The sequence below is a fragment of the Phaeobacter gallaeciensis DSM 26640 genome, assembly GCF_000511385.1.
GTDB lineage: Bacteria > Pseudomonadota > Alphaproteobacteria > Rhodobacterales > Rhodobacteraceae > Phaeobacter > Phaeobacter gallaeciensis.
Genome location: NC_023137.1, coordinates 130,019 through 187,277 on the forward strand (window position 1 = coordinate 130,019; position 57,259 = coordinate 187,277).

Consider the following 57,259-nt stretch of genomic DNA (forward strand, 5'->3'; position numbering starts at 1 on the left):
TCCGCAACATTCTCTGGATTGGTCACAGCGATTGCACGATCCGGAGTTGGCAGCATCTCTATCGCCTGACGCATCATGGGAACGGCGGCTTTCCCAAGGGCGACAAGGATCAGGCGTCCACCGGGTAGCGGCAGAGATGGGGGGTGTTCTTTTAGGCTTTCGGCCAGTGCCGTGGCAGGATTGGCACGGGCAACAGCCGCCGCAAAGAGGGCGCGGGCAGTCCTGCGCAGATCAGTCATCTTGGCGGCCTGAAACGAACGTCGGCCTATGGCGCAGCTGCCTACGCGGCCCCTGTGGGGTGATGGTGTCCAGCGACAGGGTATGATCCATGTTACGCATGCGGTGGCGCAACATCTGTCGCGTCAACCGGGCCAAATCGCGTTGATAATCGGGGTGCTCAGCCACATTGACGGCCTCACCCAAGTTGTCGTGATCAAACAGCAGTGGCGGCAGGTCGGCTGCAAACTCGACCAGTGTGAAACGCGCATCGCGCAGGATCGCAAGGCAGGAACAGCTCGCGTCCGTGCCCAGGTGTTGCTGCCAGATGCTAGGGCGCTCAGGCTCGGCGAAATCCAACTCCGAATAGCTGTAGCTGCGCCAGTTGTCTGGAGTGTCTCCGGCAAGCAGCGGTAGCAGAGAGCGCCCGTCCATCGCGTTCGGAATAGGCTGACCGACCCAATCCAGAATGGTCGGTGCGAGGTCGATGGATTCGGTGATATCATGCACCACAGCGCCGGCGCGCGCTGCGTTGCCCGGTTGGCGGATGATCAGAGGCGTGTGATAGGCCGCCTCATAGACCGAGAATTTCCCCCAGCTGTGCCGGTCGCCCAGCATTTCTCCATGATCTGCACTGAGCACCACAAGCGTGTCCTCCAGCTGGCCGCTGTCGCGCAGGTATTCCATAACCCGACCGATATGGGCGTCGACCTCGCTGGCAAGACCCAGATAGATTGAGCGAAGCGTCTGGATTACCTCGTCGCTGGGCTCCAGATCCGGGAACCCCTCCACAAAGGACGCTGGGGAGGCGGCACGGGTGGCTGGATCAAAAAACGGGTGGACCGCGCGTTCGTCCTCAACAGTGGCAAGACGGTGCGGCAGGGGCAGGGACGCAGGATTATACATCCGGTTGTAGGGGGCAGGCGCAACAAGCGGTGGATGTGGGCGTATATAGGTCAGATGCGCGAACCAATTCTGGTCGCGGTAGCCGGGCAGGGTTGCCAGAAATCGGTCGGTCAGGAATGCGGTGTCACTGTCCTCAGCCTGATACGGGGCCGGATCGTTAAGACGCGGGGCATCCCCGGTTGGGGAAACCGGTTTGTAGATGTCCCAGTAGCGGTCGAATGCGTAACCTTTGTTCAGAAGATGCGCGCGCCAAGGATGCGACATTTCCATCCGCATCTCCAACATCTCATGAAACCCGCTCATCGGGTATTCGTATGTTTGCATCGCCGGGTCGCTTGGATGGTGAACGCGAGGGTCGTGCGAGGTGTCGGTATACCCAAACAGCATCGGCAGATAACCTGCCTTGCGCATCTCCGAGGCGAGGTTCGGTGTGTCATGTCGCAAGGGGGTGCCATTGCGGACAGAGCGGTGATTCATCGCATACTGGCCGGTCAGGATGGAGGCGCGCGACGGGCCGCAGGGGTTCACTACTGTGTAGTTCTTCCGAAAGGTGACGGCATCGGCCATCAGTGCGCGAAGATTGGGCAGCGCCACATGCTCTGCTAAGGCGCCAAACAAGCAGTCGGCCCGCAACTGATCGATCAGAATGAACAGGACATTCCTGCGCTGGTCTGAACATTGGCTCATAGAGATTTTCCTCGCGGCAATTGACGCCAGATAAGCCCGAAAGTGTCTTCATGGCAAAGGGTTTTCGGGCTCAATACGGCCGGAACTGACCGCTAATGTGGGCTTTTGTGTTTTCCTGTTTGATTTTTGTGATTGAGCTGTGGTTCACTGCCCGGCAGATTCATCAGTCCTGTACAAAGGTTTCCGGGTGCCAGCAGACCAGAAAATGTCCCATCGCGAGCTTGAACTGCTAGAGGCTTTGCGGCGTCTGGGCGGTTCGGCGCGTAGTGGCGAACTGGCCAAGGTGCTGGGTGTTTCGGAAGAAACCGTGCGACGCACGATCAAGGCATTGGCCAAGCAGGGATTGGTACAACGGGTCCATGGTGGCGCCTATCTGAGTGGGCCGGATACGGCGGATAGCTTTTATCGGCGGATCTCCAAATATACCGAAGAAAAGCAGAGCATCGCCGCTGGAGTTCTGCCGCAGATCACAGACGGGATGGCGATCTTTCTCGATGTGGGATCAACCACAGCGTTTGTCGCAAAGGGACTGCGTCGCCGCGCCAATCTGACAGTGGTGACCAATTCTATTGGTGTCGCGCAGACGCTGGCCAATCACAACGGCAACAGGGTGCATTTCCTTGGCGGGGAAATCCAAAGCAATGAACGTGGCACGTTTGGTCATGTTGCCGAACAGCAGGTACGTGCATTTGCATTGGACCTAGCTGTGTTGTCGGCTGATGCGTTTTCTGCCAAACACGGCGCCCTCTACCACAGTGCGACAGAGGCCCAGCTTGCGGCGGTGGTTGCGCAGGCCGCCGAACGGACGTTGTTGTTATTGGCCCATCCGAAATTCGATGACATGGCGCCGCACCGGGGGCCGCAACCGGAGATGCTGGACCTGCTGATGACTGATGCCTTACCGGGCCGAAAGTATCGCCGTGCGTTGGAGACCTGGGGAATTGGCCTTGAACTGGCGCCGACGCAGGATGCTGACGCGGCGAGTGATGTGAAGGCAAAGAAACGGGCCCCCTCGCTGGAGTGAGCCGCGCGAACAGTTGCGCAGACGGAGTTCCGTTGGGCGCCAAGATAAAGATCGGCAGCCGTTAGAGACTGCCCGACAGAAGGAAAAGACACGAGCCTATGGCCATATTGAGCTTTCTTACCAGCCTCGCCGGTGCTGTCATGCTGCTGCTTTTTGCGGTGCGTATGGTGCGCACGGGTATCGAACGCAGCTATGGCGCCACGTTTCAGCGTCTCCTGACCGAACAGCGCAGCCTCGTGCAGGCCAGCTTCGTCGGTGTTGGCATGGCCATCGTGTTGCAAAGTTCGGCTGCGGTTGCCTTGTTGACGTCCGGGTTCGCGGCTGGAGGGATGCTGTCCTTTGCCTCCGGGCTGGCAATTGTGCTGGGTGGGGATCTGGGCTCCGCGTTGATCATTCAGCTTTTGTCGTTCCGTCTGGACTGGTTGGTGCCGGTGCTGCTGGCGGTTGGTGGCTATCTGTTCGTCAAGGTTGAAGCCAAGAAAGCCCGTCAGATGGGGCGCATCCTGATGGGGATTGCGTTCATTTTGATTTCCTTGCGGTTCCTGCGTGAGGCCATGGACCCGATCCGGGAAAGCGCGTTTCTGCCCGCGATCGCCGAGTACTTGGCGCGCGACTACATTACCGCGTTCCTTGTCGGGGCTGCACTCGCCTTTGTTATGCACTCCTCGGTGGCGGCTATTTTGATGTGTGTCACTTTGGTGCAGATTGATGCGATCCCTTTTGCGGCTGGCCTGTCTTTGGTGCTGGGTGCGAATTTCGGCTCTGCGTTTATTCCGGTCTGGCTGAGCCGCGGGATGCCAGCGTCCGGGCGGCGGATACCTCTGGCCAATCTGGGGCTGCGCGGGACCTGGGCCGTGTTGTGTTTGTTTGGTGTCAATGTGGCGTTGCGAGCCGGTGTTCTGGGCGCGCCTGAGGGCGGTCAGACGCTGGTCTATGCGCATTTGCTGTTCAACACATCGCTGCTGATTTTGGCGCTGCCGTTTTGCGGCATGTTGCACGGTGTGCTGACAGGTCTGGTGCCGGACCCGGCGACGCCGCAGGATACCGCGCATGGGATGCCTGTTAGTGTGCTGAATACGGATGATTACCGGCAGCCCAATCAGGCGATCAGCAGTCTCAAGCGGGAACTTTTGCGAATGTCGGATCTGGTCAGCGCCATGTTCCGACCTGTTCCAGACCTCTATCAGCATGGTGACCGCACTCAGATCAGGGCGGTGCAGGCGCTGGACCGGGAGGTGAACAATTGCCTGTCAGGTATCCGAAGTTATGTGGCGGGCATGCCGAGTGAGGGGTTTGGCAAGGAAAACGCCAAAGTGGCCCGCGACTTGGTGGAATATGCCATTCGGCTCGAGACGGCCGGGGATGTGGTGGACGAACGTCTCGCCACCCTTGCCACGTCAATGCACAAGAAGGGCGTGCGGTTTTCGAAAGAAGGCTGGGCAGAGATCACCCGTATGCACGAGGTCATTGTCGCCAATATGCAATTGGCCTCCAACGTGCTGATCTCGGACGATCTGGAAAGCGCGCGTCTGCTGAGCCTTGAGAAGACCGAGGTGAAGCGCATGGAACGTGACAGCCGAAAGCGTCACTTGCGCAGATTACAGCGCGGGGCTGCGGAGAGTTTTGAAAGCTCTGATATCCATCTTGAGACATTGCGTGCCTTGCGAGAATTCAACAGCCATATTGCGGCCATCGCCTATCCGATCCTTTATCGCAACGGTCAACTACTGGAGACGCGGTTGATTCAGGATATGCCTGCGGAAGAAATGGACTGATGCCCCGTGCGACCCGTTGATCCTGAAAGCCTGACATGACGCCGTTTGTGATCGCCATCATTCTATCGGCTGCGATGCTGCATGCGATCTGGAATGCTATCGTTAAGACCGCAACAGATCGGACGACAACGCTGGGCCTGGTGGCGCTGGGCCATGTGCTCCCCGGTGCGGTCATGGTCGCGTGGTTGCCTTTGCCGGCGGTGTCGAGCCTGCCCTATATCGGTCTCTCGACTGTTGTGCATTTCGGATATTTTTACATGCTGGGGCGTGCCTATCAGCATGGCGATCTGAGCGTGGTTTATCCGATTGCGCGCGGAATTGTACCAGCTCTGGTTTCGCTCTGGGCTATGATTTTCGTCGGAGAAATACTGCCACTGCAGGCTTGGTTCGGGATTGTGCTTATTGCGGTGGGAATCCAGCTGAGCAGTTGGAAAGCACTGCGATCCGGTGTTGGGCGGGGCGCGCTATGGTATGCGCTGGGCACCGGCTTCTGCATTTCGGTGTATTCGTTGGTTGATGGTGTCGGTGTACGGCTGTCGGGGAATACCGTCAGCTATTGGGCTTGGGGTGCCTTTTTTCATATCTTTGTCGCGGTGTTTGTCATCCTGCGAAAGCGAGAGACCTTGCCGGGATTGCCGCTCAGAGTATGGGCGCTGGGAATCGCGGGCGGCCTTGTGTCGATGTGCGCCTATGGACTGGTGTTGTTTGCGAAAAACTTCGCGCCGCTTGGTGCGGTCTCTGCCCTGCGCGAAACATCGGTCATCTTCGCCGCGCTGATTGGCTTCCTGATCCTGAAAGAGGGCAATTGGAAGCGCCGCCTCGGGGCGGCTGTACTGATGGCGGCCGGGGTTGCGCTTATCGGAATGGCAGTTTGAGTGCCCCGGCGATTTTGTGAACGCTTCCACAGTGTTGCAGCGTTGACGTGAGGGGCCTTCGAGGCGCAGACTAATCCGCGTGAGACTATGTGAGAGTCAGCATCCTTGTCGAAAGGCGCATAAGTACTTTGTTCTGAACGTTGACGGTGGAGAGCTGAAACTGGCCCCATAAATGTACCTGCCCGACATTGTCTGGCCTTATCGAATTCTGAATCTGTCACTGTAGCAACAGGAGTGTGTTCCGCAGAGTTTCACCACCAAAAGCAAAAACAAAAGACCAACAGTTCCATAGGGAGAAAGACAAGATGACTGCAAAGTCCAAAGTAACCCGCCGCTCCATACTAAAGGGAGCAGGCGCGGCAGCGCTGGCAGCACCGCTCTACTCCAAGAGCGCTCTGGCCTCCTCTGGCGAGATCAACATTCTGATGTGGTCCGACTATCTGCCGCCCGAGTTCATCGCCGGGTTTGAGGGTAAGACCGGGATCAAGGTGAATTACACCGGGATCGGGTCGAACGAAGAAATCATCAACAAGATGAAGGCAACGAAGGGTCAGGGGTTCGATATCGTTTCACCCACCAACAACCGGTCGCTGCAGTGGGGGCCGCTGGAGCTGCTGAAGCCATTCGACCTCAATAAGGTCAATCTGGATGCGGTGAACCCGGCAATGGCCAAAATCGGTACGGATGCCTGGAACTTTGACGACAGCGGTGCACATTGGTTGCCGCATATCTGGGGCACCGAGGGCATCGCCTATCGCACAGACAAATGGCTGCCGTCCGGGGATGCACCGTCTTACGGCGATGTCTGGAGCGAAGAAAACGCAGGCAAAACCATGGGCCGTGCGCATTCGATGATGCTGGGCGCAGGTCTCTATATGGAGGCTTCCGGTGAAATGGAGCCGGGATCAATCTGGGCGGCCTATGACGACGAAGAGACTATGCGCAAGGTCTGGGGTCAGGTCACTGATTGGTGCGTGGAACGTAAAAACCGCATCAAGCTGATCTGGAATGACGCGGATTCGCAGAAGAATGGTCTGCTGAACGAAGGTGTCGTTGTTGGTCAGACTTGGGATGGTCCGCCGCTGGCGCTGAAATCCGCAGGTGAGCCGGTTCACTATCAGGCACCTGTTGAAGGGGCTATGGCCTGGGTCGATGGGATGTCGATGCCGGTTGGTGCCAAGAATGAAGAGCAGGTCTATGCGTTCATCGATTATGCCTACGAACAGGAACCTGCGGGCAAGGCCATCGACAGCCACGGCTACAATTCACCGGTGCTGAAGGCAGATGATTATTCCGGCGATATCTATAAGAAAAACTTCGCGGAGGCCTATCCGGGCAACAGCCTGGCCAATCTGAATCCCTGGCCTGCTGAAGCTCCCTGGTATGCAGATGTGCGTACCGAGTTCGTCAACAAGTTCAAAAGCGCCTGATTATTTGATCGCGCGATTCTATCTGGCTCCCGTTTTGTGCGGGGGCCAGCCACACGCCTGAGAGCGTTAATTCAACATATTATCAACCGGATGCTATCTGCATCGGCCGGGGGTTCGCCTCCGGACGGACGGTTGCACCGAGGGAGAGGCCACATGAGTGCTGGGGTAGGCGTAGATCTTGAGAATCTCTGGATCCGCTTTGGAGATTTCGTTGCGGTTCGCGACGCGAATGTCAAAATCAACGGAGGCGATTTCTTTTCGTTCCTGGGCCCGTCTGGCTGTGGCAAGACGACCATCTTGCGCGCGGTGTCCGGTTTTCTGGAGCCAAGCGAAGGGAATGTTCTGATCGGCGGCAACAATATGCGCGGGATTGGGCCGAACAAGCGACCAACGGCGCTGATTTTCCAGAATCTTGCATTGTTTCCACTGATGAAGGTCTGGGAGAATATTACGTTTTCGATGGAGATCAGGGGCGCTTCGGCCAAGGAACGTCGCAAGCGCGCGGATGAGCTGCTGGATATGATCGCGCTGCCGGGGCAGGGTGACAAACTGCCATCGGAACTGTCTGGTGGCCAGCGTCAGCGGGTCGCTATCGCGCGGGCGCTATGCGCCGAACCGGATGTTCTGTTGCTGGACGAACCGCTGTCAGCGCTGGATCTGAAACTGCGTCAGCACATGCGGACGGAGCTACGCGAGATTCAGCAGCGGGTGGGCATTACGTTCATTTACATCACCCACGACCAGGGCGAGGCGCTGACCATGTCAGACAATATCGCTGTGATGCGCGCTGGGGTGATCGACCAAATCGGCAATGGTAAGGCGGTTTACAACGACCCCGCAACGGCCTTTGCCGCGTCTTTTGTTGGCGAAAACAACGTATTTCGGGGGAAGGTCAAGCGGGTGATGGGGAATGAAGCACTCATCGCTACCAACCGGTCCGGTGATCTGGTTGCACGGATTTCCTCTGCCAATCAGGGCAAGATGAAAGAGGGGGATGACGCGATGATGTTCATTCGCCCGGAGGCTTTTGCCTTGGCCCCACAGGGTGCAACTGGCGACCATGTGGTCAGCGCTAAGGTCAACCATGAGGAATTTGAGGGCAATGCTTTCAATATCTTCATGGAGGGCGACGGTGGCAAAGAGTTGAAGGTTTCTATCCCCAACCTTGGCCAATCCTTTGAAGATCACACAGGCCAGACAATCACCCTGGAATACGAGACGCAGAACGCCGTCATCGTACCCGCGGGTGAACTGGCTGCAGAGTAAGGAGGCCCGGACCATGCCAAGATTCCTGAGGGAATTTTTCAATCGCAACGGCTATGGGCTGGGCTCTTTGATGTTGGGACTCGTCTTGTTCTGGACGATTGGTCTTATCATCCTGCCACAGCTGTCGATGCTCGACTTTTCATTCCGGCCAAACCTGCCGCCGCCAGAAATCGGCGGGCCGAAAGATGTCTATACGTTGGAGAATTACAAATACCTGATCTTCGGTCCCGAGGGCGGTGGTCAGGATTATAATGCGGTTGATCTGCGTGTGTTCTTCCGTACGCTGGTCGCGGCCGTCTGTGTGACACTGTTCAACCTGATCCTGTGCTATCCGATTGCCTATTATCTAGCCCAGACCAAGGGCAATCATATCCGCATCTTCGCGTTGATGCTGATCATTCCTTACTGGATCAACGAAATCCTGCGGGCCTTTGCACTGCGCATCATCTTCGGCGAAAGCGGGGTCCTGAACACCGCGCTGGTCGGGATGGGTGTGTTTGACACCCCGTTTGATTTCATCCGGAATGATATCGCGCTTTATGCAGGGCTTGGGTATGCCTACATCCTGCTGATGATTTTCCCGATCTACAATGTGATCGAAAGTCTTGACCGCAATCAGATTGAGGCGGCCCGTGACATGGGGGCCAGTTGGCCCAAGATCCATCAGCGCGTTGTGATCCCCTATGCCAAGCCTGGCATCAGCTCGGGTTGCACGATGGTCTTCATGTTGTCCGCGGGCGCGTTGGCCGCGCCGCAGATTCTTGGCGGGCCGTCATCCCTGTGGTTCACGCAGCTGATCTATCAGCAGTTCAATGACAACAGCGACTGGCCACAGGGTGCTGCCTATGCGGTTGTTCTTCTGGTGACCTGTATCCTGTTGGTTCTGGCCGTCATGCGCCTGTTCAAGGTGAACATGGGAGATATCGGCAAATGAAAAACCTCTCCTTTCTGCGCCTGAGCGTCTGGTTCTATCTGGCGATTTTCTTCGCTTATCTGCTGGGGCCGCTGGTGATCATGTCGGTCACGGCCTTCAACTCACCTGGGTTCCCGCAGGCGACGCCATGGGAATGCCTGACATTTGAGTGGTTTTCAGCGCTGTTTCAGGACGAACGTATTCTGAACGGGATCAAAAATTCGATCCTGGTCGGGGCGGGTACCGTCGTGTTGTCCGTTGCGATGGGCCTAGCAGGGGCGCTGATGCTGACCCAGATTTGGCCAAAGCTGCGGGCCACCTATTACACGGTGATCATCGCACCAATCCTGATACCCGGTGTGGTGATTGGTATCTCAACACTGGTGTTCTGGGATCGCATCAATCGCATGGTTGGGCTGGGGGCAGATAGTTTCCTGTCGAACGGTTTGTTCCTGACTATCATTGGTCAGTCCACCTTTATTGCCAGCTACTGCATGCTGGTGCTGGTGGCCCGTCTGCAGCGCTATGATATCGCGCTGACCGAGGCGGCGCTTGATTTGGGGGCAACCCATGCGCAGGCGTTCCGCAAGGTGCTGCTGCCGTTCATGAAACCTGCAATTGCATCGGCGGCAGTCCTGGCCTTTCTCGCCAGCTTTGAGAACTACAACACCACCACCTTCACCTTCGGAGAATATCCAACGCTCACCATCGAGCTGGCGCAGAAGGTGCGTTATGGCATTACGCCTGCAATCTCTGCTCTGGCGTTCATTATCGTTGTGTTGACGGTCTTTGCAGCGTTGTTCAATGAGGCGACGATCCGTCGGCGAGAACTTGTGGCGGCTGCGCGCAAGGATGCGACGGTAGAAGAGCTTGAGAGTGGGCGTCTGCGGCTTCCGGGGTTCCTGAGTTCCAACTGGGCGGCTCTCGGGTTGGTTGGGGTTGCCTGTTTCACCATCGTCATTGTTGGTACCGCGACCGTTTACAGCCCGGCCCAGTGCATTGCGGATGTCAAAGAGCAGAAGCGACTGGAAACGGAGTTGCGTATTCAGGAACTGCGCCAGCGCCGCGCCGATGAAGCTGCCCGCAGGGCTGCGGAAGAGGCCGAAAACGGTGCGTCTGATGCTGGTGGGGCAACAACATCTGAGCCCGCACCCAGCGGTGGGAACAACTCGGGCTTTGGCGGGGCCTTTGACCCTAACGCATTAGGGGGAGGTGATGCTTCAACAACCGAGGGCGAAGACGAAAGCAGCGTTCCTGCGCCCGCGACAGGTGGTAGCTCCGCCTTCGGAGGGGCCTTCGACCCGAACGCGCTCTCCGGTGGTAGCACGTCAGACGGCAACTGATACGCCGCCGATGCAAACAAAAAACCTGCCCGGGCGTTGTCCTTGGGCAGGTTTTTTATGTGCGATGTCTTGGCCGTTAGTGGTCAGTCATGCAGGTTTAGCACTGGCTAATTTTGCGGGGCGCGATCAATGCATCAGAGCTCAGCCAAGCCGGGCCCGTGCGGCAACTGTGGATCGAACAGGCGCCTGAACAGACCCAAATCGGCGCAGCTTGTGCCAACCTGTCAGCCGCCCGGTCAGGATACGCCACAGCGAACGGTAGACATTTATTATCAGAAGCTGGCGGTAGATGAGCCGGTTCAGCAGCAGCAGCAACACCATAGACCGCGGCATGGTCGGCTCTGAGCGCACGGCATAGTCGGCCATGATCATCTCCAGCAGCGGCAACGCCAGGAAGATAGAAAGCACGGCGTAATCGCGAACCGTGAAGGCATCAAAAGTGGTTCCATCAAAACTGGAGACAAACCGCACCAGCATGAGCACCAGCAGCAGGTCGATAATCGGGCCAAGCAGGGGCATGATCACCCCAAAGATAACCAGATCGGTGAGCCCGACTAACCCGACTGCGTGCCCTTTGCGGATGGTGCTGCGGTGTTTCCATGCGGATTGCAGAATACCGATGGACCAGCGCATCCGCTGCTTCATCAGGGTGCCAACAGAGGCTGGCGCTTCGGTGTAGGCATAGGCGCGCTCGGCCGCGCGGACCTCATAGCCCTGCTCCAGAAGCGATATCGTCAGATCGGTGTCCTCGGCCAAAGTCTGGCTGGAGTAATAGCCGCATTTGCGCACTGCCTCAGTCCGCCAGGCGCCAAAGGCGCCGGGGACCACCATGATAGCATTGATCGTCTCATAGGCGCGACGATCAATGTTCTGGGCAACGGTGTATTCCAGTTTTTCCAGCTTGGTCAGCAGGTTGTTCGAATTGCCCACCATGATCTTCCCGGCGACGGCGCCGACCTTGGGGTTACGCATGGGCTGCATCAGACGGCGGATCGCATCCGGTGCGACGATGGTATCGGCGTCGATCGCGACGACATAGTCAGTTGTCACATGCGAGAAGGCAAGATTGGCGGCCTTCCACTTGCCGCCATTGGGTTGGCGCAGGATCTGGACGTTAGGATTGTCTTTATAGGTCTTGGTCACCAGCCCATGCGTGTCGTCGGTTGATCCGTCGTCCACCACCAGCACCGAAAGATTTGGGTAGTCTGACTCAAGCACACTGTAGATTGTCTTCAGAATGCTCTTCTCTTCGTTGTAAGCGGGGATAACAACCGTGACCGGGGCGGAGAAATCACCTGTACGGTGGCGCAGGTCTGCACGGTCGGCCCGGCGGGAGCGGATCGCCATTACAAACAAAACAAGAGCGCGAAGGACACCAAGCAGCACCGCGAAGGGCACTAGGAATGCCACCCATGTTGCGCTATTTCCAAAGCCGGTGAAGGCAAGCGCCTCAAACGGTTCAAGACTGGCAGCCTGTCGGGTTTCATAGGGGCTACCGACCCCTGCCATGGCTTGTTTCAGTGTCAGAAACTGATAGCCGCGCGCCTTCAGTTCAGGGATCAGCAGGCGCAGTGCGCTGATCGTGTTGCTGCGGGCGCCACCGCCGTCATGTAGCAGCAGGACCTGGCCGCTGCCATCCAATGCGTCCAGCGTGTAGTCGACCAGTTGCTTGGGGCTGAGGCTGCGCCAATCGGGCGGCACGATATCGGCACCCAGAAGGTGGTAGCGTTGGTCAATGATGGTCTTAAGTCGGCGCGCCAGATCGCCCTCAAGCGGTCCGGGACCGCGCATGTAGGGCGCACGAAACACCACAGGTGTGCGACCTGTCAGCCAGGAGAAGATCCGTGACTGCAACGCCAGTTCCACCTGAACCCGCGCTGGGGACGATCGGTCAAGCCGAGGGTGAGAAAAGGTGTGGAGGCCAAAATCGAACTCGGAGCGTGCCAAGGCGTCAACGACGTTCTTTTGCTCGAACATCTGATTGCCCACCATGAAGAAGGTAGCGGGCACTTTGGCGTCGTTCAGGATATCGAGGATATCCTGCGTGTGATCCTGGGCGGGGCCATCATCGAACGTAAGAAGGATCGATTTGTCCGGAAGGGTCCCGTAGCGGTCAGCAATGACCGGAAGCGGCAGAGGATCAGTGACCGCATCGGTCACCATCAGGGTCTCGGCATCCCGTGTTATATGACGGTGGCCAAGCACCTCTTTTTGACTGAACCGCAGGAAGGGGCCAGTACCGCGATATGAGACAAAGCTGTTCAGATCAATGTCGCGTAGCGTGTCAAAGGCACTGTCTGACAGAATATCTTCTTTAGCGAGCAGCGGCCAGATGGAGGGGTCTTCCTGCCCCAAACCCCAGATGGCGACGCCGTCGATGCCGGCCTCCGCAATGCTCAGCAGCTGGCTATAATGGCTCACGGCATCCAGATACCAGATCATGTTCCGCTCGCCGCGGGTATCCATGTAGGAAATCAGCCCATGGCCTTTCTCGGGCGAATAGCCTGCAAAGGCCCCGTATTGATCCGCCTGAGACATCGCATCTGCGTAGCTGATGAACTCGGGTGCAGGTGCACCAGTCGTCCAATGCACGCCGCCGGCGGCCATGCCAATCACCAGTTTTTCCTTGGGAATAGTACTGCGCGCGCGTTCCAGAACGGTCTGGAACCAATCCAGGGGTGCTGGCGACTCTTCATATATTCCAAGTCGATAGCTGTTTTGTACCGCCGGTAGAATGACCCGATCAGGTAAGGCAACCCCGTAGGACAGGGTCTCGATCTGATCGGGGGCAATGACCGCACAGGACTCAAGACCCTTAGCCGCGAACTCATGTTGCACGCCATTCAGATGGGTCAGGGCCTTCTGCAGGTTCTGCACTTCCAATCGGCGCATATCAAAACACATGCCGGACCATCCGTGCCGTGTTGCTAGTTCCGCGGCCTTGGACCAGTGATGATTGCTGCCTTCCTCAAGCGCGGTGGCCTGAACATGCATCAAGGGTTGAATGAGATGATTGCCAAATGGATTGGTTCGCACAACGTAAGGGGTGCCAAAATCCTGATTGCCGGATTGCAGCCAGTCGATCCCCTTGTCACTGATGATCAACCACTCAGGAATAAACACGTTGATCGTGTCGCACGTCCGTTGAACGGAGTTAGAGACATCTTCCAGGTCAGCGGTGACAAAAGCATAGAGTGTTGAAGGATTATTGCTGGCGCTGCGGGCTGTGGATGATTGCGTCTGGCAAGCGTTTCTTGTTGCCGCTGCGACGCTTGGATCATCGCTGTCCAGCGTGTCATAGCCACCGTCCCCCTCAAGACTGTCGCTTTGCGGTAGAAACCGGCGCCAGTCCGAATTGACGGCATCTGTCGGGGCATTGTTCTGAAACAAAGGGCGGGCCAGTTTAAATTCGGTAATGACATTCTGCGTGACCGCGATGATCATGGCAGCAGCCAAGGCCAGTCCCAATACGAAAAACAAGGCGGCGATAAACGGGCGGGTTGCAGTCCCGGCCTTGAAAATTTGCCTCTGGGCGTCGGTCGAGGTGGTCATCTCCGCCGGCAAGATTTCGGTAGGAAATGTCTTGTGCACACGGGCCTCGGGCGCAGATGGTTTTGCTCTGCGCTTTCTCGCCTCTGGCGCCATCCGATTTTTGGTCGTCGTATGCATCACTTGCCAACCCGTTCAAATAACGTGTTACTTTTTCATTCACTCGTTTGGGGGGCAGGCGATTTTCGCCAGATTGACTTTCGCGCAAACCATTTTGATTCCGCGTCCGCTAATTAAGTTTTTAACAAAGTCCTAATGATAATTCAAGATGGGCATCGCGGATCGTTCAAGTTATGGTAAACACTGCCGGAACCAGAAAGTTGGACAACGTAATGTCGTGGAAACGCCGTGAGTTTCTGGGTTTGGCCTCAAGTGGCCTGCTAAGCACGACCTGGCCGGCCTTGGCGCAGACCCAGCGGGCCGAGGGGATCCGTGCGTTTTCCATATTACTGACCGGCGTACATCCATCGCTGCCGGAAAATGCGCTTGGTTCTCTGATTTTCGCGTTTCTGTCGCAGGGGGTGGCAGTCTCCGTCGAAGTCGCTTTCGAAGACTTCTCCAAACATACACCGGATAGGACCCATCCTCTTCTGGCGATGCTGAGTGACACCGCCTCCCAAAATCGGACATTTGTCGAGATCGTTCCTGCGTCGCGGAATCTGATGCGCAAGACGGGATATTTTAAGGCGCGGAGCCTTTGGGGGCTGCGCTCGCAAATCGACCAGTTGCTGCCCGGTGCCATGGCGGCTGCCGCTCAGCCAGCGCATTTTTCGACCGTATCGACCAATGAGCTTGAGCGCGAGTTGCGGCAGGACGGTTTGCGGACCGGGGGATGCACGACTGTGATCTATGATGCGGTTGAGGCGGCTGAACGCGAGGCGCTGCTTGGCCCTGCTGCCGTATTGATGCTGCCATTGAAGGCACGCCTGGACCTGAGGTCCGCGCAAGAGAGGATGACGTCAGGGCTGTTTTCCCAATTGGGGGATGGCACTGTTCTTGCGGTGGATGTTGCGGAATTGCCGATTGACCCTGCCCGCGCTTATGAGGTTGGTCAGCGCATTGCCGCAAGCGTTAACCGCGCGCGGCTCTCTGGGTATCTTCTGTCTGTTTTGCCGCGCGAAATCTACAAGCGGTGTTGTGGGTTCTTGCCGAACCACTCCAGGCACTATGTTGTTTTGCCGGAGTTTCCGGGCGATGCGGAGGGATACAACGGGTTGCTGGATCAGGCGCGGAGCCGGTTGGGTACCGACTGTGTGACCTTGGTGCGTGGCGGGGAGCGTCGGGCTGACGGCACATTGCTGGTCGAAACCCGCGATGGAGAGCAGCGCCGGCTTGGGGCGCCAGGGCTGGGACCTGATGGAGAGCCGATAGAAGGTCCGATTTTTCTTGCAGATGATGTCGCTCCACAACGTGGCGATGTGCGCCACCCGGATGCAGTTTTTGTTCATAAGGCGCAATCAGTCAGTCGGCTCTCTGCCAAAGTGCCGGCCGCAAACGGTATCTGCCTCAACTATCCTACAGGAATAGTTGATCCCGCTCATGAGCTTTTGCTTGAGGCACGAGACACGTTACGTGACAGGAACCTGTCGCCGGAGGCACCTGTTTTCGATGCCGCTATGATGGCTGATGCCGAGCTGGCCTATAGCTATCTTGAACAGGCGGAAATGAATGCCACCGGATTGGCCTTAACAGTTAGAAAACAGATCAACGGCAAGTCCTTCAACAACTCCGAAATCACGATGTGGGATGTCGGCAGCCTGATCCTTGGCTTGTTGGCAGCGGTTGAGTTGGAGCTGGCACCGGCTGATAGGATCTATCGCCGCATTAAAAAGATCATGGCATCGCTTCCGGTTATTCAGGATGGCGACGCAGCATATCCGCCGACGTTGATCAATGTCCGGGATGCCTCGATCGAAAGACGAGGGTTCGATGCCTGTGATTTCGCCCGGCTTACCAGCGCAGTGACACGGGCAGCGCAGCATACCGCCCTTGCGGATGCCTGTTCGCAGCTGATGAGCAAATGGCGGATTGCGGGTTTGATGCAGGGTGGTGTCCTTAACAATATCCTTAAGACACGTATCCAATCATCTTATCAGTCACATTGTGCGCACTATCAGACCCGGGTTTTGCCAGCTCTGGGCCAGTCGGAAACCCGCTCTCCCTACCGGGAGGCGTTTGTCGGTGAAACCGTTGCTGATAGAACGGTCAGCCTGCTCTATGCAGTCGACAAAATTGGCATCTTGCCAACTGAGCCGCTGTTGCTTGAATATGTGGAACTGGGGCCCTCTGCGGAATGCGCCGTGCTAACGGATGTCTTTCTGGGTGCGATTAAGCACCACTTTGACCAGACCGGGCAGCTGCTTGCGCCATCTGAGACGCCAATCGACACCTCACCCTGGTTTGTCTACCAAGGTTTCGATCTGGGCCACCAAACACGTTGGAACGTCAGCTACAGAAAAGGGCGCGAGGTGGTGTTTGAACCGGTTTCCAGCAGCCCGTATGGAATTTTCTCGACCAAGGCAGCTTATCTTTGGTATGCGGTCAGACCCTGTCGGCACACCCGTAAAATGCTGGATATGGTACAAGAGCACGCCCGGATTGATGGTTTTGGCATGAGCAGTGGATTGTTCCTTGATGGATATGCACAAATGAAAAACCATGCCGACCTCAACACGAATGGGATTGTCTTGCAGGCGCTGGCGCATCTGAAGCGCCGCACCCGCTAGACAAGTATCAGCTCACCGGGCCAAAAACCTGACATCCGCTGGCTGAAATCTCTCCGCGTGCTACCGGGTAACCACGTCGGGGGTTGAGGCGGATCGGCTGCATCCCGGTCAGCCGGTTCATGCATCTTTCTGTATCGCGAACGGAGTTTCGTTTGCCCCCGATATAAATATCAAGCCACGGGCGGCCATTCTTGCCGGTATGGCAGGGGCCATTTTGGGGCTGGTGGCCGTCACCGCAGACGTCTTCCACGATGGCATATTTGCGCAGACGCTCTATGTAGAAACGTGTGCCTGCAGGGAAATCCAGCGTCTGGCGCCCCCGTCGTATGGCATGACCCACAGCGATGGTGACCGGATCGTTGTAGGTCCCGGTTCCCCCGGCCTGACGCCGCAGGACCGGGCGCGCGATGGCAGCACTGCCAGGGGGTGTGTTATCCCAATAACTATAGCCAGTTAGGTAGCCCTCAAATCTGACTTCGGTACCACGTCGTACAAACTGGTCTAATTGACTCTTTATGTCGTTGTTGATGCTCTGTGCAGGAAGCATCCCGGCGCAAACGCTCATCACGGTCAGAGCAGCAGCGGCCACGGCGGTTTTTCTGAAAATGGAGTTCCATATCGTCGACATGACATGTTCCTTATCGAGGGCGGCCTCGGGTTCTCGCGCATGCCTTGTTCAGGCTGCGCGTTGGTGTCTCTATTGATCGCCAGGCTGGCCGACCGGTTGTCGGCTCATCTTTGTGGCGGTCGGGTTTGGTTGTGCCCTGTCGGCGGTAATTTGCGTCTTTTGGTGGCTTGAAGACCGATCCTGCAGAAGCTCGGACGCGAGGCGTTAACCTGCCCCTTGTGGTTGGGTAGGCTGATCTTCAGCGCCTTACGACTGAAGCAAAGCGGATACACCAAATGCGGCATCGCGCTCAAAGGGAGCCCGCTGGAACTGGCGGGATCTTTCCAATGGATAAGCGGATTTCAGGCGGAGCAGCTTCAGGAGGCCACTTGATCTTTTTGTCGCTTGGCAAACAGGCCGAAAAACCGTCGTCGTTTCCAGCACGATCTGAGGTGAGAGAACCTCGGTGATTTGACCAGATCTGATCCGCTGCCAGAACCGCCTGACAAGGACAGGCAGACGCCTTTGTAGGCGTCAAGGTTGGGGAGGGGGCAGAGCCACTGAGTATGTGCCTGTCTGATCTGCCGTGTGAAGTGGTGCTTGAAAAAATGTAGCACCGGCCCCCATTTTTTTGCGTACCTCAAATGGCCTGGGTCACCATCATGGCGCCTAGAACCAGGCGGAGCGGTCGATATCCGCAGTACTAGTAGGGGCGGTTGCTGTCGTTTTGTATGTATCATTCAACCCTCCTGCACCAAATGCTGCGGTAGCCTCGCGCCCGTCAAAATCGGAGTGGGGTATGAGGCTTCGGTGTCCAGACTGGCGGGGGAAAATTAAAATCAGCCTTAACCGATGCGATTCGAGGGCAAGGAATTACAAACAAATTGATTCAACGGCGGGTAATCGCTGACAGTCATGACTGCGTTGGTACGTTGTCGCTGCATGGGCAACAATCTGTCCGAATCGAAGATGGTTTCGGTTTCAGATCGATTCGAATCCGGGCATGAGGTGAGGCGCCGAATGGTTTGGAGGGGCTTGCCCGCGCCGCCTTATCAACGGCGGGTGAGGGAGTGGTCTGGAACGTAGTCAAGCACAGAGAGCAGCATTCAGAACGGATGCGTCATCTTATAAAGATGTGAAATATCAGTGTCTTGGAAACTGGTGCTGCTGGAGAGAATTGAACTCTCGACCTCTCCCTTACCAAGGGAGTGCTCTACCTCTGAGCTACAGCAGCGCCGGTGAGGGGGCTTTTAGGCATAAACGAACTGGGGCGCAAGAGCATTCTGGACGGTTTTTTCACACTCCGGTACAGAAGACTTATGGCAGAGAAGAAAACAGTAAAAAATGGTGGGTCTGCGCCTACGCGCGAAGATCGGTTGAAGGCCGCATTGAAGGCGAATATGGGCCGACGGAAGGCCCAGGCGAAGGCGCGTTCGGTCAAAGATGACGTCACCGGCGGTCCGGCAGATGATCCCACAACAGGCAGTTCTAAGGAGTAAGGGCAGATGGATTCGATTTTGGTGACCGGGAATGGTCCTCTGAAGGGGCAAATTCCCATCGCAGGTGCAAAAAACGCCTGCCTCACGCTGATGCCCGCAACCATGCTGAGTGAGGAGCCGCTGACGCTGACAAATGCACCGCGCCTGTCGGATATTCGCACCATGACAACGCTGTTGCAGTCACTGGGTGCCGAGGTTTCGACGCTACAGGATGGTCAGGTGTTGGCCATGTCGAGCCATGACATCAACAATCACACTGCTGACTACGATATCGTGCGGAAGATGCGGGCGTCGATCCTTGTGCTGGGGCCGATGCTGGCGCGTGATGGTCACGCTGTTGTCTCGTTGCCGGGCGGCTGCGCCATCGGCGCGCGTCCGGTGGATCTGCATCTGAAGGCGCTTGAGGCGCTTGGGGCGCAGCTGGATCTGAAGGATGGTTATGTGCACGCCAAGGCGCCTCTGGGCGGATTGAAAGGCGGGGTCATTGACTTCCCGCTGGTCTCCGTCGGCGCCACTGAGAATGCGCTGATGGCTGCGACATTGGCCAAGGGGACGACCGTCATCAATAACGCGGCGCGTGAGCCGGAGATTGTCGACCTGGCACAATGCCTGCGTAAAATGGGTGCGCAGATCGAAGGTGAGGGCACATCCACCATCACGATCCAAGGTGTAGATCGCCTGCATGGTGCCACGCATCCGGTTGTAACCGATCGGATCGAATTAGGGACCTATATGCTGGCGCCCGCCATTTGCGGTGGCGAGGTGGAGCTGCTGGGCGGTAAGCGATCCCTGATCGAAGCCTTCTGCGACAAGCTGGAGGCGGCCGGGGTCGAAATTACCGAGAATGAGAACAGCCTGACGGTACGCCGCGGCGATAACCGGGTAAAAGCGGTAGATGTGGTGACCGAACCGTTCCCGGGCTTCCCGACCGATTTGCAGGCACAGATGATGGCGCTGATGTGTACTGCTGAAGGGACCAGTGTCCTGGAAGAAAAGATCTTTGAAAACCGGTTCATGCATGCGCCGGAATTGATACGTATGGGCGCCCAGATTGACGTTCAGGGTGGTCATGCCACAGTAACGGGCGTCGAAAAACTGAAGGGTGCGCCAGTGATGGCGACAGATCTGCGGGCCTCCGTCTCGCTCATCCTCGCAGGTCTTGCGGCTGAAGGTGAGACAACCGTTAGCCGTGTCTATCATCTGGATCGTGGGTACGAACATGTGGTGCGCAAGTTGTCCTCCGTCGGTGCCAAGATTGAACGGATCCAGGAGCAGTAATGTCAGATGCAACCTTCGACGACGGGCGTGAAGCGCCGCTGAACCTTGGCGCGCTTGGCGCTGAGGATCTGGAGATTATTGCCGCGCTTGCGCAGGATGCGGTGTTTCCGGTGACGGAGATCAGCTGGCGGCCTGCGGAGCGGCGATTTGCACTGCTGTTGAACCGGTTCCGCTGGGAAGACAAAGAGGCCGCCGAACAGCGTGGTCGCCCTTATGAGCGGGTGCAGAGCGTACTGGTCGTCGATCAGGTGTTGTCGGTGGCTTCGCAGGGTGTTGATCGGAAGGAACGCGACCTGATCCTGTCATTGCTGTCGCTGAGTTTTGAGCCGGGATCGGATGGCGACGGGCATATTGTTCTGACCCTTGCCGGTGATGGGGCCATCCGGCTTGACGTTGAGGCGGTTGAGGTCACCCTGCGCGATGTGACACGTCCCTATCAGGCGCCGTCTGGGCAGGCTCCTCGGCACGAGACATGATGCTGCGCCAGTTGGTGGGCGCTGATCTTGCTGATCTTCGTGTTTTGTGGCGCGAAGGTCTGACCGCATTTCCGGCCTCTTTCTTGATGAGTGCAGAAGAGGCGGATGGCATCCCGGATGCGAGCCTGATCAAAGGGTTTGAGAGCGGCGCCTACTGGGGCGCGTTTCTTGACGACCAATTGGTGGGCTTTGCGGTTTTGCGTCAGGGCGGACTGTCGCGCCTCTCGCATACAGCGGATCTTGGCCCCTTCTACATCTCAGCCGCCCACCAGCGTCAGGGGTGGGCCAAAGCCCTTTTGGCGCGGGTCTTGGATCAGGCCCGCGCGCGGGGGCTGAAGCAGGTGGAATTATGCGTGGATCAGGAGAATCATCCTGCGCGGAGGCTTTATGAAAACGCAGGGTTTCGTCCGTTTGGCCTGCGCCCGCGCTCTGTGGTCGTGGATGGCCAGCCGCGCAATGATGTGCTGATGCTATGCCCGTTGGATAATGCTCTGGCGGCAGATGCAATCCCGTCGCTCGCGCGGCAGGCGCTTGACTGACTTCAATACGTGCAACCATCTTGAGACTGCGGGCAGGGGGCTATATTGCAGGCTCAAAGGAGAGCCATAATGCCCGTTTTTCTGAACGCGTCCGATGCTGATTTTGATCAGGCGTTTGCAACCCTTCTGGGAGCAAAACGCGAAGACAGCCCCGATGTGGATGCGGTGGTCGCCGACATCATCGCGGATGTGCGAGCCCGTGGTGATGCGGCACTGATTGAGCTGACCGCGAAATTCGACCGTTTGCCGTTGACTGTGGATCAACTGCGCATTTCGGACGCTGAGATTGATGCCGCGATTGAGGACGTATTGGCTGAGGAGCGCGCCGCGCTGGAACTGGCGGTGGAGCGTATCCGCGCCTATCATGTGCGGCAGATGCCCCAGAACGCCGAATGGCAGGATGACGCCGGGGCTTCACTAGGGTGGCGTTGGTCGGCAGTGTCGGCGGCTGGTCTCTATGTGCCGGGTGGTCTGGCGAGCTACCCGTCATCGGTTCTGATGAACGCGGTTCCGGCGAAAGTGGCCGGTGTCGAGCGGCTGGCGGTCGTGGTCCCTACCCCGGATGGACAGATAAATCCGCTGGTATTGCTGGCGGCCCGCCTGTCCGGTGTCGATGAAATCTACCGTGTCGGCGGCGCGCAGGCAGTTGCGGCTCTCGCCTATGGCACTGAGACTATCGCTCCAGTCGACAAGATCACCGGCCCCGGCAATGCGTTTGTCGCGGCGGCAAAACGGCGCGTGTTTGGAAAGGTTGGCATCGATATGATTGCTGGCCCGTCGGAAATTCTGGTTATTGCGGATAAGGACAACGATCCCGACTGGATCGCGCTCGACCTTCTCAGCCAGGCAGAGCACGATGAAAGTGCACAATCGATCCTGATTACGGATGACGAGGCATTTGGCCGCTCTGTGGCGGATGCGGTAGAGGCGCGTCTGCAAACACTGGACCGCTCTGCCATCGCCGGACCCAGCTGGCGGGACTACGGTGCTGTGATCGTGGTGCCTGACCTGGATGTGGCAGCTCAGCTGTCCAATCGTATCGCCCCCGAGCACCTTGAACTCTGCGTCGCGGACGCCCGTGCGCTCAGTGAGAAAACCGTTCACGCTGGCGCGATTTTCCTTGGTCAGTACACACCCGAAGCGATCGGGGACTATATCGGTGGGCCGAACCACGTGCTGCCCACCGCTCGGTCGGCGCGGTTTTCGTCGGGTCTTTCAGTGATGGATTTCCTGAAGCGAACAACGCTGAGTGAGATCACTCCCGAAGCATTGCGCGCCATTGGTCCTGCGGCTGAAACGCTTGCAAAAAGCGAAAGCCTGGAAGCGCATGGGTTGTCGATCCGGGCCCGGTTGGATCGTCTGAACCGCTGAGACCTGTGCGAGATATGTTAGGGTTTCCTCAAATATGACTGTGGCAAGAGGCGCATCGTTGCGGCACAACTGTGCTCTGCGGATTGCCGTGGCACCGACCATCAGCTAGTCAGTTGTCTGTATAACTCGTGCACAGAGATTTGACCCATGAGCCGCATCAGCCAAATTGACCTTGATGACCGCAACCTGCCCCCGCCGACGCCTGAAATTGAGCAGGAGCGTCGGGTCGCGATTTTTGACCTGATCGAGGACAACAGCTTTGCGCTACCGGCGCGTGGTGAGCGAGCGGCGCCTGAGGGGCCCTATCATCTGGGGCTTGCCATCCGCGACAAACGGCTGGTCTTTGATGTTGCCTCCGAGGCTGGCGAAAAGGCGGCGGAATTTCACCTATCTCTGTCGCCGTTCCGTCAGGTGGTCAAAGACTACTACCAGATCTGTGAGAGCTATTTCACGGCTGTCAAAACTCTGCCGCCCAGTCAGATCGAAACCATCGACATGGCTCGCCGGGGTATTCACAACGAAGGCAGTCGCGTGTTGCAGGAGCGGCTGGAGGGCAAGGCGGAAATTGATACTGACACGGCGCGCCGTCTCTTCACTCTGATTTGCGTATTGCATTTTGGAGGCTGAAGCGTGAGCGAGTTGCCGCAGTCGATCCTGTTCTGCTGTGACCACAACGCGGTCAGATCCCCGATGGCAGAGGGGATCATGAAACAATTCTATGGCTCCGGCACCTATGTGCAATCGGTCGGCGTCAAGAACGACATGGAGATCGACGGCTTCTGCATCGCGGTCTGTCAGGAGATTGGCGTGGAGCTGTCGCGTCATCGGTCACGTTCCTTCGACGAGATGGAGCAGTGGGGGGACGACCTATCCTCATTCGACCTGGTGGTGGCACTGTCCCCCGCCAGTCAGCGCCGGGCGCTGGAACTCACGCGGTTTTTCCACCTTGATGTCGAATATTGGCCAATTATGGACCCAACTGGACTGGGGGAAACCCGGGATGCCAAGCTAGACAGTTACAGGCAAACCCGATCCCAGATCATCCAGCGTCTGACTGAGCGCTGGGGCAACCCGTTGGAGAAAAAATGAACAGCACCGTCACCCGCTATTTCGCGGCATTCAACGCAAAAGATACCGACGCCATGCTTGAGTGCTTGTCGGACGACGTGGCCCACCATGTGAACGAGGGCAAGATCCGCATCGGCAAGGCGCTGTTCGCAGAATTCTGCACCCACATGAGCCGCTGCTATGATGAAACCCTCACCGATATGGTGGTGTTCGCCAACGAAGATGGCAAACGCGCGGCCGCTGAGTATGTCGTGAATGGCACCTATCTTGAAACAGATGCAGGGCTACCGGAGGCGCATCAGCAAACCTATCGCTTGCCTGCCGGGTCGTTCTTTGATCTGGAAGATGGCAAGATCACGCGTGTGACGACCTACTATAACCTTGCGGATTGGATGGCACAGGTCTCAGCCTGATGGGGCTGCGTCTGCAGAGCCTGCGCGGCGCAGCGCTGGCGCAGGTGATGGACGAGGTCGCCCGCCTGCGGATCGCTGTATTCCGGGATTGGCCCTATCTCTACGATGGTGATCTGGCTTATGAACGCAGCTATCTTCAAAGCTATCTGGACAGCGATCGGTCTGTGGTGGTCGGCGCATGGGACGGGGAGCGGCTGATTGGTGCCTCGACCGGTGCGCCTCTCATTGATCATGCCGAGGATTTTGCAGTCGCTTTCGCGGGGACAGGTCTGGCGCTGGAGGATGTTTTCTACTGCGCCGAATCTGTTCTTTTGCCGGAGTATCGCGGAATGGGCTTGGGGCATCGGTTCTTTGACCTGCGGGAGGCGCATGCCAGGGAACTTGGCTATGCGGTTTCGGCATTTTGCAGCGTGCAGCGACCGGCTGACCATCCGGCCAGACCGCTGAACTATCGCGCTCTGGATGATTTCTGGCGCAAGCGCGGTTATGAACTCATGCCCGGCGTGGTCGCCGATTTCTCCTGGCGGGATGTGGGAGAGGTAGACGAGACCCGAAAACCGCTTCAGTTTTGGTCTCGCCGTTTGACCTGACACCAACAGACAGGATGTATTATGAAAATTGCCACTGCTGCCTATCCCCTCGATTGGTTCGATGACTGGGCCGCCTACGAGGCAAAAATCACGCACTGGGTGAAAGAGGCTGCTGGGACTGGTGCGGATCTGCTGGTCTTCCCGGAGTACGGCGCGATGGAACTGGCAACGTTGGACGGCGCCGAGGTTGCAAGGGATCTGGAGAAATCTCTGCACGCGGTCTCCCGGCGTATGCCGGATGTTGATGCGCTGCATTTAGGTCTTGCGGCTGAATTCAGTGTGCACATCCTTGGCGCATCCGCGCCGGTATTTGATGGCGACACACGTCCTGTGAATCGCGCGACCCTTTATGCGCCGAATGGACACAAGGGGGTTCAGGACAAGCAGATCATGACCATGTTCGAACGCGACCCCTGGGATGTGACCGGTGGAGATGCGCTCAAGGTATTTGACACTGAACTGGGAAAGATCGGCATCCTAATTTGCTACGACAGTGAATTCCCGCTGCTGGGCCGCGCGCTTTCAGACGTGGATGTATTGCTGGTGCCGTCCTGCACGGAGGCACTGGCAGGCTACTGGCGGGTGCGCATCGGCGCCATGGCCCGCGCGCTTGAAAACCAGTGTGTTTCAGTAATGTCATCCATCGTCGGCCCCGCTGACTGGTCCGAAGCCGTGGACCAGAACACTGGTATGGGCGGTATATTCGGTCCCCCTGACACAGGATTCCCGGCAACTGGTGTGCTCGCCGAAGGGGTATTGAACAAACCGGGCTGGACCTATGCTGATGTCGACCTCAAGGCAATCGCCCAGGTGCGCCGGGATGGCATTGTTCGCAACCGGACCCATTGGCAAGAACGCCTCGAACCGGGGAAAACCGTCACAATATGTCCCATGCGGTGATTGCGCCCTTGAAAATCAGGGAAAAAGCGCTCATTTAAGCGCACATCCCGCAGACTCGCGGGAAACCATCATTATGGAGATAACATGGCCAAGGAAGATACGCTCGAATTTCCCGGTGTCGTGAAGGAACTCCTGCCCAATGCGACGTTTCGGGTCGAGCTGGAAAACGGCCATGAGATCATCGCACATACGGCAGGCAAGATGCGCAAAAACCGCATCCGCGTTCTGGCTGGCGACAAGGTACAGGTCGAAATGACCCCATACGATCTGACCAAAGGACGGATCAACTATCGCTTCAAATAAGCGCTGGTATCCATCAAGTAACAAAAGCCCGGCCTTTGCCGGGCTTTTGTTTTGGGGCGCCTGCAATCGACCAGGTGTCATTTATTTGAGCGCAGCCACTGCGATGACCAGTTGGGGTTTTTCAGCTTTGATGAACCGGATATGACTGGGCCAAAGCCAACATTAAGTGCAGCCCGGCTGCGCCATAGGACAAAAGGGCCAGACATGGCATTCATTCTTGGATCGGGCAGCCCGCGCAGGCTGGAGTTGCTGGCCCAATTGGGAATCACCCCGGATGCGGTTTGCCCGCCGGATATCGACGAAACGCCAAAGCCGAGGGAATTGCCGCGCCTTTATTGCGCCCGCATTGCCCGCCAGAAAGCTGAGGCTATTTCTGCCGCTGCAGAGGATGTGATCCTCTGTGCTGACACAACTGTCGCCCTTGGCCGTCGGATCTTAGGAAAACCTAAAGACGCTGCAGAGGCCGCCCAATTTCTGTTGGCCCTGTCCGGCCGCCGTCATCAGGTGATCACATCTGTCGCCGTACGACGGGGGGATCGGATCTGGTCCCGTGATGTGGTGAGCGCTGTGAAGATGAAGCGGCTTTCTGATGAAGAGCTGAACGGCTACCTCGCGACCGGAGACTGGCAGGGCAAGGCGGGCGCCTATGCCATTCAGGGACCTGCGGGGGCGCTTATTCCGTGGATCAATGGATCTTTCACGGGAATTGTCGGCCTGCCACTGGCCGAAACGTCTGCCCTGTTGCGCGGGGCGGGCTGGACACCAAACAAGGAGGCCGCCGCATGAAGGGCCGTACAATCATTCTCGACCACATCGACGGACGCGAAGCCGCGGCACTCATGGTGGATGGCCAGCTTGAGGATTTGCTGATCGACAGCGATGCGCCGACCCCTGGTACGGTTTACCGTGCCCGGGCCGATCGACCCGTGAAGGGACAGGGGGGGATGTTCCTGACAACGCCGGATGGCCCTGCTTTTCTACGCCAAGTCAAAGGTCTCGCACCGGGACAGGAGTTGCTGGTCCAGCTAACCGGCTATGCTGAAGCAGGCAAAGCACTGCCAGTCTCGCAGAAGTTACTGTTTAAAAGCCGCTACGCCATCATCACGCCCGAGGCTCCCGGTCTCAATATTTCTCGCTCTATCCGTGACGAGGAGGAGCGTGATCGGCTATTGGAAGTTGCTCATGACGCGATGGGTGACATTGCCTATGGTCTGATCCTTCGATCCGCCTGCGATGGTGCTGATAGCGCCGATATCGAAGAAGACATTCTCGCGATGGTGTCGCTGGCGTCTCAGGTGCTTGAGGATGCTGGTTGCGGGCCAGAAGTCCTGGCGGAGGGCGATACTCCGCATCTTCTGGCCTGGCGTGACTGGACAGATCCGGCAGATATAGAGCGTGACGCTGGCGGGTTTGAGCGTCTGGGCGTGCTAGACGCCTTGGAAACAGTGCAGGGCATTCGGGAACCTCTCAGCGGTGGCGCGTTTTTGTTCATCGAAGAGACCCGCGCCTTGGTTGCGGTGGACGTGAACACCGGCGCGGACACCTCGCTGGCCGCTGGGGTGAAGGCGAACATGGCCTGCGCCAAATTCCTCGCCCGGGCCCTACGCCTGCGCGGGCTAGGGGGGCAGATTGTGATCGATCCTGCTCCCATGCCCAAGAAGGATCGTCGCGCCTTTGAAACGGCCCTACGGGCCAGCTTTCGCAGCGATAGCGAAGACACGGTGTTGGTGGGGTGGACCACGCTTGGTCACTTTGAATTGCAACGCAAACGGGGCCGCATCCCGCTGAAGGAGGTCTTGGCGTGAGCTGCCCGATTTGCGCTGAGGAAACTCAAAAGGATTACCGCCCGTTCTGTTCGCGCCGCTGTGCTGACATTGATCTTGCGAAGTGGCTGAACGGCGCTTACGCAACCCCGAGTACGGACCCGGAAGACATTGAAAACGCTCTGGAAGAAGCCGCAAATTCCCGCGAAACGAAACATTAGCGAATTTCTTTGAAAAAGCCTCTGGACACGGTCATGCACACGTCATAGAAGGCCCACACCCAAGGCGAACAGCCTTCCCGTGCCCGGGTAGCTCAGGGGTAGAGCAGTGGATTGAAAATCCTCGTGTCGGTGGTTCGATTCCGCCCCCGGGCACCATTTAATTCTTTGAAATATAAATGGTTTTCATTCATTTGGCTTGATCTCCTTGTCAGGGTTTGACGGTTTTTTCTGTGGGTTTGACAATTTTGCTTTCTGAGCACGGCGCTCATATTCCCCTTCCCAAACTTGCATAGTCTTTCGGTTCTTTCGGGCCAAGGCTGCGTTCTTGGAATAGTGCAGCCCCATGACCTTCGAGTCTTGCGCGAGCAAATCAGAAATCTCACGCTCGTCTTGCCCCGCCTCACGCAGCCAAGTTGCCATGGTGTGACGCAGTCCCTTTGGGGTTAGTCCCGGGGCAACCTTACCAGCCTTTTCAAGTTTTTTCCGAAGCCGCTGCCATGCGCTGGCAAAGCCATCGTAGGTCCAAGGCGTGCCTTTTGAACTCGCAAGCAGCGTTTCTGCGTTGTTTACTGGTGCCTTCTCTAGCTCACCCTCAAGAATGCCGCTGATCGGGATCGCAGCGCCGACATTCGTCTTGTTCCGTCCTTTCCAAATGACACCATCATCTACCTGATCTTTGCGAAACTCGAGCGCGTCGCTTGGATCTTGACCAGTGCAGAAAATCATAGCCAGCGCGGCGCGAAGTTGAGGGGATGCTGCCTCAAGAACGGTCTGGACCTCGTTGAAAGTCCATGTTCTGTATGCTTCAGGCGTGCCTTTCGGGCGCGGCTTCTTGATCACACCTTCCGCAAAATTCCTGGAAATCAAACCTTTAGGGATGCAGAACCTAAAGACCTGAATGAGAAAGTTGCGGACACGATTTGCCTTATCCCAGCTGTGTTTTTTGGCCAGCTCGTCATGAATGGCTGCCAGCAAGGGGGTATCTAGCGTTGTGACAGGCGTATCGCGAATATTTTTCAGTACTTCAGCGCACATTCGGTATTCGCGCTTTGTTGCATCAGATAACTCTAAGTAATGTTCTTCTGCGAAATAGGCGGCGAAGAGCCCTCCGAGAGTTCCGGGCTTGGGCTGAAGCTCTTTCATGGCCTCAGCTGCGGCAGAAATTCTGGCACAATCTGCAAAGAACTCTACGGAGCCAAGCGGAGATTTGGTGAGGTCAACCTTCTGATTAGTGCCGCGATGATAGCAACGCATTTGTCCATGCCGATCGGCAAAAATCTTAAACCCCTTTACACGCACGAAGGTCATTACAGGCGAGCCAATATTTCGCTTCGAGTTGCCGTCTCTAAACCGACCTTCAAATTGTCAAGCCACTTGTCCAAGTCGACTCGATCATATTGCTTGTATTTCGGTGGAATGAGTACCGGCTGTACCGGGCAGAATGACTTGAAATGTTTCACAGCTAACCCGCAGTAATGGGCAGCCTCGGTAGCGTTCATCATGCGTTTTTCGATTACGTTTATGTTCAGGCTCGTCGTGCCCATGTGATCCACCTTTCGATTTAGAACAGGTTTCTGAACGGTCCAAGCGCTACCGCGCGTCAGATCGAGGGGCGATACTTGAGGTTTCTGGAGCCACCATATTGCGGTGCAGAAAATCGTCGATGGCGTCTTCTGGCGTGAAGTAGTTTGAGCCAATCTTGACGTGCTTAAGGTCTCCAGATGCAATCAAGTTTCTTATCCGCTTTTCGGGCCAACCGCTTATTTCGGCTAACTCTCTGGGGGAATAAAGCGTCACTTTCTGCATCTACGTGTCTCCTTGCAAACTGTGATAACAATCGGCATACTTAGGGCATGAACGGCCAAATGTGTGCACGTTTGATAACATCATGAGTCATTCGATAACATGTCAACAGATACTGCAAACTTCGGTCAACGAATGCGAGAAGTGCGACTGGCATGTGGGTATTCGCAAGCCAAGGCTGCTGTTCGACTGGAAATTGCAGACCGAACTTACAAATTCTACGAATTAGGAAAGAGAGAAATGCCTATTTCGACGGCGCTGAAGTTTTGCAACGAGTTTGATGTTGAGCTGAAATGGCTGGCTATGGGGGAAGGGCCAAAAGTGAAACTTCAACAGGAAAACCTGGTGGAAGCAGTAGCACTGGCGGTCTTGCAAATGCACCGGGAAAAAGATCTAAACCCGCCGGCAGAAAAAGTCGCTAAGCAAATCAGTTTCGTTTTGGATCAGTGCACGGCCAAAGGTACTTCGCCGATCGATGAAGCACGCCTACTCATCGAAGTTTTATAAGAATTGGAGGCGTACTTTGTCAGAAGTGTCTGATTTAGAATTGCATCTCAACAAACTCTCCAACACGCTGAGGTTTATTGGTTTGTTGGTTTCTACGATGGCCGTTGGCGTATTCATTGGGTTGTCGTCTTCAGGCTTAGAGGGCGAACGAGCCTTAGTGCTTTTTTTATCCGCAATGGGTACTGCGGGGCTTTGTGCCATATCTTTTGGTGAGATGGGTTGGCGTCTCATCCTTAAGCACGGTGTCTCGGAGCAAAGGTTTTTCTACTTTTTCAACAGTGACAGAAAGAAATTTGAGTGAACAAGATTGACGAAACTCACTCGAACTTGCGTTCTCGTCCGTTGCTAAGATGGGCGGGGAGCAAGCGTTCCGCGTTGCCCGAGTTAGGAGCTGATGCACCTGCACAGTTTGAGCGCTATATTGAGCCATTCGTCGGCTCTGCGGTACTGTTTGACTATTTGAGACCTGAGAAGGCGCTTTTGTCGGATCTGAATACAGACCTAATAAACTTTTACCGGCAGGTTCAGACGGGATCTAAAGAAATCTACAATGCTGCGTTGGCGATACCCAGAGAAAAAGAGGTGTACCTAAGCGTTCGAGAAAAATTTAAAACTGAACAGAACCACCAAGAGCGTGCGGTTCAGTTCTTCTACTTGAACCGAAATTGCTTCAATGGGCTATATCGAACCAATAAGCAGGGCATGTTTAATGTTCCTTTTGCAGCCAGCAAACCGAGTTCGTACCCCACGCAATCCCAGTTTGAAGACTTTGCAACTAGATTGCAGTCCGCCGATCTGAAATGTGGTGATTTTTTCGACATAGTATCGGAGAACGTTCGTGCAGGCGATTTTGTTTACCTTGATCCACCTTACCTTAAATCTGAGGGCCGAATTTTCTCTGAGTACGTGAAGGGCCATTTTAGTCGAGTTGACTTGGACAGGTTGCGTCAACTGCTTTCGATAATTGACAATGTTGGCGCTAAGTTCATTTTGTCGTTCATTGATGATGAAATCATTTATCCTATCCGGGACTTGTGGCCATATCGAACCTACTCGGTCCAACGAAATATTTCAGGGTTCTCAGCAAGTCGAAAGAAAAGCGGCGAACTTTTAATAAGAAATTGGTGAAAATGAAATTACTTGTTGTTTCAGATCTGCATTCTTTTCAAATGCCGACCAAAGTGATGCCGTCGCTTGTGAATTTTGGTGACGCAGATAGAAATGGTAAAAGCGACCCTCTCTTAGGTTTACGTGAAATGCTATCAAGCGGAAAGGTCGCACGCCCAGACATATTGCTTTGCGCAGGCGACATCGCGGACAAGGCTGATCCACTCGCTCTTGAAAGAGCCTGGACAGAGCTTTCTAGCATTCAAAAAGACTTCCAGATTCCGCATTTTGTTGCGACATGTGGAAATCATGATTTGGACACTCGGCACAAGGAAAATAAGTTTGATCCTCGTGGTTTTTTGAGACGGTTGACGCCAAGCTTTCCGTTGCCCGAGTACCAGAAGAATGATGTTGAGCATCTGAAGTACTGGTCCAATAATTTTTCGATAGTTGAGGGCGACAATTGGCGCGTTTTGACGATCAATTCATGCGCTTACCATGGATATGGAGACGATAGTCAACCAGAGCTCACTCGCGGTCGGATCAGCGATATTACTTTGGACGAAATCAAAGAAGAGCTACAAGCGCTTGGCTCTGATCTAAGGCTGAAATTCAACGTATGCCTCGTTCACCATCACCTTAAAGAACAGCACAGCGACGCATATGCAGATGAAAGTCGAATGCGAGGCGCTGAAAACTTGTTGCAGTTATTGGCGCGCGCCGAATTTGGAGAATGGTTTGTAGTACATGGCCATGTGCATCGCGGAAGCCTCTACTGTGATGGTGGGAACTCCGGACCAATAGTTTTGTCGTGTGCGAGCTTTTCTGTTTCACTTCAGGGTGATCCTACAAATCCGGGCGTAAATCAGTTTTACTTGGTTGAATTTGACCCGCCTCAAGGGGGGCGGCATCGCATCAAGGGTGCTGTTCACGCTTGGAATTGGGCTGCATCCTATGGATGGGATCCTGCGGAGAATAAGCCTGGTTGTCTTGCTGGTCGAGCTGGCTTTGGTTTTCGAGGCGACCTTCCATCGTTTGCAGAAAAGTTGGCTGAAAAAGTAAACGAGTGCGGTCGGTTGTCATGGAGCGACGCAGTATCTCAGTTCACTGAATTAAAACACTTTTTACCTCTGGACTTAGAGAACCTCGTCGGCGAACTCGAGGCAGATAGTGCAATTGTTGTCAGTCGCCAAGGTCAAGGCATTCGGGAGATTGTAAAAGCATGACTATCGATCAAGGAAGATACGATACTTTTAATGCTAAGCATCGTACCCCACAGGAAGTAGCAAGTACCTTCGTTAACCCGTCAACTAAGCTAAATAGACTCTGTGGGCATTTTCATTCTGTCCTTACAGGGCCCAGAGGGTCTGGAAAAACGACGCTGCTGAAAATGTTAACGATGCCTGCATTGGCCAGTTGGAAAGGGGAAAAGGCTCGTGACTTTAAGTCTAACGTAGACTTTGTCTCGGTCTTCATTCCCGCCGACAGAAGTTGGCATGGCCAGATAAAAGAACTGTCGAGGCAAGTACCAAGCCAAGCTGCGGCTGAGGCCTTGGGGAATGCAACATTCACAACCCACATCTTTCGAGCAATTGCGAAAGCTTTTGCTGATTGGCAGTCTGAAGCAGTTTGCCAAGATGAGTTTCTTGCGTCGCTGACCCCAAAGCTGTCGTTCGAGCAAGAACAGGAGGTGGTTAAAGGGCTTGCTGAAGACTGGATGCTTAAGCCCGCAGCATTGACGTTTTATGAATTGAGAGAAGCGTTGTCGAAACGCCTCTCCGTCATCGGTTACTTGAAGAACAAAGCTTCCTACGTAGGTGAACGAATTTTTGAAGAAAGCGACAACAGCTTTCTTTATCTCAATTACAGAGAGGGTATGAGGCGGGCTCACGATCTGCATAACCACCACTCTAACCTTCCAGGGCGACGCTGGCTGTTCCTATTTGACGAGTTGGAAGTTGCTCCGTCCACGATTCAAAAGAACTTGTTTTTCGATCTTCGAGGCGCAAATGACGATGATACGCAAATTTATTATAAACTTGCGTTGGCACCATATAATCACTACTTTGTAAGATCTGATCCGGATACGGATGCTTCGGTGAACAATGACTACCGAAGAGTAGACCTAACATTCCCGCAAAAACTACAAGCTGTGGAATTTGCAAGTGATCTCTGCGAAAGCCTCGTAAAGAGTGCGGGTTTGCAGGGGGATTTGCGATCTATTTTTGATAGCTCGGACTTTACATTTGAAGATTCTCTGGATGAAACGGGCGGTAAAAGAGCTAGAAGCAAATACAGTTCAGACTCGGAACTTGGAAAAGTCTTCATTGAACTATCCCAAAAAGACAGGAGTTTTGAAACTTACCTTCAAAGAAAGAAAATCGACTTCAATCGTATCGAAGAGATGTCTGAGAATGACCTTGCTTCGTCGCTGCGCAAGGCTCGGAACATAGTCATCGCCCGAAATTTTTTCACACGCCCTGTACGAAACGGTTTTGCTGCGGACAAGTTATCCAGTAGGTCCCGCAAAACCTACTCTCTTTACGCAGGTATGCCTTCTCTGCTTACGCTAACAGAAGGTAACCCACGAGCGTTGATCAATCTAATCAGTCCGCTTTTAGATCAAATTGTGTCCTCAGAAGGTGGTGAGAGTGTAGCTTTAGAGCTCCAAGCCGCTGAAATCGAAAGGTCGATCCGGGTAATGAGATCCCTTCTTAGGGCAATCCCAAATTACAACAAAAAGGGAGAGACAGTTGTAAACTTGCTCGATCGGATTGGGCAGGGGTTTTACTCGGGAATTGTCGCAACAAAATTTCGCGATCAAATACCGTTGTCCTTCCGCGTGGACCATGGGCACTCCCCAGATGTTTTCCAGTGCATAGCGAAGGCTGTGAACATAGGTGCGTTGATACACATTCCTGAGAAGGGTACTGATCAAGTTCTTACCTCGATCGTGGGCGAACGTTTCAGGCTAAATTACCTGTTGGCAGCATACTATAAATTACCGTTGAGCCTCGATCGTGAAATTAGCCTCACATCCTTGTTTGAAGCAGGCAACCAAGTCGAGCAGGGAGTCCTCGATGTCTAAAAGACAGTTTAATCTAAACACGTTCTCAGATGATGACCTCGACGCGATCGACATTATCGTATTTACCGTAGGATACGAGAAGAGGTCCCGTCATGTGTTTGACTGCTTTTCGGAACGTTCGAAAGAGGCGTTCGCGTGCGTATTTGAAAACGGACGCGAGCTAAGTTTTGACGAAAATCTTAAGAACGCTAGAGCCAAAGGGGCTATACTTTTCGATGAATCGACAAGCCTTAAGTCTGCCATTGAAAATCAAAACCCAGAGTCAAGGACACTAAGCGGGAAGAAGATTCTGGTTGATGTATCATCCATGAGCCGAACAGTTCTTTCTTCTTTGTTAGCCGAATTTTTGGATGACGATTTTTATGCAGGCGTAGAATTTGCGATCGTTTATGCGGTCGCTGAATTTACAGAGCCTAAAGATCCGTCGTTTGAGTTTTTTGACTTCACTCCACTTCCACTTTTTTGTGGGTGGACTTCGGCGCCAGAGCGTCCAGCTGTCATGGCCATCGGGCTTGGGTACGAAGCTGATCATGCCTTGGGTGCCTTGGAATACCTGGACCCGAGTGCAACTTTTTGCTTCTTTCCAAAGGGAGAAGACGAGAGGTTTGAGCAGGCTGTTCAGCATGCAAACGAACCGCTTCTGTCCCAGATTAAACCTGAACGCGTAATTAAGTATCCTGTTTCTGATCCACTGTTCACTTTTTCCTTGCTAACTTCTTTGATCAATACGCTTGGAGACAAGGCTCGATTTGTTCTTGTACCGATGGGGCCAAAAATATTCGTTGCTCTCAGTTTGGTATGTCAGCGCATATATGGAGACGAAATCTCAGTTTGGAAAGCGAGTGGGCACTCTTTGGAGGCACTGAAGGATGTTGAAGCAAAGGGTCCTCTTTCTGGATTCTGGATTAGCCGGGCCTAAATTGCCGTGAGACAGCCGCAAATTCGTGTCTCAACCCAAATTCAAAGTGCGTTAGCCAAGGGCGACCGATTGATCTGTTCGTCACCGCTGGACAGGTCAGCGACTTTATCGGCGCGCGGGCGCTGTTCAGTGGTCTACCAAAGGTCGATTGGCTGCTTGGGGATCGCGGCTAGGACACCGACTGGTTCCGAGAGGCATTAAAAGACAAAGGGATGCGCGATTTCATCCCTGGCCGTAAGCAACGTAAGGCCCCGGTCAAATACGATAAGCGCAGGTACAAACGCCGCAACTGTATCGAGATCATGTTCGGCAGGCTCAAGGACTGGAGGCGCGTCGCAACCCGCTATGACCGCTGTCCAAAGGTATTCCTGTCAGCAATCGCACTCACGGCAACCGTCATTTACTGGTTATTAATCCTGACCCTAGTCATGATACCAATTCTTATCATTTTCCTCAGTTTTTGGGAGGATATATTTCAGAACTTCCTTCATTGATGGATCATTCCTGAATTCATTAACATGGTAATGATTCATGGCGACGTGACCAGACTTAATTCTCCGAGCGAATATTCTAAAGCTCGGGTGCTCGCGGCTTCCCGTGACTGCAACCAAGTTCCCCTTTAATTCGTCAACTGCATCTTGCCCATGTGAATGTGGATAGTGGTCATGAAAGCTGAAGAACTTCAAACCTTGCGAAGAGTTACACAAAGCGCAAAAGTTTGGCTCATACGCAAAAATAATTCCACTGTCTGTCTGCGTTACCTTATTTCCCCCGAGGTTAAAGTCGACTGTTTCAGACAGTTTGTAGACCCCGTTTTCCTTTTCGACTTTTAACAAAGTCCTTACAAAATGTTTGCCGTCATCGATCTTCCATGACCGGCGGAATAGCTCATAGTTAAACCGAAAACCTTCTAGGACATCTTGATCAAAACTACGATTTAGTGGGCCGAACCTTTTAAGAAATGCATCTAAGAACCTTTCATCGTCGGTACTAGTTCTCGCCCCTCCTCTATGGGGCGAAAGCATCCGATACCTTTCATCACCTCTACTAAGGAAATCGTATATAGTATAAGCATAACTATATGTTTTCATTCCACCTTCGCATCTGTAACGGGTATATGTTTTTAGAGAAAACTCAGGTTCTTCGCGGAGCCATTTTCTTAAAGCATTATACACCTCACCATCTTTAATGCCGAACCTTGTGTGCAGCTCTTGCATTGCAGTTTGTAGCTGTTTGCGTTTTTCAGGGCTTCCATCGTAGTGCATTACCGTTTCCGAGTTTTAGACATTCATCGCCATATGTGGACAATGGGTGACACATATGGGTTGGATTGTGTCATCGATTGTCCGCATTTGTCCAGATGCGACTGTCATATTTGATGTGTGAAAAACTTTTTAATTCGGAGAGAAAATGCATACCATCGTTCTACAATCCGCCATTGTGCCGGTATTGCTAGTTGCGCTTCTGACGCTTTCGGCAGCAGGTTTGTTCACATTCGGGATTCTTGTCGTAAGAGAAGCCTCTTTCTTGAAAGATATGGCACCAATCCTCTTCAAGTATTTTGACCGAGAGTGGAAACGCGCAGTTTTGTGCGGGGCAACGACATCCGCCCTAGGGATGGTGTTGGCAGGTACCGCATTTGGCATTTCTGGTGCCATTTCTGCGCCACTGCTTGCAGCATTTAGCGCTGTGGGAACCGTTTGGGCAGGCCTATATCTAGACGAAAAAAGCTGGACACTACCGATGATCATCGTTGCGGTTTCAATGGTCGCGCTTTCAGCTTATTTAGCATACCTGTCTAAGGTGTAAGCACAAACCTCTCCCGATGCTGGATGTCGGGGGAGGTAGCTAGTCGCTTTGCGCGTACCGCACATTGGAATAACCCATACAGCTAGTGCAAACAAAATACGGACATCTGTCAAACGTGCAACACCTGACACTTCGGAATCGATCCCTCCGACCGCTGTGTTATGGACATGCGGCGGTTCGGGCCTATTGCTACCTTTGGCCGTCAGAATAACTCTCGGAACAGGCCTGAGCCGCGCGGTAAACCAGTGACGGCTTTACGGGCACAAATAGATCGCCGTCCAGCTTTAATAAGACCGGGCGGTATCCGATATCGAGAATAGATGGGATCTTGCTTAGAATACTCATTGCATTAAACGGGTTGAACGCTGTCAGTGGCCACCATTACTAGCTGCCCAACCTTCAACTCCTTAGCACAGCCTTCCACTTCCGTGAGGAAGTATCCTTGGTCTCCCGATTTCCGAATGTTCCGCATATATCCGTTACCGTCAGCATCCATGAACAAACAACGGATATTGCTGTAGTCACCCCAGACGCCCGCAATGGCAATCAGGGGAATGCCGTCGGGTAAGCGGTCCACTTTCTCAAACTCGCGGTAGTCAATGCCGTAATCGCGGGCTTGGTGGTAGCTCATGGTGAAATGATCGTGTTCGAATGTCATTGTTTTTCCTTCTAAATTACAGCCCGAGGCCATGACTATCGCCTCGTTCAAGTTGCCGTTCGTTCAGCTCTCGTTCAGCTGTTTCTCGGCGGCTCTCACTAGCTTCAAGCTGGCTTGCAAGTTCTCTTCTAGCGTCGCGTAGGTCTCTTCCTCGGTCAGCAAGTCGGCCAATGTTTTCACTGACAAGAGATGTGATTTCATGAGCAGCAGCACGCATTGCACCAACCCATTCAGCTTCTTCTCGATCCCGTCCGTCGAGCGTGTCTCTAAGCCGCGCAATTCCTGTGCTGAGGTTTCGCAGGCCGCTACCAATCGCTCGACGCAGGCCAGCAAGTCGCGTTCCAAGGCTGTCAGGGGCTGATCCATCTAGTTTGCCTCCACCTTGATGCAGGAAACCGTCTGGCCTGCCATCGTGCAGCTGCGAATGCTCGCTGTTTCCGGCGGCAGGATCAGATAGGTCGCCCTCTCGTGCTGTACTGTCTGCAAGCCCAGCGTCTCCAGCTGCGTGCGACTCGTCATCTCCGACAGCTGCCAACTCCAGAAGAGCGTCAATGCCAGTGTTGCGACCACCACCAACAGACAAGCCAAGCTCGCTATCCAGGGCGAAATCCGCATCAAACGTCTGATCGTGTTGATGTGGTCCTGCCAGGCCCTCCCGCTCCAATCCAGAAATGTGCTGGTATCGGTCTCGATTGTATCCCGCGCGAGCCTCGCACTGTCCTGAATATCGCTCCTGAAGCTCTGCAATTGTGACGCCATCAAGTCGGCGTGCTCTTTGCGGATCGCTTCCAGGTCCGCGTTCAATTTCTCGGCTAGACGGTTCGGCTTGCCAGTCGTCATGGAAAATTTCTCCTTTCAATCGCCAGCGTTCCCCCGTGTCGGGGTCTTTGGCGGTGATGTAATTTTTGCTAGCGCGGGGAATGTCGAAGCCTACGTCGGTCAGTGCATCAATCATGCTGGCGCGGTCGCTGATGGTGCCGACACTGATCTGATCCAAAATCCATTCGTGTAGCTCTTCGCGGCCCTGTGCTCGCGTAGGGGCTTCAACGGTGGCTTGGACCTCCTGTGCGCGGTCCAAATCCACCGGATCAGCCCAGCCATGCGTCTTGTTCATCAGATCGCGCAGGCTGTCATAAGCGGTTTGATAGCCGGGAGGCGCAATGTTGAGGCTTTTGCCTGTGGTCAGCTCCAAGCGCGGCGTACAGAAATGCAGTTCAACGCGGTCTTCGTGGCTGTGCCGGACCCAGAGCATATCGAATTGCTCGCCGTCCAAGCCAGCAAAAGCCAGTTGCTCAAAGGCGTCCATGACTTCGGCCTGCTGGGCTTCAGTCGGGGCATCTTCGCCGGTAAAGCTGATGACGCCCGCACGGTAGGTCCATTGATTGCGACTAGCATCAATCAGAGCCTCGGTGCGGGCAGGATCGCCGCGCAGCACTTCGGGCAAAGGATCGCGTGTGACCGTCATAGGCTGGCCATCGGCATCGCGGATCAGATCGCGATTGGCGTCGTAGGCCAGCACCTCACGCGCGACGAGATAGCCTACGGGACCAGTCCCCGCGCCTTTGCCGTTGGAAAAGAATTTGATCAACATTGCCGTGCCTCATCGAGGATCAGGGCAAGCTGCCGTTCGATCACAACCAACTGGCGGGTTAGTGCCAGCGCATCCAAGTCAACCTGACCAGCCAGAAGCGCCCGGTTCACAAACCGCGAAATCTGGTTGAGGTTGCCGCCGATGCGTCCAACGGCCAGCACAAGCGCAGGATCAACACGGGGTGCTGGCTTGCGACGACGAGCTTCTGTCAGTCCCAAAGCTTCACGCAGAAGGGTCGCGGCAGGCACACCCGCAGCTTGGGCTTTGGCGCGAAGCTCGGCCTTTTCAGCAGCGCTGCACCGAAAGACGAAGGTTTCGGTGAGCGGTGCTTTGGCGTGGGGCGTGCCCCCGCCGGTGGGGTTCGAAGGGGAGGCTTGCCACCTCTCGCAAGGTTCCGTGTCAGCAGCGCCAGCGTATGACATGGGTCGCCTTGCTCTTTGCTCAGACCGCAGCATGACAAAGCTCCTGCTTCGAAGGTACAAACTGGGTCCAGCCTGAACTGATTAGCCAGCTACGCCACTCGGGCCAATCGGTCTTGTTGGTTGGCGGGAACTTGGCAGGCAGCCAATATCCGCGTTCTCCGTTTTCGATGGTTTCGGGAAGTACCCGGTCGATCCATGCGCCAAACATTCGTTCGGTGAATTGCTCCCACTGGCGGCAACCGAAAGATTGGCGCGAAATGAAAACGGCTTGCGAGCGGTCCCCGCGCGCCGAGTCGGATGGCCCTCCATCCGGCAGATCCGGCTCAAGCGCGGAGTTTTGTTCTTTGGATTGTTCTATCTTTATATAGGAAAGATCACCCATGCGCCCTTTACCTATCGCCGATGAGCCCTTTTGCCCTTTTGAAAGACTCACTGGTGCACCCTATTTCTTCGGGCGAAACGGGATGATTTTAGCGGGAGCGCGAAAGTCATATTCGGTGTGATTGCCAGCGCCGCGTCCTTCCGAGCGAAACAGCCAACCGAATTCAACAAGCTGCTTCAGGCAGCGTTTGATTGTCGCAAGCGACATGCCCGCTAGGAACTCATCCAGAGTTTTAAGAGAAGGGTTCAACTGCCCGGTCTTGTCGTTGGCAAACTGTACAGAGAGCGCAGAGGCAACTGCCTTCGTTGACGAATTGAGGTCTGCACTTTGAAGAACAGCCTTCAACCATTCAAAACGATTAAGCTTAGGCATGTGTACCTCCCGCGATTGCGGTGGGGTGATCATTTTGGTAGGCTGATGAAGCAGAAAGATTTGCAATGCCGTTGAGGTGGGTGGCCGCCCCCCAGCGGTTTTTCTTTGGCCAGATTGTCGTGTGGGCAGGTTTGACAAACAGCGGCTAAGTTTTTGATGTTTGGTAGCCGGTTTGACAGCCTGAGCGGAGCTAAGTAGCTGTAAAGTGATAATTAATTCTGGATTGAAAATCCTCGTGTCGGTGGTTCGATTCCGCCCCCCCCGGGGCACCACTTTTATCAAAGAAAATCAATGCATTAGCAGTGTGGCCGTTGTTGCACCTCATTGGTTGATTGCCCGGGACTGCGTTTATCATAGCGTGGTTGAAGCAGATCTTCCAAGGCTCTGATTTAAGCCGAATGTGGAGCGAAACGCTGCTGCAGTGATCTTCCAAACACTCGCTCAATAAGTTTTTGCGGGATCGACTGAGTTTCGAGTATGCAAGTTGCCATTGCTCGGCGTGGGTCAAAAGGTTCAACTCGCGTGTGGACATCTAGGCTCCGGACACATTAAATTACAGCCAGAACAGGACGGTAGATGCGAGAGCGATGGCCGAGAGGAAGACCTTCGGGCACCTGTCATAGCGAGTGGCTACACGGCGCCAATCCTTCAGGCGCCCGAACATAATCTCGATCCTGTTACGGCGTTTGTAGCGGCGCTTGTCGTACCGGACAGGTTTGTCGCGCGATTTTCGACCCGGAATACAGGGTTTTACTCCCTTGTCCGTAAGGGCTTCGCGGAACCAATCGGCATCATAGCCGCGATCACTCAGTAGCCAATCAGCCGATGGAAGGCTATTCACCAAAGCTCTGGCCCCCATGTAATCGCTGACCTGCCCTGCGGATATGAAGAAGCGTATCGGGCGTCCGAGACTATCGGTAACGGCATGCAACTTCGTATTCATGCCCCCCCTTGCTGCGTCCGATCAGTCTGCCATGCCCTCTTTTTCAACTGCAGGCTGGAGGCCGTGCGGTGCGCTTTGAGGTAGGTTGCGTCGACCATGAGGGTGTTATGATCGGTTCCCTCCGCAGCGAGCCCGGTCATGATCCGAGCGAACATACCCATATCGCTCCACCGCTTCCATCGGTTGTAGAGGGTTTTTGGTGATCCATATTCGCGAGGCACATCAGACCAACGCAACCCATTGCGATTAATGAAGATAATTCCGCTCAAAACACGTCAATCATCAACCCTCGGCTTGCCATGGCTCTTCGGAAAGTAAGGCTGAACGCGCGCTATCTGTTCGTCAGTCAGCCAGAATAGATTGCTCGTGATATACCCCTGAAACTCAGGGGCTTGAAACACGCAGCCAAGATGGCGGCAACCAAACTAATGGGTCCAGAACCTAGAAGAGAAGTGCTGGCGCTAACTGACGTTTAGGAGCGGCTAGACTACTGTGCTTGCTTCCTCTGAAAGTATCTCGAGGAAGGTTCTGCCGACACGGTTCAGCTTGACGCCCCTGCGAACAGCGGTTTGAACTGTGACGGGGCGATCAAACCCACCATTGGCGATATTCTTCATTCGCCCCCCTGCGACCCAGTCCTTGGCAAAGTATGATGGAAGATACCCGACGTATCGGTCTGTCAGTATCAGTAACGCGATCGCTTCCATTTGATGACCGATTGCGTTTGAGGGTAAATTGCGAGTTTTCGGTGCGACCGTGTCCTCGTTTAGGTAGGCCCGCTTTGCAAACAGTGAGTTGCGTAGCTGCTTTTCCTGCTCTTCCGGGCAGTCAATGGCAAACAGTGGATGCCCAGAACCACAATAAAGGCAAACGGTCTCTTTGCAGATATCGTTGTAGACCAATCCTGGCTTTGGGGAATGGAAGGGGCCGATCCCGATTGGAATCTTGCCGTCAAGTACAGCGAACTCAATGTCATTCGGGGCGAGAGAGTGTAGCTCAATCCTTACATCCGGTGCCATTGCTGTGAATTTAGACAGTGAGCGGACAATTGGAGCTGATTTATTTGAGGCCCAGTTTTCGATGACGCCCAATGCAAGATGACCGAAAAGACGACCACGCGATCCATCAACCGTCTCTTGAAATTCCCCGAGTGCGCCGAACAATTTTTGCGCCGCCTGGTAGACTGTGTCTCCCTTTTCGGTGACGCGAAAGCCGGTTCTCCCACGGTCACACAGCCGCATCCCAAGTCGGGTCTCTAATTCTGATATTTGCCTGGAGATCGTTGACGTTGAAACGTTCAGTACAACCTGCGCATTCGAAAAACCCTCTGCATCTACGACGACGCAGAATACCCGTAAAAGATGAATGTCGACCTTTGAAACCTGCCTTGCAACCATAGTGACCCCAATGATAGCGCCGTTAGCGCCACCTTGATTGTAATTTTATACAAGTTCAATCCCGATTATTGTAATTTAATGCACTTGGAAAGCGGGCACATTAACGTCTGGAGGGGGTCCGACCGTGACGCAAATCGGGTCAGCTTCGACGGAAGGTATCAATAATAACAAAACGACAACTTGGAGAGTGAGATGAAGAGACTAGCGACTTGGACGACGGGTGCAGTGTTGGCTACGCTTGGAACAGGTGCTTTAGCGGCCGATGTGGTTATCGGTGTGCCGAACTGGCCATCGGTTCGCGTAACCGCGAATGTCCTCAAGATCGTGCTCGAGGATAATCTTGGCCTTGATGTTGAACTGCAAAACGGCAGCAATCCGATCGTCTTTGAAGCTATGGATTCCGGGGCCATGCAGGTCCATCCAGAAGTCTGGTTGCCCAATCAGACCAATCTTCACAACACGTTCGTGAAGGAAAAAGGCACTGTTGCCATGAACCCCAATGGGATACCGGCAGATCAGGCCATGTGCGTCACCAAAGGAACTGCTGAGCGTACCGGCATTAAAGCTCTGTCTGAGCTGAGTGATCCTGATATGGCGGCCAATTTCGATAGCGATGGCGATGGAATGGGGGAAATCTGGATTGGTGCCGCAGGTTGGGCGTCAACCAATGTCGAGAAAATCCGTGCCAAATCCTATGGGTACGATCAGACAATGACGCTTAAGGAAATGGACGAGACCTTAGCGCTCGCTGAGGTCGATGCTGCGACTGATCAAAATACCAATGTGGTGTTCTTCTGCTATACGCCGCATCACATGTTCCAGCTGTATGATCTGGTCCAATTGGAAGAACCGCCGCATGATCCTGCAAAGTGGAATGTTGCGCAGCCCACTGATGATCCGAATTGGCTGGAGAACTCCTCTGCGGCGATGGCCTGGGATAAGGCTTACCTGCATATCCACTATCAGGCTGCTATGGATGAAAGCGCGGCCGCAGTTCTTTCCAAGGTTAACCTGACTTCTGATCAAGTTTCAGCGATGGTCTACGCCTTGATTGTCGACGAGATGGATGCGGAGGTGTTTGCCCGCAAATGGGTTGAAGAGAACGCGGACCAAGTTGACAGCTGGCTGAACTGATTTCTGTTCTTTGTTACTTGCGCCCCCGCGCGGATCTTTGACGGGTGGGGGTGTTCCTCTGTGCGGTGCTCTTTGGGTACTGCATAGTCCAATATATCCAACAGGTTGATATCTATGAACGATGACGCAGTCATACGTCTAGACGGAGTCTGGAAAGTCTTTGGCGAGCGCGCCGAGGAAGCGATGGAGGCCATTCAACAGCGAAATCTTAGCAAGGCAGAAGTGCTAGGTGAATTTGGTTGTGTGATCGGTATCGCAGATTGCTCCTTCGAGGTGCAGAAGGGCGAGATTTTCTGCGTTATGGGGCTGTCAGGCTCTGGTAAGTCCACCATGGTGCGACATATCAACCGGCTGATTGAACCTACTGCGGGCGATATTCAGGTTCTGGGCCGGGATGTACTGGCACTCAACGCTGAAGAACTGCGCGAGATGCGCGCGGTCAATTTGGGAATGGTTTTTCAGCATATGGCATTGCTGCCGCATCGCACGGTGCGTGACAATGTGGCGTTCCCCTTACAGATCCGTGGAGAGTCTAAATCTCGCCGCTGGGAGGTCTCACAGCGCTGCCTGGAACGGGTGGACCTGCAAGGATATGAAGATCGCTTTCCCCGAGAGTTGTCAGGCGGCATGCAGCAAAGGGTGGGCTTGGCCCGTGCTCTTGCATCTGACCCTGACGTTTTGCTGATGGATGAGCCGTTTTCGGCCTTGGACCCGCTCATTCGCAGACAATTGCAGGATCAGTTTATGGCGCTATCGGCGGAGCTGGGAAAAACCACAGTGTTTATCACCCATGATCTGGATGAAGCTATCCGTATTGGCACACGGATCGCCATTATGAAAGACGGGCGTATCGTACAGATCGGCACACCTGAAGAAATCGTAACTGAGCCTGCTGACGACTACGTTAGAGACTTCGTTGAAGGGATTTCAAAGCTCAAGTTGGTTTTTGCCCATTCAATCATGGTGCCGTTGGCAGAGTATCAAACAAAAGACTGGGAAGATCTGGCGGTCAGCCCGCGCGCTGCACACTCTATGGATCTAGACACATTGATTGATATCTCGACAGCCACTGAGCAGCCAATCGTCATCACTTCGGATGATGGAACGGATGTGGGTGTCATTGATAAGCCAACTCTTCTTAAAGGTATCCAAGGGGGCAAAGCATGACCGATACAGGATTGGAAAGTGGTCCCAATGCCAACAGCACGACGGTCGCTGATTTTGTCGAGCAGAACACTGGGTACTACAGTGAGGCCTTCAAAGAAATTCAAGACACGACTGGCTTTGCATGGTCGTGGAATACTATGGCGGCGGTGTTTGGCCCCCTCTGGGGGGCCGCGCGCGGGGTCTGGGGTTTTTTCTGGATCTTTCTTGTCCTGGAACTTTTTGCGCTGGTTCAGATAGGGCGAGGACTCTGGGGGGAACTTGGTGCTGACCAACTTGCCAAACTTGAGCGTGCTTTAGGGAATATCGCCAAACGTGAGGCACAGGCCGCTGAGTTGCTTGCTGCTGGAGATGCAGCGGGGGCTGATGCGAAACTGAAGATCGCAGAAAACCTGAAGAAGGTAGCCGCCAGGGCGCAGGAACAGGCTGATTTAGCCGCAGCTGAAGCAACCATTATCTTATTGACTGGATTGGCGATTCTGGCCTTGGTGAAGCTGATCGAAGGGCTTTACGCCAATGTTGCCTATGAGGCGCATTACCTGAAGTGGCGGGCGGATCAGGATAGTCAGCAGGTCGGCATTAAAACGTCCAGCACGGTTTTCGGTGCGATAATGATGCTGGCAATCATGCCACTTACTCTGTTGCGGTTCACGGTACGGGCACCAGATGAGATCCTGACCAAGCTCACAGGTGGGTTTATCGGTGGAACTATTCCGGTAACGGAGTTCCCAATTCAGCGCGAGTATTTCTCAGCCCTGTCTCGGAAAGGAGATGCTGCATTCGATTGGGCCGCCGCGAATTTTTCGAATACGTTTGATGGCATTACAGCGGCAATCCGTTGGTGTCTGGACGGGTTGGAAACCCTGCTGTTACAGACACCATGGCCTGTCGTTATGTTGGTGATCGTGGTCATGGCCTACCGTTTGGCAGGTCCACGGATCGCGATATTTACAGCTGCATCATTGGCCTATCTTGCGTTTATGGGCCTATGGGAATTGTCGATGATCACGGTAGCGCTGATCGGGGCTGGGGCGATGCTGTGCATTATTATCGGGGTGCCATTTGGTATCTGGTTCGGCAAATCAAAGCGCGCTTACGCCGTCGCCGAGCCGGTTCTAGACTTTATGCAAACAATGCCCGCGTTTGTTTATCTGATCCCAATCATTGCGTTTTTTGGTACTGGCAAGCCGCCAGGTGTGCTGGCTACGCTGATCTTCGCGATGCCTCCGGTGATCCGGTTGACGGCACTAGGAATGCGGGGCGTACCCGAAGCGACGAAGGAGGCGGCAATCGCCTTCGGATGTTCCCGTCGCCAGTTGCTGTTCAATGTTGAGTTGCCGCTTGCACTTCCGTCCATCATGACCGGGATCAATCAGACCATTTTGATGTCGCTGTCGATGGTGGTGATCGCGTCCCTTATCGGTGCTGATGGTTTGGGGGCACTGATCCTTGAATCGCTGCAATACGCGGCCAAGGGTCAGGGCCTTCTGGGTGGGTTAGCGATCCTGCTCTGTGCGATGGTGATCGATCGGATTGCGCAGGGCAGTTACCGCAAAAAAATCGGTGAAAACTGACACCGGAACCATTTCTCAAATTGCATGACAGTCGTTGCGAAAGGAAACCCGATGTCGGATCCGCATCTGAATGCGATGATGGAAAACCTCTATTGGTGGGGTATTCCGACCTTATTCCGTTGTCCAAACCTACCCGTGGATGGTCAGGATATTGCGCTGGTTGGCGTGCCCCACTCTGCAGGTAACGGAACCACGGAGCGTGATCAGCATCTCGGTCCGCGCGCCCTTCGCAATGTGTCATCGGTGCAGCGGCGTATGCACAGTGGCTTTCAACTGGATCCCTGGAGTGCTGCTAAGATTGTTGATCTGGGCGATGTCCCGTTTCCAAAGGCCAACGATAATGAGGACTGTATTGATCAGATCACCAATTTCTATCAGCAGATCGATAAGGCTGGTGTGCGGCCAGTCTCTGTGGGTGGGGATCATTCGATCACCGGGGGGATCGTTCAGGCGCTTGGGCGTGGAAAGATCACAAACGGTGAGCCGGTTTGCTTTCTGCATCTCGATGCCCACACCGATGTCTTCACCAAAGTGGACCACTTCTTGGGAGCGAAGAAGTCTGCAGCCCATTGGGGGGCTTATCTGGCAGATCAGGGTAAGGTTGATCCAGCCCATTCCATGCAGATCGGCATAAGAGGCCATGCCCGGACGCTCGACTGGCTGCAGCCATCCTATGAATACGGCTACAATGTTGTGACGATGAAAGAGTACAGGAGGCGAGGTCTGGCTGACGTTGTGGGGCAGATTACCGAAGTACTGGCTGGTCGCCCCGTCTATATTACATTCGATCTGGACTGTCTGGACCCGACGATTGCACCGGGGGTTTCCAATATCGAGGCTGGTGAGAAGGGTTTCGACATTGATGAAGCCGTGGGTTTGCTACATGCGGTGCGTGGAATGAATATTGTCGGCGGGGATATCGTTTGCATGATGCCAACCAAAGATAGCCCCAATCAAATAACAGCACTGACTGCCGGCGCCATCATGTTCGAAATCATATCAATGATAGCTGAAAATAATTTATCTAGAAGAGAGGCTTAGGTTTCATGGTGTCCTTGCCGATAGATTTCTTTCATCCTGTATCTGGGATGGAGATGCCCCGGTTTGCCGGTTTGCCGACCTTTATGCGGCTACCACATGTGACCCTAGATGATCCGATCATTGATCAGGTTCAGCTGGGCTTGGTTGGAGTGCCTTGGGATGCCGGAACAACCAATCGACCGGGTCCGCGCCATGGTCCGCGACAGCTGCGTGACCTTTCGACCATGATCCGGTCTGGGAACCCAGTGACAGGCATCAGTCCTTTCTCGATGATCAATTGCGCAGACCTTGGCGATATCGCGCCCAACCCGGTCGATATCATCGACTGCATGGAGCGTATTAGTGCGTTCTACGCGGGTCTGAAATCTCGCGGTATCTTTGCGCTGACCGTCGGTGGTGATCACCTCGTTTCGTTGCCTGTCCTGCGAGGATTGACCGGTGGCGAGCCGGTGGGACTCATTCAGTTTGACAGCCATACCGACCTTTTCGACAGCTATTTTGGCGGAAACAAATATACTCATGGCACCCCCTTTCGCCGTGCAATCGAAGAGGGACTGGTTGATCCGAAGCGGATGGTGCAGATCGGCATCCGGGGCACGGCTTACAACACCGAAGATGTCGAGTGGGGGGAAGCACAGGGTGTGAGAATTATTCGAATTGAGGAGTTTTTTGATCGCGGTGTCTCGGATGTCATGACTGAAGTCCGAGAGATTGTCGGTGATCAGCCGACCTACTGCACATATGATATCGATTTCGTTGACCCGGCGTTCGCGCCTGGAACGGGGACACCTGAGGTTGGTGGACCGAATAGCTTTCAAGCCCTGCAGGTGGTACGTGAACTGGCGGGTGTTCAGCTTGTGGGCGCCGATCTGGTTGAGGTGTCCCCTCCGTTTGACACAAACGGAAATACCGCCTGGCTTGGGGCGTCGATCCTATTTGAGTTGCTCTGTGTCAGTGCTGGAGCGATTTCGCGACGATGAGCTACTACGACAGAATTGTTTCTAATGAAAATCCCGACTGGGGAAAAGCCGCTTGGCCTGATCTCTCGGATGCATCGCACGGGCAGGATATCTGGTTCGTTTAGGCGTGTCGTCTGCGCGGGGCCCCTCGGACTGAATAGCGTCATCTAATGGGTGGCCAAGCTCTGATAACCTGACAGATTCGTCTTGGATATCTTGAGCGATAACATGGACGATGGCGCCCTCGCGCTGAAGATAACCCGTGATGCATAAGAGGCGCCCACCCATGACAATGCGTCGAAAACGCTCGTAAATTTTTTTCCAGACCACGACGTTGCAAACGCCTGTTTCGTCTTCAAGGGTCAAAAATATCACGCCAGAAGCAGTTCCGGGTCGTTGCCTCGTAATGACAAGGCCGCCTACCGAGACACGTTGCAGGGGAGCCTTTATCAGTTGGTCGTTGCAGGTCAGACCTGGAAGAGCTGGGCGTAGCAGCTCCATCGGGTGTGCCCGCAAACTCAGGCGCATGGACACATAATCTTCGACGACTTCTTCCCCTAGGTGCATTCTTGGCAGCATGACATCCGGTTCGTTAATGGCCTCGCCGTCCAATTGATCGTTGAACAGAGGTAATGGTGCTGGTGTCGTGATGGACTTCACCTGCCAAAGTGCGTCCCGCCGCGAGATTCTCATCGACGAAAAGGCATCGGCTTCTGCCAAACGTTCCAGTGCTATAGGCGCCAGGCCTGCACGTAGCCAGAGATGTTCGGGATCAATATAGCCATTCCCGCGCGCTGCAATGATCCAGCCTGCGTCATCTTCCTTGAAGCCTTTAATCTGGCGAAATCCCAGACGTAGAGCCAAGGTGCCATCCGGGCGGCGTTCGAGTGAGTTGTCCCATTGGGACTGGTTTACACAGATCGGGCGCACCTCGATGCCATGGTCGCGCACATCACGGACAATCTGTGCCGGTGCATAGAAGCCCATGGGCTGGGAGTTGAGCAGAGCACAGGCAAAAATGGCCGGATGATGACATTTCAACCAAGCTGAAACATAGGCCAGCATGGCGAAGGCTGCGGCATGGCTTTCCGGGAAGCCGTAATCGGCAAATCCTTCGATTTGACCGAAACATCGTTCTGCGATTTCTCTGCTGTAATTGTTGTTGAGCATGCCTGCGATGAACTTGTCGCGATATTTGCCGATCGTTCCCATACGTCGAAACGAGGCGAGAGATCTGCGCAGATGGTCGGCCTCTTCCGCGGAAAAACCCGCGCCAACAACCGCAATTTGCAAGGCTTGCTCCTGAAACAGGGGCACCCCCTCGGTGCGTCTTGTAACCTGTTCGAGTTCAGGTCCGAAGGGATCTGGTTCCTCCAAACCGTTCCGCCTTCGGATATAAGGTCTGACCATATCTCCCTGAATGGGGCCGGGGCGGACGATGGCGACTTCAATAACCAGATCATAGAACTTGCGCGGGCGCATCCGGGGTAAAAAGTTCATCTGTGCCCGGCTTTCGACCTGAAATACCCCCACCGCATCCGCTGCACAGAGCATATCATATGTTGCTTCATCTTTCTGTGGGATGGTCGCGATACTGGGGGTTATGTTCTCATGTTGCTGCATCAAGGCAAATGCCTTGCGAATACAGGTGAGCATGCCCAATGCAAGGATATCCACCTTAAGAATGCCCAGTGCGTCGATATCATCTTTGTCCCAACAGATGACCGTGCGATCTTCCATTGCGGCATTCTCAATCGGAGCCAGTTCATCCAGCCGTCCGCTTGTTATGACAAAACCACCCACGTGCTGGGAAAGATGGCGCGGGAAACCGATGATTTCGCCGATCAGGCGAATGGTCTGCATCAGGCGGCGGTCTTCAAGATTGAGCCCCAATTCCCGGATGCGCTCCAGATCGACACTGCCATTGCTCATGCCCCAAATCTGTCCTGACAGACCTGCCGTTACATCTTGGCTAAGCCCCATCACCTTTCCAACTTCGCGAATGGCGGCCCGTGTGCGAAAGTGAATAACTGTCGCGCAGAGGCCCGCACGATGGCGACCGTATTTCTGGTAAATCCACTGGATGACCTCTTCGCGCCGCTCATGTTCGAAATCCACATCAATGTCTGGTGGCTCTCCTCGGTGTTTTGAGACAAAGCGCTCAAAAACCATGGCGATCATATCGGGGCTGACATCTGTAATACCTAAGAGATAGCAAAGGATGGAATTGGCCGCAGACCCGCGCCCTTGGCAAAGTATGCCTTTGGACTTGGCGAATTGCACGATGTCATGAACGGTCAGAAAATAGGCTGGAAATTCGAGATCTTTGACTGCTGAAAGTTCTTTTTCCATCAGCTTTATTGCGCGATCCGGCGGGCCATCCGGATAGCGCCGCTTTAACCCTTCTTGTGCGAGGCGCTCCAAACGGTCCTGTGGTGTTTCCCCTTCGGCCTCCTCATGAGGGTATTCATAGGACAGCTCGCTCAGATCGAAATTACATCTGCTGGCAATCTCCGCAGTGCGACGTAGTGCGGCAGGATGATCTCGAAAAATGCGTGCCATATCGGCACAGGCCTTCAGGCGGCGCTCCGCGTTGGGCAAAGCCCGGGTCCCGATGTCGTCAATGTTGATATTTTCACGCATGCAGGTCAGCACATCTGCAAGTTGCCTACGGTTGGCCCGATGCATCAGTACATCGCCGACGGCAACCATTGGAGCACATGTTGCCTGTGCTAATTTTGCACAAGCCGTCAGATAAGCCTGATCGCTTCCGTCATAACGAGGGGCCGCGCCTAGGAACACATGGTTCGGAAATTGCCTTCCGATCTTCTGAATATCCGAAGCAGCGTTGCTCAACGTCTCTTTGGGTAAGGCAATCAAAATCATACCCTTGCACGCGGCAATCATGTCCTCAGCGTAAAGCACACATTGGCCTTTTTCGGCGCGCCGTTTTCCTAGGGTGAGCAGACGTGTCAGTCTTTTGTAGGCAGAACGATCACAGGGCAGGGCGATCCAATCCACAGCACAATTCTGTACTATCAGACGGCAGCCAACGATGAGCTTTGGGAAGGTGGGTGTCGTGGGTTTGGGGAGAGCGGATGTATGCCCGATCTCTTGCCGGGACGACGAGTCGACCTGGTGCTGTGATCGGATCTCCAATGCGCCCTGAGGATCGCGCTTCAGTTCTTTTAGCGCACTCCAGGCACGAACAACCCCCGCAAGTGAGTTGTGGTCTGTAATCGCAAGTGCCGAGAGGCCCAACTCTGCCGCCCGTACGATAAGTTCTTCGGGGTGGGAGGCACCGGTTAAAAAGGTGAAATTCGTGGTGACACATAGCTCCGCATAATCCGGCGCATCAATGCGTTTGGCCAACATATCGCGCTGGAATGCTTCGACAGGACGGTGGGTTCTGTTCACTTCAATCATGCGAATTCTCCCTGAACGAACCAGCCAGGGTTCTGAGGCGTATAAAATAGCCAGAGACGCCTTCCCTGCATCGTTTCCACTCGCCAATAATCGCGCATACCGGACCGCCAATTGTCGTCTTCCAGCCACCATTCGGGAGTGATGCGTTCAGGGCCGATCATGTGGCCTGTGGTCAATGAAATCCGGCGCCAACGGAAATGGTTTGGGGGATAGGGGCCCTTGCCCGCAATCGGTTCGGGTGGAAATAGGCAGAGCGGGCGTGGGTTCTTACACATCCAGCCACTGGCTGCGTGTGAATAGGCCGCCGGTGAAACGATGAAACTTCGCTCTGGAATATGGCTGTCAGCTGGGAGAAAGCGCTGAATGTTCTCAAGTCCGATCCGTGTTCCGATCCGCGTGATCAGGTCCTCTAATCGGTCGTCCCCGTCACTTGCGACGTGAGACATTTGTTGCGTCGGCAAGGCTTCTGTCTGGGTTGCTTCGAGGCGCAGTTGATCAATGCCAAAGCCTGCATCAATTTCAGCCACTCCCTTTTCGAACAGGGGGAGGATCCTTTGGGGATCATGCAAAGGGCGAGCCAGACGTAATTCCACCTCTTGTTGATCTAGATCTACGCGCCGCAGTGTAATGACAAAGACGCGTGCACCCATTTCATGGGTTTTCAATTTGGCGCAGAGCTGTGTCAGCAATCTTTCTGTGCCAGCCATGACATCACTGAGAAGACCGATTGGCTCTGGCAATGTCATACGGACGCCGTAGTGAGGTGGAGCTGCCAGTGGAGTGATTTCTTCAGCTTGGTGGCCTAAAGCCTGATCAAGCCTCATCAAAACATTGGTTCCAAAACGGCGGGCCAGCGGAGCACGAGGCGTTGTTGCGAGATCTCCAATCTTACGCAGGCCCACTCTGACCAGCGCTGTTGTTGTTTTCTCATCAAGACGCAGGGCTGCAACGGGCAGGTGCTGAAGAGCGGGCAACATATCTCCGGTCGCAGCCTGCCCCTCGCCGTAATGCGCCAGGGCCCAAGCCGCCCCGCGCGTATCAGCCAAGCCAATTTGCGTCGATAGACCGGCCCGCATCAAACCGCTGCGTATAGCATTCAACATACCGGTCTCCCCCCCGAAAAGGTGGGAGGATCCACTGATATCGAGCACTAAACCATCGCGCCCCTCTAGGCCCACCCACGGGCAATAGCGGGTGGCCCAGCGGCGGAGGGTCAGCAAAAACTGTTGGTCCCGGTAAATGTCCGCTTCTGCTGTTTGAAGGTCTGGACAAAAGGCACGGGCATCTGAGTGGGCCATGCCCTGATGCAAACCTTGTCGCGTGGCTTCTGCATTGAGGCAATAGAGGCGGTTTGTGTTGCTGTGTTTGATCGTAAGCGCAAAAGGACCGGACAGTGGGTACTGCCGAAGAAACCGGTCACTCGCGAACCGGTGAAACCATATCGACACGACGCGACGCGCGATTCCATCGAACATGCCAAGATCCATTTGTTCCTGATTTGTTCTTAATAAGTCTCCAGTGAAAATGAGTCGAGTCTTGTGCCTGAAATATTGGATCGCAGCGCCAGCGAGTTTCGGCAGCATTGCTTCCCATGCCTTCGGGAATAAAGCAAAGCCCGGTGGTGTTTCCGGCCTTCGCCGCAAGCTGGAGCCGTCGCCCGGCCGTCAGACTGAGTGGTTTGCTGATGTCGGTCACGACCAGAGCGACAGCGTGCTCCTGTAGTGCCTCTTCTGCGCAGGCGAGGCCGTCGGTCTGATGCTTCACATTTACGACCAATAGCTGAGAGGGGTCTGTAAACTCCCCCAAACCCAGCGGATTAATATGTTCCAGACGGTGGCTCTCACGTATCCACAATGCAGGGCCGTGAACCCGGGTCAGCAAGACAGCAAGAAACCCAAAGCTGCCTGGACCGCATACCTCATGAACGCGTCCGCGTTTAAGAGGAAAATAGGGAAGGTCCAAAGAGGTCATAATCGATTTATATCGCGTTCCGCAGTTATGCAAAAGCCAGAGCCCGACAGGAAGTCATGCCAGAAGCCATATGCAGGAGAAAACTCGTTTCACGGAGCGGCAGGTCCAGTGCCAGGAATGCCTTCCTTCCAGAATAGGGTGAAACCTCCTAATTAGAGACTATCCAGAACCTTCTCCGCGCTTATGAGGTACTCTTGTTGCTTGTCCGCGGACATTCTGTCCCAGGTTCGATAGGGCTGCATCAAGCGGGGGTTCTTTGATAGTTTCTCACGGTTTCGGATCAGGAAATCCCAATAAAGCGGATTGAACGGGCAGGCCTTGGGGCCGGTTTTCTGTTTTACGTCGTAGGCACATGTCGTGCAGTAGTTCGACATCTTGTTGATATAATTGCCGCTGGCGGCATAGGGTTTGGAGCCTAAGAGGCCACCATCGGCGAATTGGCTCATACCGATGACATTTGGGGCTTCGACCCATTCATAGGCGTCGGCATAGACGGACAGATACCATTCGTGGACCTGATGCGGGTCTACCCCTGCCAGCATTGCGAAATTTCCGGTAACCATCAGGCGCTGAATATGATGGGCATAGGCTTCGTCCCGGGTTTGGGTGATGGCGGCGGCCATGCAGGCCATATTGGTCTCTCCGCTCCAATAAAACTCCGGCAGATCTCGCCCTGCGCCGAGGGCATTTTCGGAGGTGTATCCAGGCATCTTCAGCCAGTAGATCCCGCGCATGTACTCGCGCCAGCCGATAATCTGACGAATGAAGCCTTCAACGGCGTTGAGTGGAGCATGGCCCTCATAATAGGCGCGTTCGGCCCGGCGGCAGACCTCAAGCGGATTGAGCAAGCCGATATTGATGTATTGAGACAACAGAGAGTGATAGAGAAACGGTTCTCCGTCCAGCATCGCATCCTGATAATCACCAAATAGCGGTAGCGCCGCGTCGATAAAATGATCAAGTGCTTTGAGAGCCGCTACCCTGGTGACCGCGAACCAAAACGGTGTCAGCCGCCCGAAATTTCTGGGAAACCTCTGTTCCACCAATTCCAATACGTCTTGCGTGATACGATCCGGATCGCAGCGCACTGGTTTGGGCATGAACATATCGTTCTGCGCTGGTTTGCGGTTCTCTGAATCATAGTTCCACTTACCACCCTCAGGGGTATCACCTTGCATCAACAGGCCGGTTTTGCGCCGCATGTCGCGATAGAAATATTCCATGCGCAGCTGCTTGCGCCCCTCCGCCCAGCTGCGAAACATGTCGTGGCTGGCCAGAAATCGGCTATCATCAAGCATGGTCAGCCTGGCCGGTCCGGACCATCTGTTCAGCGCTTCTTTGAGGCGATATTCGCCGGGTTCAGTCACCAGCACTTCGGCAGCGGTGAACTGCTCCAGAGCCTGGTCCAATTCACCTATAAGGCTGCCGGAATTGTCTGGGTCACCCAAGTGGACATATTGCAGGTTCCAGCCCGCAGCGGTCAGCTCATCTGCAAAGTGCCGCATGGCAGAAAAAACAAAAGCGAGCTTCTTCTTGTGATGAGGGACATAGCTTGCCTCCTCTGCGACCTCGGCCATCAACAGGCGATCTTTTTGGGGGTCCCCAGCTTGAAGTGAAGGGAGATCATGTGACAGTTGATCGCCCAAGATTAGAATGATCCGGCCTGACTCACGGCTGTCTTGAGGTGTCGTTTGCTTGGTCATGTCCGATGCTCCGCTGATCTGCCAGCAGATAGCGTAACCGGGGAAGCTGACAACGCCTGAGCGGTTGAGACATAGTGAGATGCGGCGGATAATCCTTTTTAGAGCCTAATATTCTGAAACCGCGGAGCCTCGCAGTTTTCCTCCCGCCTCAGGAGGCTTGGCTATAGCGCACGCCCTCCGGTTTATGGGCATCAAACGCGCTGGCAATAATCCGGGTCAGCGCGCGGCCTTCGGGCTCAATAGTTAGGGCATCATCCGTCAATGTGACCAGATCGCCATAGGTCGCCGTAACGGCTGTCAGATCTGCGGTCAGCTGTTGGGTCTGTCGCCCGAACCGATGCTGCAGTTCGCTACGGTCCAAACGGAAGTCGCACATCAGCATCTCGATGGCCCGGGCGCGCATCTTGTCGATCGGAGTGAGCTGATGACCGCGTGCCCCGGCCAGATCACCTGCCTCGATCCTTTGAATATATGCAGCGGTGGCTGCTGCATTTTGCACGTAGCCCCCGTCGAAGCGCGAGATTGAGGAGGCCCCGACACCGATCAGTGTCGGGCAATGATCATCTGTGTAACCTTGGAAGTTTCGCCGCAGATGTCCGCTATTGCGGGCCAAATTCAATCCATCCTGCGGTCGTGCAAAATGGTCGATGCCGATACTCGAAAATCCGGCAGTTTGGAATTTTTTGGCGGCCAGTTCTGCCAGATGATACCGTGTCTCATCACCAGGCAGGGCGGTATCATCAATCAGCTTCTGCCGTTTGGCCACCCATGGGACATGGGCATATCCAAAAAGAGCGACCCGGTCCGGCGCCAATGTCAGCACCTTGTCTACAGTATCTGAAATACGCGCGGCATCCTGATGCGGCAGGCCGTAGACAAGATCGGTATTCAATGAGTGAATGCCTGCGGCACGCAGATCCGCAACGCAGGCGGCAGTTACGTCAAAAGGCTGGATCCGTCCAATGGCGGTCTGCACTTCCGGATCAAAATCCTGAATGCCGATGCTTGCACGGTTCATACCTTCTTTCGCAAGCGCATCGATTTTGTCGCGATCCACCATTGTGGGGTCAATCTCGACCGAGAATTCCCAATCAGCCGTCGGAGGGATTGCAGATTTTATTGATTGGGCCAGTCGGTGGATGAGGGCTGGAGGCAGGATTGTTGGTGTGCCGCCGCCCCAGTGCAGACGGCCCATTTGCAGCCCTTCGGGTAGAGTTTCAGCGATCAGGGAAAGCTCTTTTTCGACAGTGCCGATATAGCTTTCCACGGGACTAAGGGTTTGCGTGCCCTGGGTTCGGCAGGCACAGAACCAGCACAACCGCTCGCAAAATGGGACATGGATATAGACCGAGACAGGGACTGCAGGATCCAGCGCCGTCAATTGGGCTTTTTGGAAGGCAGCAGCCACCGCCGTGCTGAACACGGGCGCGGTGGGGTAGGACGTGTAGCGGGGCACGCGGCTGTCAAAAAGTCCCAGCGCGCGAAGGCGGTCAATCTGTTTCATATCGCCAGATATGACCGATTCCGGGCAGTGTGACTTTGCGCGAAATC

52 protein-coding genes, 2 tRNA genes and 2 pseudogenes (1 of these 56 only partly in view) are annotated in these 57,259 nt (G+C 54.8%); 36 read left to right on the forward strand and 20 right to left on the reverse strand.

Features of this window, described 5'->3' with window-relative positions; translation table 11 throughout:
- Both GAL_RS00555 and GAL_RS00560 read right to left on the reverse strand, forming a co-directional pair.
- A protein-coding gene (locus GAL_RS00555) for a glycerate kinase type-2 family protein (RefSeq protein WP_024095665.1) crosses the window boundary here: on the reverse strand, positions 1-239 show its 5' portion. 1,036 nt of this gene lie to the left of the window's left edge; 239 of the gene's 1,275 nt are visible here — the first part of the coding sequence; its start codon is at positions 237-239; its stop codon lies off the left edge, out of view.
- Entirely contained in the window at positions 232-1,809 is a 1,578-nt protein-coding gene (locus GAL_RS00560) for a sulfatase-like hydrolase/transferase (RefSeq protein WP_024095666.1), read from the reverse strand. The genes GAL_RS00555 and GAL_RS00560 overlap by 8 nt, the downstream gene beginning before the upstream one ends.
- A gap of 205 nt (positions 1,810-2,014) precedes the next feature.
- On the opposite strand from GAL_RS00560, the gene GAL_RS00565 reads away from it, so the two are divergent.
- The 7 genes from GAL_RS00565 to GAL_RS00595 all read left to right on the forward strand — a co-directional run bounded on the left by GAL_RS00565 (position 2,015) and on the right by GAL_RS00595 (position 10,435).
- The gene (locus GAL_RS00565; RefSeq protein ID WP_024095667.1) at positions 2,015-2,833 is read left to right on the forward strand and encodes a DeoR/GlpR family DNA-binding transcription regulator; all 819 of its coding nucleotides are present in this window, start codon (positions 2,015-2,017) and stop codon (positions 2,831-2,833) included.
- Positions 2,834-2,931: 98 nt separating this feature from the next.
- Positions 2,932-4,608, forward strand: coding sequence for a Na/Pi cotransporter family protein (locus GAL_RS00570; protein ID WP_024095668.1), 1,677 nt, complete (start codon positions 2,932-2,934; stop codon positions 4,606-4,608).
- A 35-nt stretch (positions 4,609-4,643) separates the two neighbouring features.
- Positions 4,644-5,483: a DMT family transporter gene (locus GAL_RS00575; protein ID WP_024095669.1), complete on the forward strand. Its 840-nt coding sequence runs from the start codon at positions 4,644-4,646 to the stop codon at positions 5,481-5,483.
- Positions 5,484-5,788: 305 nt separating this feature from the next.
- The gene (locus GAL_RS00580; protein ID WP_024095670.1) at positions 5,789-6,913 is read left to right on the forward strand and encodes an extracellular solute-binding protein; all 1,125 of its coding nucleotides are present in this window, start codon (positions 5,789-5,791) and stop codon (positions 6,911-6,913) included.
- A 153-nt stretch (positions 6,914-7,066) separates the two neighbouring features.
- Positions 7,067-8,179, forward strand: a complete 1,113-nt coding sequence (locus GAL_RS00585) for an ABC transporter ATP-binding protein (protein WP_024095671.1) — start codon at positions 7,067-7,069, stop codon at positions 8,177-8,179.
- Positions 8,180-8,192: 13 nt separating this feature from the next.
- Positions 8,193-9,113: an ABC transporter permease gene (locus GAL_RS00590; RefSeq protein ID WP_024095672.1), complete on the forward strand. Its 921-nt coding sequence runs from the start codon at positions 8,193-8,195 to the stop codon at positions 9,111-9,113.
- Positions 9,110-10,435 carry an ABC transporter permease gene (locus GAL_RS00595; protein WP_024095673.1) on the forward strand — a complete coding sequence of 442 codons (1,326 nt, stop codon included), beginning with the start codon at positions 9,110-9,112 and terminating at the stop codon, positions 10,433-10,435. Before GAL_RS00590 ends, GAL_RS00595 begins: the two co-directional genes overlap by 4 nt.
- Before the next feature lie 141 nt (positions 10,436-10,576).
- Here GAL_RS00595 and GAL_RS00600 read toward each other — a convergent pair whose 3' ends face one another.
- Positions 10,577-13,987 (reverse strand): glycosyltransferase, encoded by a 3,411-nt coding sequence (locus tag GAL_RS00600; protein WP_244462792.1) that lies wholly within the window; start codon positions 13,985-13,987, stop codon positions 10,577-10,579.
- A gap of 329 nt (positions 13,988-14,316) precedes the next feature.
- Here GAL_RS00600 and GAL_RS00605 point away from each other — a divergent pair, with 329 nt between their 5' ends.
- Positions 14,317-16,710, forward strand: coding sequence for a DUF3131 domain-containing protein (locus GAL_RS00605; protein ID WP_024095675.1), 2,394 nt, complete (start codon positions 14,317-14,319; stop codon positions 16,708-16,710).
- Positions 16,711-16,717: 7 nt separating this feature from the next.
- Here the strand turns inward: GAL_RS00605 and GAL_RS00610 are convergent, their stop codons facing one another.
- Positions 16,718-17,338 (reverse strand): hypothetical protein, encoded by a 621-nt coding sequence (locus GAL_RS00610; RefSeq protein WP_014873295.1) that lies wholly within the window; start codon positions 17,336-17,338, stop codon positions 16,718-16,720.
- A gap of 1,138 nt (positions 17,339-18,476) precedes the next feature.
- Positions 18,477-18,551: transfer RNA gene (locus tag GAL_RS00615), tRNA-Thr, on the reverse strand.
- An 85-nt stretch (positions 18,552-18,636) separates the two neighbouring features.
- On the opposite strand from GAL_RS00615, the gene GAL_RS22720 reads away from it, so the two are divergent.
- From GAL_RS22720 to GAL_RS00690, 15 genes are all read left to right on the forward strand, one after another.
- The gene (locus tag GAL_RS22720) at positions 18,637-18,816 is read left to right on the forward strand and encodes a hypothetical protein (RefSeq protein WP_040104259.1); all 180 of its coding nucleotides are present in this window, start codon (positions 18,637-18,639) and stop codon (positions 18,814-18,816) included.
- A 6-nt stretch (positions 18,817-18,822) separates the two neighbouring features.
- Positions 18,823-20,094, forward strand: coding sequence for a UDP-N-acetylglucosamine 1-carboxyvinyltransferase (murA, locus tag GAL_RS00625; RefSeq protein ID WP_024095676.1), 1,272 nt, complete (start codon positions 18,823-18,825; stop codon positions 20,092-20,094).
- On the forward strand, positions 20,094-20,570 hold the full coding sequence (locus tag GAL_RS00630; RefSeq protein WP_024095677.1) for a DUF2948 family protein: 477 nt from the start codon (positions 20,094-20,096) through the stop codon (positions 20,568-20,570). The genes murA and GAL_RS00630 overlap by 1 nt, the downstream gene beginning before the upstream one ends.
- Positions 20,567-21,109, forward strand: coding sequence for a GNAT family N-acetyltransferase (locus GAL_RS00635; RefSeq protein ID WP_040104258.1), 543 nt, complete (start codon positions 20,567-20,569; stop codon positions 21,107-21,109). Before GAL_RS00630 ends, GAL_RS00635 begins: the two co-directional genes overlap by 4 nt.
- A 69-nt stretch (positions 21,110-21,178) precedes the next feature.
- Positions 21,179-22,480 (forward strand): histidinol dehydrogenase, encoded by a 1,302-nt coding sequence (hisD, locus tag GAL_RS00640; RefSeq protein WP_024095679.1) that lies wholly within the window; start codon positions 21,179-21,181, stop codon positions 22,478-22,480.
- 147 nt (positions 22,481-22,627) lie between these two features.
- On the forward strand, positions 22,628-23,107 hold the full coding sequence (locus GAL_RS00645) for a UPF0262 family protein (protein ID WP_024095680.1): 480 nt from the start codon (positions 22,628-22,630) through the stop codon (positions 23,105-23,107).
- Positions 23,108-23,110: 3 nt separating this feature from the next.
- Positions 23,111-23,569, forward strand: a complete 459-nt coding sequence (locus tag GAL_RS00650; RefSeq protein WP_024095681.1) for an arsenate-mycothiol transferase ArsC — start codon at positions 23,111-23,113, stop codon at positions 23,567-23,569.
- The gene (locus GAL_RS00655) at positions 23,566-23,961 is read left to right on the forward strand and encodes a ketosteroid isomerase-related protein (protein ID WP_024095682.1); all 396 of its coding nucleotides are present in this window, start codon (positions 23,566-23,568) and stop codon (positions 23,959-23,961) included. The genes GAL_RS00650 and GAL_RS00655 overlap by 4 nt, the downstream gene beginning before the upstream one ends.
- A complete protein-coding gene (locus GAL_RS00660; protein ID WP_024095683.1) occupies positions 23,961-24,551 on the forward strand; it encodes a GNAT family N-acetyltransferase in 591 nt (196 codons plus the stop codon). The genes GAL_RS00655 and GAL_RS00660 overlap by 1 nt, the downstream gene beginning before the upstream one ends.
- A gap of 21 nt (positions 24,552-24,572) precedes the next feature.
- Positions 24,573-25,451 carry a carbon-nitrogen hydrolase family protein gene (locus GAL_RS00665; protein ID WP_024095684.1) on the forward strand — a complete coding sequence of 293 codons (879 nt, stop codon included), beginning with the start codon at positions 24,573-24,575 and terminating at the stop codon, positions 25,449-25,451.
- Positions 25,452-25,535: 84 nt separating this feature from the next.
- Entirely contained in the window at positions 25,536-25,754 is a 219-nt protein-coding gene (infA, locus tag GAL_RS00670) for a translation initiation factor IF-1 (RefSeq protein ID WP_005978431.1), read from the forward strand.
- Between the two features lie 204 nt (positions 25,755-25,958).
- Positions 25,959-26,540 (forward strand): Maf family protein, encoded by a 582-nt coding sequence (locus tag GAL_RS00675; RefSeq protein ID WP_024095685.1) that lies wholly within the window; start codon positions 25,959-25,961, stop codon positions 26,538-26,540.
- On the forward strand, positions 26,537-27,559 hold the full coding sequence (locus GAL_RS00680; RefSeq protein ID WP_024095686.1) for a ribonuclease E/G: 1,023 nt from the start codon (positions 26,537-26,539) through the stop codon (positions 27,557-27,559). The genes GAL_RS00675 and GAL_RS00680 overlap by 4 nt, the downstream gene beginning before the upstream one ends.
- Positions 27,556-27,738 carry a DNA gyrase inhibitor YacG gene (locus tag GAL_RS00685; RefSeq protein ID WP_014881230.1) on the forward strand — a complete coding sequence of 61 codons (183 nt, stop codon included), beginning with the start codon at positions 27,556-27,558 and terminating at the stop codon, positions 27,736-27,738. Before GAL_RS00680 ends, GAL_RS00685 begins: the two co-directional genes overlap by 4 nt.
- An 81-nt stretch (positions 27,739-27,819) precedes the next feature.
- Positions 27,820-27,894, forward strand: a tRNA-Phe gene (locus tag GAL_RS00690).
- A gap of 27 nt (positions 27,895-27,921) precedes the next feature.
- Here GAL_RS00690 and GAL_RS00695 read toward each other — a convergent pair.
- From GAL_RS00695 to GAL_RS00705, 3 genes are read right to left on the reverse strand one after another with little or no spacing between them, the layout of a single operon-like run.
- Positions 27,922-29,046 carry a tyrosine-type recombinase/integrase gene (locus GAL_RS00695; RefSeq protein WP_024095687.1) on the reverse strand — a complete coding sequence of 375 codons (1,125 nt, stop codon included), beginning with the start codon at positions 29,044-29,046 and terminating at the stop codon, positions 27,922-27,924.
- The gene (locus GAL_RS00700) at positions 29,046-29,282 is read right to left on the reverse strand and encodes a hypothetical protein (RefSeq protein ID WP_024095688.1); all 237 of its coding nucleotides are present in this window, start codon (positions 29,280-29,282) and stop codon (positions 29,046-29,048) included. Before GAL_RS00700 ends, GAL_RS00695 begins: the two co-directional genes overlap by 1 nt.
- Positions 29,283-29,328: 46 nt before the next feature.
- Entirely contained in the window at positions 29,329-29,544 is a 216-nt protein-coding gene (locus GAL_RS00705; RefSeq protein ID WP_024095689.1) for a helix-turn-helix domain-containing protein, read from the reverse strand.
- Between the two features lie 99 nt (positions 29,545-29,643).
- Here GAL_RS00705 and GAL_RS00710 point away from each other — a divergent pair, with 99 nt between their 5' ends.
- From GAL_RS00710 to GAL_RS00740, 7 genes and pseudogenes are all read left to right on the forward strand, one after another.
- Complete coding sequence (locus GAL_RS00710) at positions 29,644-30,048, forward strand: helix-turn-helix domain-containing protein (protein WP_081731396.1); 405 nt, start codon at positions 29,644-29,646, stop codon at positions 30,046-30,048.
- Positions 30,049-30,064: 16 nt separating this feature from the next.
- Complete coding sequence (locus GAL_RS00715; protein ID WP_024095691.1) at positions 30,065-30,349, forward strand: hypothetical protein; 285 nt, start codon at positions 30,065-30,067, stop codon at positions 30,347-30,349.
- Positions 30,346-31,176 carry a DNA adenine methylase gene (locus GAL_RS00720; RefSeq protein ID WP_024095692.1) on the forward strand — a complete coding sequence of 277 codons (831 nt, stop codon included), beginning with the start codon at positions 30,346-30,348 and terminating at the stop codon, positions 31,174-31,176. The genes GAL_RS00715 and GAL_RS00720 overlap by 4 nt, the downstream gene beginning before the upstream one ends.
- Positions 31,177-31,178: 2 nt before the next feature.
- Positions 31,179-32,381: a metallophosphoesterase family protein gene (locus GAL_RS22095; protein ID WP_081731397.1), complete on the forward strand. Its 1,203-nt coding sequence runs from the start codon at positions 31,179-31,181 to the stop codon at positions 32,379-32,381.
- Positions 32,378-34,243 (forward strand): ORC-CDC6 family AAA ATPase, encoded by a 1,866-nt coding sequence (locus GAL_RS00730; protein ID WP_024095694.1) that lies wholly within the window; start codon positions 32,378-32,380, stop codon positions 34,241-34,243. The genes GAL_RS22095 and GAL_RS00730 overlap by 4 nt, the downstream gene beginning before the upstream one ends.
- Complete coding sequence (locus GAL_RS00735) at positions 34,236-35,162, forward strand: hypothetical protein (RefSeq protein ID WP_024095695.1); 927 nt, start codon at positions 34,236-34,238, stop codon at positions 35,160-35,162. The genes GAL_RS00730 and GAL_RS00735 overlap by 8 nt, the downstream gene beginning before the upstream one ends.
- A gap of 53 nt (positions 35,163-35,215) precedes the next feature.
- A pseudogene (locus GAL_RS00740) lies at positions 35,216-35,572 on the forward strand (IS5 family transposase); the annotation flags it as partial.
- A gap of 12 nt (positions 35,573-35,584) precedes the next feature.
- Here the strand turns inward: GAL_RS00740 and GAL_RS22400 are convergent.
- Positions 35,585-36,427: a hypothetical protein gene (locus tag GAL_RS22400; RefSeq protein ID WP_024095697.1), complete on the reverse strand. Its 843-nt coding sequence runs from the start codon at positions 36,425-36,427 to the stop codon at positions 35,585-35,587.
- A gap of 145 nt (positions 36,428-36,572) precedes the next feature.
- On the opposite strand from GAL_RS22400, the gene GAL_RS00745 reads away from it, so the two are divergent.
- Positions 36,573-36,971 carry a hypothetical protein gene (locus GAL_RS00745; protein WP_024095698.1) on the forward strand — a complete coding sequence of 133 codons (399 nt, stop codon included), beginning with the start codon at positions 36,573-36,575 and terminating at the stop codon, positions 36,969-36,971.
- Between the two features lie 349 nt (positions 36,972-37,320).
- Here the strand turns inward: GAL_RS00745 and GAL_RS00750 are convergent, their stop codons facing one another.
- The 7 genes and pseudogenes from GAL_RS00750 to GAL_RS00785 form a co-directional block, all read right to left on the reverse strand.
- Entirely contained in the window at positions 37,321-37,629 is a 309-nt protein-coding gene (locus GAL_RS00750; protein ID WP_024095699.1) for a hypothetical protein, read from the reverse strand.
- A 16-nt stretch (positions 37,630-37,645) separates the two neighbouring features.
- The gene (locus GAL_RS00755) at positions 37,646-39,148 is read right to left on the reverse strand and encodes a relaxase family protein (protein WP_244462791.1); all 1,503 of its coding nucleotides are present in this window, start codon (positions 39,146-39,148) and stop codon (positions 37,646-37,648) included.
- A gap of 65 nt (positions 39,149-39,213) precedes the next feature.
- On the reverse strand, positions 39,214-39,642 hold the full coding sequence (locus GAL_RS22735) for a MobC family plasmid mobilization relaxosome protein (RefSeq protein WP_244462790.1): 429 nt from the start codon (positions 39,640-39,642) through the stop codon (positions 39,214-39,216).
- A 19-nt stretch (positions 39,643-39,661) separates the two neighbouring features.
- The gene (locus tag GAL_RS00765; RefSeq protein WP_024095704.1) at positions 39,662-40,024 is read right to left on the reverse strand and encodes a hypothetical protein; all 363 of its coding nucleotides are present in this window, start codon (positions 40,022-40,024) and stop codon (positions 39,662-39,664) included.
- A 60-nt stretch (positions 40,025-40,084) separates the two neighbouring features.
- A complete protein-coding gene (locus GAL_RS00770) occupies positions 40,085-40,396 on the reverse strand; it encodes a helix-turn-helix domain-containing protein (RefSeq protein WP_024095705.1) in 312 nt (103 codons plus the stop codon).
- Positions 40,397-40,949: 553 nt separating this feature from the next.
- Positions 40,950-41,710, reverse strand: a pseudogene (locus GAL_RS22100) (IS5 family transposase).
- Between the two features lie 111 nt (positions 41,711-41,821).
- Entirely contained in the window at positions 41,822-42,736 is a 915-nt protein-coding gene (locus tag GAL_RS00785) for a LysR family transcriptional regulator (RefSeq protein WP_040104251.1), read from the reverse strand.
- A 192-nt stretch (positions 42,737-42,928) separates the two neighbouring features.
- Here GAL_RS00785 and GAL_RS00790 point away from each other — a divergent pair, with 192 nt between their 5' ends.
- From GAL_RS00790 to speB, 5 genes are all read left to right on the forward strand, one after another.
- Complete coding sequence (locus GAL_RS00790) at positions 42,929-43,870, forward strand: ABC transporter substrate-binding protein (RefSeq protein WP_024095710.1); 942 nt, start codon at positions 42,929-42,931, stop codon at positions 43,868-43,870.
- A gap of 114 nt (positions 43,871-43,984) precedes the next feature.
- The gene (locus tag GAL_RS00795; RefSeq protein ID WP_024095711.1) at positions 43,985-45,037 is read left to right on the forward strand and encodes a quaternary amine ABC transporter ATP-binding protein; all 1,053 of its coding nucleotides are present in this window, start codon (positions 43,985-43,987) and stop codon (positions 45,035-45,037) included.
- Positions 45,034-46,608, forward strand: coding sequence for an ABC transporter permease (locus tag GAL_RS00800; RefSeq protein WP_024095712.1), 1,575 nt, complete (start codon positions 45,034-45,036; stop codon positions 46,606-46,608). The genes GAL_RS00795 and GAL_RS00800 overlap by 4 nt, the downstream gene beginning before the upstream one ends.
- A gap of 51 nt (positions 46,609-46,659) precedes the next feature.
- Positions 46,660-47,649, forward strand: a complete 990-nt coding sequence (locus GAL_RS00805) for an arginase family protein (protein WP_024095713.1) — start codon at positions 46,660-46,662, stop codon at positions 47,647-47,649.
- A gap of 53 nt (positions 47,650-47,702) precedes the next feature.
- A complete protein-coding gene (speB, locus tag GAL_RS00810) occupies positions 47,703-48,629 on the forward strand; it encodes an agmatinase (protein WP_244462789.1) in 927 nt (308 codons plus the stop codon).
- 21 nt (positions 48,630-48,650) lie between these two features.
- Here speB and GAL_RS00815 read toward each other — a convergent pair whose 3' ends face one another.
- The 4 genes from GAL_RS00815 to hemN all read right to left on the reverse strand — a co-directional run bounded on the left by GAL_RS00815 (position 48,651) and on the right by hemN (position 57,212).
- Positions 48,651-52,034 carry an error-prone DNA polymerase gene (locus GAL_RS00815; protein ID WP_024095715.1) on the reverse strand — a complete coding sequence of 1,128 codons (3,384 nt, stop codon included), beginning with the start codon at positions 52,032-52,034 and terminating at the stop codon, positions 48,651-48,653.
- A complete protein-coding gene (locus tag GAL_RS00820) occupies positions 52,031-53,509 on the reverse strand; it encodes a Y-family DNA polymerase (protein ID WP_169731157.1) in 1,479 nt (492 codons plus the stop codon). The genes GAL_RS00815 and GAL_RS00820 overlap by 4 nt, the downstream gene beginning before the upstream one ends.
- A 648-nt stretch (positions 53,510-54,157) precedes the next feature.
- A complete protein-coding gene (locus GAL_RS00830) occupies positions 54,158-55,708 on the reverse strand; it encodes a cryptochrome/photolyase family protein (protein WP_024095717.1) in 1,551 nt (516 codons plus the stop codon).
- A gap of 148 nt (positions 55,709-55,856) precedes the next feature.
- The gene (gene hemN / locus GAL_RS00835) at positions 55,857-57,212 is read right to left on the reverse strand and encodes an oxygen-independent coproporphyrinogen III oxidase (protein ID WP_024095718.1); all 1,356 of its coding nucleotides are present in this window, start codon (positions 57,210-57,212) and stop codon (positions 55,857-55,859) included.
- Positions 57,213-57,259: the final 47 nt, after the last annotated feature.

What these genes read in the sequence shown, in the direction of transcription:
- GAL_RS00560 (WP_024095666.1), bottom strand. Translation starts at nt 1,809, where the DNA reads ATGAGCCAATGTTCAGACCAGCGCAGGAATGTCCTGTTCATTCTGATC.
- GAL_RS00565 (WP_024095667.1), top strand. Translation starts at nt 2,015, where the DNA reads ATGTCCCATCGCGAGCTTGAACTGCTAGAGGCTTTGCGGCGTCTGGGC.
- GAL_RS00570 (WP_024095668.1), top strand. Translation starts at nt 2,932, where the DNA reads ATGGCCATATTGAGCTTTCTTACCAGCCTCGCCGGTGCTGTCATGCTG.
- GAL_RS00575 (WP_024095669.1), top strand. Translation starts at nt 4,644, where the DNA reads ATGACGCCGTTTGTGATCGCCATCATTCTATCGGCTGCGATGCTGCAT.
- GAL_RS00580 (WP_024095670.1), top strand. Translation starts at nt 5,789, where the DNA reads ATGACTGCAAAGTCCAAAGTAACCCGCCGCTCCATACTAAAGGGAGCA.
- GAL_RS00585 (WP_024095671.1), top strand. Translation starts at nt 7,067, where the DNA reads ATGAGTGCTGGGGTAGGCGTAGATCTTGAGAATCTCTGGATCCGCTTT.
- GAL_RS00590 (WP_024095672.1), top strand. Translation starts at nt 8,193, where the DNA reads ATGCCAAGATTCCTGAGGGAATTTTTCAATCGCAACGGCTATGGGCTG.
- GAL_RS00595 (WP_024095673.1), top strand. Translation starts at nt 9,110, where the DNA reads ATGAAAAACCTCTCCTTTCTGCGCCTGAGCGTCTGGTTCTATCTGGCG.
- GAL_RS00600 (WP_244462792.1), bottom strand. Translation starts at nt 13,987, where the DNA reads ATGACCACCTCGACCGACGCCCAGAGGCAAATTTTCAAGGCCGGGACT.
- GAL_RS00605 (WP_024095675.1), top strand. Translation starts at nt 14,317, where the DNA reads ATGTCGTGGAAACGCCGTGAGTTTCTGGGTTTGGCCTCAAGTGGCCTG.
- GAL_RS00610 (WP_014873295.1), bottom strand. Translation starts at nt 17,338, where the DNA reads ATGTCGACGATATGGAACTCCATTTTCAGAAAAACCGCCGTGGCCGCT.
- GAL_RS22720 (WP_040104259.1), top strand. Translation starts at nt 18,637, where the DNA reads ATGGCAGAGAAGAAAACAGTAAAAAATGGTGGGTCTGCGCCTACGCGC.
- murA (WP_024095676.1), top strand. Translation starts at nt 18,823, where the DNA reads ATGGATTCGATTTTGGTGACCGGGAATGGTCCTCTGAAGGGGCAAATT.
- GAL_RS00630 (WP_024095677.1), top strand. Translation starts at nt 20,094, where the DNA reads ATGTCAGATGCAACCTTCGACGACGGGCGTGAAGCGCCGCTGAACCTT.
- GAL_RS00635 (WP_040104258.1), top strand. Translation starts at nt 20,567, where the DNA reads ATGATGCTGCGCCAGTTGGTGGGCGCTGATCTTGCTGATCTTCGTGTT.
- hisD (WP_024095679.1), top strand. Translation starts at nt 21,179, where the DNA reads ATGCCCGTTTTTCTGAACGCGTCCGATGCTGATTTTGATCAGGCGTTT.
- GAL_RS00645 (WP_024095680.1), top strand. Translation starts at nt 22,628, where the DNA reads ATGAGCCGCATCAGCCAAATTGACCTTGATGACCGCAACCTGCCCCCG.
- GAL_RS00655 (WP_024095682.1), top strand. Translation starts at nt 23,566, where the DNA reads ATGAACAGCACCGTCACCCGCTATTTCGCGGCATTCAACGCAAAAGAT.
- GAL_RS00660 (WP_024095683.1), top strand. Translation starts at nt 23,961, where the DNA reads ATGGGGCTGCGTCTGCAGAGCCTGCGCGGCGCAGCGCTGGCGCAGGTG.
- GAL_RS00665 (WP_024095684.1), top strand. Translation starts at nt 24,573, where the DNA reads ATGAAAATTGCCACTGCTGCCTATCCCCTCGATTGGTTCGATGACTGG.
- infA (WP_005978431.1), top strand. Translation starts at nt 25,536, where the DNA reads ATGGCCAAGGAAGATACGCTCGAATTTCCCGGTGTCGTGAAGGAACTC.
- GAL_RS00675 (WP_024095685.1), top strand. Translation starts at nt 25,959, where the DNA reads ATGGCATTCATTCTTGGATCGGGCAGCCCGCGCAGGCTGGAGTTGCTG.
- GAL_RS00680 (WP_024095686.1), top strand. Translation starts at nt 26,537, where the DNA reads ATGAAGGGCCGTACAATCATTCTCGACCACATCGACGGACGCGAAGCC.
- GAL_RS00695 (WP_024095687.1), bottom strand. Translation starts at nt 29,046, where the DNA reads ATGACCTTCGTGCGTGTAAAGGGGTTTAAGATTTTTGCCGATCGGCAT.
- GAL_RS00700 (WP_024095688.1), bottom strand. Translation starts at nt 29,282, where the DNA reads ATGGGCACGACGAGCCTGAACATAAACGTAATCGAAAAACGCATGATG.
- GAL_RS00705 (WP_024095689.1), bottom strand. Translation starts at nt 29,544, where the DNA reads ATGCAGAAAGTGACGCTTTATTCCCCCAGAGAGTTAGCCGAAATAAGC.
- GAL_RS00710 (WP_081731396.1), top strand. Translation starts at nt 29,644, where the DNA reads ATGTCAACAGATACTGCAAACTTCGGTCAACGAATGCGAGAAGTGCGA.
- GAL_RS22095 (WP_081731397.1), top strand. Translation starts at nt 31,179, where the DNA reads ATGAAATTACTTGTTGTTTCAGATCTGCATTCTTTTCAAATGCCGACC.
- GAL_RS00730 (WP_024095694.1), top strand. Translation starts at nt 32,378, where the DNA reads ATGACTATCGATCAAGGAAGATACGATACTTTTAATGCTAAGCATCGT.
- GAL_RS00735 (WP_024095695.1), top strand. Translation starts at nt 34,236, where the DNA reads ATGTCTAAAAGACAGTTTAATCTAAACACGTTCTCAGATGATGACCTC.
- GAL_RS22400 (WP_024095697.1), bottom strand. Translation starts at nt 36,427, where the DNA reads ATGCACTACGATGGAAGCCCTGAAAAACGCAAACAGCTACAAACTGCA.
- GAL_RS00745 (WP_024095698.1), top strand. Translation starts at nt 36,573, where the DNA reads ATGCATACCATCGTTCTACAATCCGCCATTGTGCCGGTATTGCTAGTT.
- GAL_RS00750 (WP_024095699.1), bottom strand. Translation starts at nt 37,629, where the DNA reads ATGACATTCGAACACGATCATTTCACCATGAGCTACCACCAAGCCCGC.
- GAL_RS22735 (WP_244462790.1), bottom strand. Translation starts at nt 39,642, where the DNA reads ATGTCATACGCTGGCGCTGCTGACACGGAACCTTGCGAGAGGTGGCAA.
- GAL_RS00765 (WP_024095704.1), bottom strand. Translation starts at nt 40,024, where the DNA reads ATGGGTGATCTTTCCTATATAAAGATAGAACAATCCAAAGAACAAAAC.
- GAL_RS00770 (WP_024095705.1), bottom strand. Translation starts at nt 40,396, where the DNA reads ATGCCTAAGCTTAATCGTTTTGAATGGTTGAAGGCTGTTCTTCAAAGT.
- GAL_RS00785 (WP_040104251.1), bottom strand. Translation starts at nt 42,736, where the DNA reads ATGGTTGCAAGGCAGGTTTCAAAGGTCGACATTCATCTTTTACGGGTA.
- GAL_RS00790 (WP_024095710.1), top strand. Translation starts at nt 42,929, where the DNA reads ATGAAGAGACTAGCGACTTGGACGACGGGTGCAGTGTTGGCTACGCTT.
- GAL_RS00795 (WP_024095711.1), top strand. Translation starts at nt 43,985, where the DNA reads ATGAACGATGACGCAGTCATACGTCTAGACGGAGTCTGGAAAGTCTTT.
- GAL_RS00800 (WP_024095712.1), top strand. Translation starts at nt 45,034, where the DNA reads ATGACCGATACAGGATTGGAAAGTGGTCCCAATGCCAACAGCACGACG.
- GAL_RS00805 (WP_024095713.1), top strand. Translation starts at nt 46,660, where the DNA reads ATGTCGGATCCGCATCTGAATGCGATGATGGAAAACCTCTATTGGTGG.
- speB (WP_244462789.1), top strand. Translation starts at nt 47,703, where the DNA reads ATGCCCCGGTTTGCCGGTTTGCCGACCTTTATGCGGCTACCACATGTG.
- GAL_RS00815 (WP_024095715.1), bottom strand. Translation starts at nt 52,034, where the DNA reads ATGATTGAAGTGAACAGAACCCACCGTCCTGTCGAAGCATTCCAGCGC.
- GAL_RS00820 (WP_169731157.1), bottom strand. Translation starts at nt 53,509, where the DNA reads ATGTTCGATGGAATCGCGCGTCGCGTCGTGTCGATATGGTTTCACCGG.
- GAL_RS00830 (WP_024095717.1), bottom strand. Translation starts at nt 55,708, where the DNA reads ATGACCAAGCAAACGACACCTCAAGACAGCCGTGAGTCAGGCCGGATC.
- hemN (WP_024095718.1), bottom strand. Translation starts at nt 57,212, where the DNA reads ATGAAACAGATTGACCGCCTTCGCGCGCTGGGACTTTTTGACAGCCGC.